Raw genomic sequence first — 55,723 nt, 5'->3', positions numbered from 1 at the left:
GCTGTCGCTCGTCTGGGCCCCGCATGACCCGCAGGCGATGTCGATCGGCACCAAGTTCGCCCCACCGTCTACGGAGCATTGGCTGGGCACCGATCAACTGGGCCGCGACGTGGTGGCGCAATTGATGGCGGCGGCGCGCAACTCAATGACCGTGGCGCTGGTGGCGGTGCTCTTGGGCGGCAGCATCGGCGTGGGGCTGGGGCTTCTGGCCTCCGCGCTTGGCGGCTGGGTCGAGGATGCGGTGATGCGGCTCGCCGACTTGGGCTTTGCCTTTCCGGCGCTGTTGTTCGCGATCATGCTGGCGGCAGTCTTCGGGCCGTCGCTGACCAATGCGGTGTTGGCGATCTCCTTCATCAACATTCCCATTTTCGCCCGCGTCACCCGCGCCTCGGCGAACCAGATATGGACGCGCGATTATGTCGCCGCTGCGCGGGCCGCCGGGCGCGGGCGCTTCGCGATCAGCCGCGACCACATCCTGCCCAACGTCGCCGCGGCGGTGATCGTGCAGGCCACCATCGAGTTCGCCGTGGCGATCCTCGCCGAAGCAGCGCTGAGCTATCTCGGCCTCGGGGCGCAGCCGCCCGCCTCGAGCTGGGGGCGGATGCTGTCGGAGGCTCAGACGCTGATGTACCTCGCCCCGCAACTGGCGATCTATCCGGGGCTGTGCATCGTCGTGGCCGTGCTGGGCTTTGGCCTGCTGGGCGACGGGCTGCGCGACATCACCGATCCCCGACTGGTGCGCGCGCGATGATAGAGCTTAGCAATCTTTCGATCCATTTCGGCACTGCCGTCGCCCTGCGCGACGCCAATCTGGTGATCGAGCGCGGCGACCGTTTGGGGGTCGTCGGCGAAAGCGGTTCGGGCAAGACGCTGCTGGCGCTCTGTCTGATGGGCATGGCCCCCGAAAGCGCGCGGTTGACCGGACAGCTACGCATCGACGGGCAGGACATGGCCGACGCATCTGAGCGCGATTGGCAGAGGCTGCGCAGCCGCCGCGTGGCGATGGTGTTTCAAGAACCGATGGCGGCGCTCAATCCGCTGCGTCGGGTGGGCGACACGGTGATGGAGCCGATGTTGCTGCATGACGGGCTGACACGCAGCGCTGCCCGTGCCCGCGCCCTGAGCCTGTTCGAAGAGGTGGGCATTCCGGATCCCGACCGTCGCCTGCGGCAGTTCCCGCATGAGATGTCCGGCGGCCAGCGCCAGCGGGTGCTGATTGCGCTGGCGCTGGCCTGCAACCCGATGCTGCTGATCGCGGATGAGCCGACAACCGCGCTCGACGCCAATGTGGCGCTGCGGATCACCGACCTGCTGCAACGGCTCGCGCGGGAGCGGCAGATGGCGCTGGTTTTCATCAGCCATGACCTCGCCGCTGTGGCGCGGGCGACCGAGGACATCGTGGTGATGTATGCGGGCGATATGGTCGAGCAGGGCCGCACGGCAGAGGTGCTGGGCACACCTGCGCATCCCTATGCCAAGGGGCTCTTGGGCGCGCGGCCCGATCCGGGCGTGGCGGGGCGGGATGCCCAAGGAAAACGGCGCAGGCTGCCGACCATTCCGGGCGCGGTCCCGCCGCTGCAGGGGCTGCCGCAGGGCTGCCGTTTTGCGGGGCGCTGCCCGGTGGAGCTGCCTCATTGCGCCGCGCAGCGCCCAGACTTTGTGCAGACCGACGCGGGGCGTGCCGCCGCCTGTCACCTGCTGACGGAGGGGCGCCATGACTGACGCGCCGCTTTTAGAGGTCCGCAACCTGACCCGCCGGTACAAACTGCCGCGCCAAAGTCTGCTGCGGGGCCCGCCGGTGCTGACGGCTTTGGAAAACGCCTCCTTCTTGCTGCACGCAGGTGAGACCTTGGGCGTGGTCGGGGAAAGCGGTTCGGGCAAATCCACATTGGCGCGGCTGATCATGGCGTTTGAGCGTCCGGACGCGGGCGCGGTGCTGTTTAGGGGGCGCGATCTGCATGGGCTCGGGGGGCAAGAACTACGCAGCCTGCGGCGCGATTTTCAGATGGTGTTCCAAGACCCTTTCGGCTCGCTCAACCCGCGCCGCCGTGTCGGCTGGTCCATCTCCGAGCCGCTGCGCGCCAATGGTGAGACCGAGGATATCCCTCGCCGCATCGCCGAAGCCTTGGAGCAGGTCGGGCTGCATGCCGCCGATGCGGGCAAATATCCGCATGAGTTCTCGGGCGGGCAGCGCCAGCGCATCGCCATCGCGCGGGCCATCGTCACCCGCCCCGCGCTTCTGGTCGCGGATGAGGCGGTCTCGGCCCTTGATGTCTCGGTTCAGGCGCAAATTCTCAACCTTCTGATGGACCTGCAGGATGATCTGGGCCTCGGCATGGTCTTTATCAGCCACGACCTTGCGGTGGTCGGATCGATCTGCGACCGGGTGCTGGTGCTGCAGCATGGCAAGACCTTGGAAAGCGGTGCGGCGGCAGATGTGTTGCGCAGCCCCGAGCACCCTTATACGAAAACCCTGCTGACAGCCGCAGGAGTACGCCCATGACCCGTTTCGTCCACCTGACCGACCTGCATATCTCGCATCCCGATCTGAACGACCCGCATCTGCACAGCGACACGCCCGCCACCCTGCGCCGCGCGGTGGATGTGATCAACGCGATGGAACCTCAGCCCGATTTCGTGGTGGCCAGTGGCGATCTGACCAACCATGGCGACCAGCAAAGCTATGAGCTTGTGCGCGAGATCATGGAACCGCTGAAAGCGCCGCTGGTCATGGCCCTCGGCAACCATGACAAACGCGATGGGTTCAACGCGGTCTTTGCGCCGGGGCTGGCCGATGCGCCCTATTTCCACGACGCGCCGCAGGGCGATCTGCATGTCATCACGTTGGACAGCAGCGTGCCGGGCAAGGTGGCCGGGGCGCTGGACGACGCGCAGTTCGAGTTTCTGGAAGCCGCGCTTGAGCGTCATGGCGATCTGGCGAAACTCTTGGTGATCCACCACCCGCCGCGCATTGATCCCGCGGCCCTCGCATGGGGCAGTCTGGACGCAGCGAGCAGTGCGCGTTTGGCCGAGGTGTTGAAGGGGCAGCGCGTGGCGGGCATCCTCTCGGGCCATGTGCATGTGAACCGGGTGAGCCATTGGCACGGCATTCCGGTGGTGATTTCCAACGGGCTGCACTCCACTGTCGATCTGACCGAAACCCGCGATCTGCGTATCATGGAGGGAACCGGATTCGGCATTTGCGAATGGCATCCCAGCGGGCTGAGTGTTTCCTTTGCCCCGCTTGACCCGACGGCGTCTGAACTGGCGCGGATCGACCGCGCGCAGCTAAAATCCTTTGAGTAGAATGACATCCACCCCCGCTGGCCGCAGCCTCGCGCCCTGCGCCGCGGTGCAGTAAAAAAATTATTGTTGACCCTCAACCTTTTTAATTTCACACAGCGAGACATGAAAAGGCTATACCCGGCATGAGATCGGGCCGCTGTTCACGGGGAGGGTGAATTTGCTGACTGCCAATGGCGACAGTGTATCGACGCTTGGCGCGCGTATGCGCAAGCAACGTCATCGTTTGTCCCTGACTTTACAGCAGTTGGGCGAAGCCTCTGGCGTGTCGGTCGGGTATCTGAGCCAGGTGGAGCGGGGCCGGGCCACGCCTTCGCTGGGCACCCTGTCGCAGATCGCGGTGGCGCTTCAGGTCGATGTCAGTTTTTTCATCCATACGCCCAAGACCCAAGACAGCCTGACCCGCGCGGCTGAGCGTCCGCGCTTTGCCGTTTCGGGCTCATCCATCGAATATGAAAAGATCGGTGCGGATTTCCCGGGCCATGAGCTGTCCTCCTACATCATGAACGTGCCGCCGGGCTATGCCTCGGAAGAGGTCGTACATGAGGGCGAAGAGGTGATCTATATCCTTGAGGGAGAGATCGCGCAGGTCGTCGATGGGGGGGAGCATATTATGCGGCCCGGCGACAGCCTGCATTACCTCGGCAGCAGCCCGCATTCGTGGTCCAACAAGACCGACAAGCCCGCCCGCGTGCTTTGGGTCGGGCGGATGCAATATGAACAGGCTGCTGGCGCCAATAGAATACGTCCGAATGAAGGGGCAGTCGCCACCGCATTCGCGTCGTCTCGCCCGTAAGGGCGTATCACCTGCGGCGGATACCCCGTTGCCAAGAAACAAACCAACCAGGAGAGAGAATATTATGTCTTTTACAACGAAATTGGCCACCGGTGCCATGCTGGCGGCCCTTGGAGCCTCGGCGGTATCGGCCCAATCGCTGGTCTATTGCTCCGAAGGCTCGCCCGAGGGTTTTGACCCCGCGCTGTACACAGCCGGCACCACATTCGACGCCTCCAGCCACCCGATCTACAACCGTCTGGCTGAGTTCAAAGTCGGCACGACCGAAGTCGTGCCCGCGCTGGCCGAAAGCTGGGAAGTTAGCGAAGACGGCATGACCGTGACCTTCAAGCTGCGCAAAGGTGTGAAATTCCACTCCAACGACCAGTTCACGCCGACACGCGATTTCAACGCCGACGACGTGATCTTCAGCTTTGACCGTCAGGGCAACGAAGAAAACCCCTATCACACCGTCTCGGGCGGCACATGGGAATACTACGGCGGCATGTCCATGCCCGATCTGATCGAAAGCATCGAGAAGGTCGACGACTACACCGTGGCCTTCAACCTGACCCGTCCCGAAGCGCCCTTCATCGCGAATATGGCGATGGACTTCGCTTCGATCGTGTCCAAGGAATATGCTGACGCGATGATGGAAGCGGGCACACCTGAAATGGTGAACCAAGCGCCCATCGGCACTGGCCCGTTCAAATTCCAAGCTTATCAGAAAGACGCGGTCATCCGTTACCTGCGTAACGACGACTACTGGGGCGATGCGGCCAAGGTTGAAAGCCTGATCTTCGCGATCACGCCTGACGCCTCCGTGCGCTACCAGAAGGTGCAGGCGGGTGAGTGCCACGTGATGGCATATCCGAACCCGGCTGATGTTCAGGCGATGAAAGACGCCGAAGACATCGTCGTGATGGAGCAAGAAGGTCTGAACGTGGGCTATCTGGCCTATAACACGCAGGTCGCGCCCTTCGACAACGCCAAGGTCCGCAAGGCCCTGAACATGGCGATCGACAAGCAGGCGATCATCGACGTGGTGTTCCAAGGCTCCGGCGAAATCGCCAAGAACCCGCTGCCGCCGACCATGTGGTCCTACAACGACGCCATCGAAGACGACAACTATGACCCCGAGGCCGCCAAGGCGATGCTCGAGGAAGAGGGCGTCAGCGATCTGTCAATGAAGATCTGGGCGATGCCGGTTCAGCGTCCCTACAACCCCAATGCCCGCCGTATGGCCGAGCTGATGCAGGAAGACTTCTCCAAGGTTGGCGTCGATGTCGAAATCGTCTCCTACGAATGGGGTGAGTATCTGGAGCGTTCCAAGTCCAAGGACCGTGATGGCGCGGTGCTGCTGGGTTGGACCGGTGACAACGGCGACCCAGACAACTTCCTCGCGGTTCTGCTGGGCTGTGACGGTGTCGAGAAATCCAACCGCGCCCAGTGGTGCAACGAGGAATTCGACGCGCTGATCCAGAAAGCCAAGGTTCTGCCGACCCAAGAAGAGCGTGCGCCGCTTTACGAAGAAGCGCAGGAAATCTTCAAGGACCAAGCGCCTTGGGCCACCATCGCGCATTCGGTCGTCTACATGACCATGCGCCCTGAGGTTGAGAACTATGTCGTGCACCCGCTGGGTGGCCACATCTTCAACCAAGTTGGCCTGAAGCAGTAACACTGCCGCTTTGACCAAAGGGGGCGGCATCCTGTGCCGTCCCCATTTTATTAACCTCGCCAGCCCGAAAGCCAGCCCATGTCCCCTTCGCTGAATGATCGCCTGTCGGCCTATGCCGATATCGCCGCCGACCTATCGGTCGATGCCGTGGCGCTGGTGCCCGGCCCGAATTTCACCCGCGCCGTCGACCATGCCTTCATGAGCCACGAACGCCCCTTTGTTCTGGTGATCCCCGCCCGCGGCCCCGCCGCCGCCTTGGTGCCGAACCTTGAACTGGGCAGTTGGGAGTTGGTCGGTTTCGACGGGGCCGTTTTCGATTGGCGCGACCAGACGGGCTATGACGATGCCTTCGCCGCGCTGATGCAACATTTGAACATCACCTCGCTCGCCGTTGAAGGCCAAGTGATGCGCGTCTTCGTGCATCACGCGCTGAAGAAAGCGCAGCCCGATTTGCGGATCATCGACGCCGAGCGTGAGATCTCCGCCCCCCGCATGATCAAGACCGAGGCCGAGGTCGCAGCCCTGCAAAAAGCCATCGACATTTCCGAACGCGCCCTGCGCGCCACGCTGGATAGCGTGAAGCTCGGCCAGACCGAGAAAGAGATCGAGCAGAAACTGGTGCAGATGGTCTTTGCCGAAGGGGCCGACGATCTGTCCTTCGCCCCGATCGTCGCCGCCGGTGACGGCTCGGCCCGCCCGCATGCCAAGGCGCGTGAGGATTACCGCGTCAAAGCAGGCGATGCGCTGCTGATCGACTTCGGCGCGCGGAAGGACGGCTTTGCCGCCGACATCACCCGCACCGTTTTCCTTACCCATGTCAGCGACGAGGGGCGCGCCGTGTACGACACCGTGCTGCGCGCCAACCTTGCCGGGCTGGAGGCCACCCGCGCAGGCGTCACCGCGCATGAGATCGACGATGTGGTGACCGGGGTGCTCGAAGCCTCTCCTTTTGCCGACCGCATCCGCACCAAGACCGGCCACGGTCTGGGCCGCGATGTGCATGAAGCGCCTTATATCATGCGCGGCAACCACATGACTTTACCCGCCGGAACGGTGTACACCAACGAACCCGGTCTCTATGAGATCGGCAACTTTGGGGTGCGCATCGAAGATGACGTGCTGATTACCGAAGATGGCTACAAATCCCTGACCAACTTTCCGAAGGAACTGATGGTGCTCCCGTGCTGAAATATGTCTTGTCGCGCCTTGCGACCTTCATCCCCACCTTTATCGGCGTCACGCTGATATCATTCGCCTTCATCCGCTTGCTGCCCGGCGACCCGATCGTCGTCATGGCCGGTGAGCGCGGCATTTCCGAAGAACGCTATCTGGAGCTGCAACAGCAGTTCGGCTTTGACCGGCCGATCTACGTGCAGTTCTGGGATTACTTCACCGGCGTGATACAGGGGGACTTGGGCACGTCTTTCGTGACCAAACGCCCCGTCTGGGATGAGTTCTTCTCGCTTTTCCCCGCCACGCTTGAGCTGTCGCTCTGTGCGATGATCTTCGCCGTGGCCTTGGGCCTGCCCGCAGGGGTGATCGCGGCGGTGAACCGGGGCAAGTTCTTTGACCGGGCGCTGATGTCGACCGCGCTGGTGGGCTATTCGATGCCGATCTTCTGGTGGGCGCTGCTGCTGATCATCGTCTTTTCCGGCAACTTGGGCTGGACCCCGGTCTCGGGCCGGATCGACCTTCTTTACTATTTCCCCAACGCCACCGGCTTCATGTTGATCGACAGCATTGCCTCGGGGCAGGACGGGGCGTTCCTCTCGGCCCTGCGGCACCTGTTGCTGCCGACCATCGTGCTGGGCACCATCCCGCTGGCGGTGATCGCGCGGCAGACCCGCTCGGCCATGCTAGAAGTGCTGGGCGAAGACTACATCCGTACCGCGCGCGCCAAGGGCATGTCCTCGGGCCGGATCAACGGCATCCACGCTCTGCGCAACGCGCTTATCCCCGTCATCACCGTGATCGGTCTGTCGGTCGGCACGCTGCTGGCGGGCGCTATCCTGACCGAGACCATCTTTAGCTGGCCGGGCATCGGCAAGTGGATGGTCGATAGCATCTTCCGCCGCGACTACCCGGTGGTTCAGGGTGGCCTTCTGCTCATCGCCGTCATGGTCATGGTCGTGAACCTCACCGTCGACATGCTCTACGGCATCATCAACCCCAAGATCAGGAAACGCTAATGGACGACGCACTCTCTGCCGAAGCCGAAATGGTGCACGACCGCCCCGGCCGCTTGCGCGAATTCTGGTTCTATTTCCGCGAAAACCGTGGCGCCGTGATTGGTCTGTGGATCTTTGCCGTCTTCGCCTTTCTGGCAATCTTTGGCCCGTGGATCGCGCCGCATGACGCCACCCAACAGTTCCGCGCTGCAACCCTTCAGCCGCCGGTCTGGCAGGAGGGCGGCACTTGGAGCCACATCCTCGGCACCGATCCTCTGGGCCGGGACATGCTCTCGCGGCTGATCGTCGGCGCGCGCTATTCCTTCTTCGTGGGCATCGTGGTGGTGACCATCGCCGCCTCGGGCGGGATCATCATCGGTCTCATTTCGGGCTTCGCGCCCAAGTGGGTCGATACGATCATCATGCGGATCATGGACATCATCCTTGCCTTCCCGTCGCTCTTGCTGGCGTTGGTGCTGGTGGCGATCCTCGGGCCGTCCCTCACCAACGCGATGATCGCCATCGCCATCGTGCTACAGCCGCATTACGTGCGCCTGACCCGGGCGAGCGTGATCTCTGAGCGCCAGAAGGACTACGTCACATCGGCCCGCGTCGTGGGGGCAGGCACGCTGCGGCTTATGGTCGTGACCGTGCTGCCGAACTGCCTTGCGCCGATCATCGTGCAGGCCGCGCTGTCGTTTTCGACCGCGATCCTCGATGCCGCCGCCTTGGGCTTCCTCGGGATGGGCGCACAGCCGCCGACCCCCGAATGGGGCACCATGCTGGCCGAAGCGCGCGAGTTCATCCTGCGCGCATGGTGGGTCGTGACCTTCCCGGGTCTTGCGATCCTCGTCACCGTGCTGGCGATCAACCTCATGGGCGACGGTCTGCGCGACGCCCTCGATCCGAAACTGAAGCGGAGCTGATTGATGTCTCTATTGCGTATCCGCAACCTCTCGGTCGATTTCGCCACCGCCTCGGGCAAGTTCCGCGCTGTGGACTCGGTTGACCAAGATGTCGACACCGGCGAGATTCTCGCCATCGTCGGCGAAAGCGGCTCGGGCAAATCGGTCTCGATGCTGGCGCTGATGGGGCTGCTGCCCTGGACCGCCACTGTCACCGCCGATGAGCTGACCTTTGATGGCCACGACCTGCTGACAATGGACAAACGCGCCCGGCGCAAGATCGTCGGCAATGATCTGGCGATGATCTTCCAAGAGCCGATGTCCTCGCTCAACCCTTGTTTCCCGGTGGGCTGGCAGATCAAGGAATCCCTGCGCGTGCATCTGGGCCTGAACCGGGCCGAGCGGCACAAGCGGGCGATTGAACTGTTTGAACAGGTCGGCATTCCGGACCCGGAAAAGCGCCTCTCGGTCTTTCCGCACCAGATGTCGGGCGGGATGAACCAGCGCGTGATGATCGCCATGGCGATTGCCTGCAAGCCGAAGCTGCTGATCGCGGATGAGCCGACGACCGCGCTCGACGTGACCATTCAGGCGCAGATCCTCGATCTGCTAACCTCGCTGCGCGACGAGACCGGCATGGGGCTGGTGCTGATCACCCATGACATGGGCGTGGTCGCCGAAACCGCCGAGCGGGTATCGGTGCAATATGCCGGTCAGAAGATTGAGGAGCAGCAGGTGCTGCCGCTCTTCCGCGAACCGCACCATCCCTATACGGCGGCGCTGCTGGACGCGCTGCCCGAGCGCGCGACCGAGAAACGCCTGCCGACGATCCCCGGCGTGGTGCCCGGCCAGTTCGACCGGCCCGCGGGGTGCCTCTTCTCGCCGCGCTGCAAGTTCGCCAACGACAAATGCCGCGCCGAGAACCCGCCGCCCTTGGGCGAAGACCTCGGCAAGGCGCGTTGCTTCTATCCGCTCAACACCAATGAAAGGGTCGCGTCATGACTGCCCCTGTAATGACCGCCGACGCGCTGCAGCGTCACTATCAGGTTGGTGGCGGCTTCCTGCGCAAGACCCAGACGCTCAAGGCCGTCGCGGGTCTCGATTTCGAACTGCACCCCGGCAAGACGCTGGCGGTGGTGGGTGAAAGCGGCTGCGGCAAGTCCACGCTGGCGCGCATGGTCACGATGATCGAGGAGCCGACCGCAGGCTCGCTGACGCTCGATGGCAAACCGGTGCGGCCCGAGGATTGGGCCGACCTGCGCCAGCATGTGCAGATCGTCTTTCAGGACCCTTACGGCTCGCTCAACCCGCGCCAGCAGATCGGGACGATCCTGCAGGAGCCGCTGGTCATCAACCGCAAGGACATGTCGAAGAAGCAGCGGGAAGAGAAGGCGCGCGAGATGCTGCGGCTCGTCGGCCTGCGGCCCGAGCATTACGACCGCTACCCGCATATGTTCTCGGGCGGGCAGCGCCAGCGCATCGCGGTGGCCCGCGCGCTGATGCTTGACCCCAAGGTGCTGGTGCTGGACGAGCCTGTCTCCGCGCTCGACCTGTCGATCCAATCGGCGATCCTGAACCTGCTGGTGGACCTGCAGGAGAAGATGGATCTGGCCTATCTCTTCATCAGCCACGACCTGTCGGTCGTGCGCCACGTGGCCGATGACGTGATCGTCATGTATCTCGGCCGCGCGGTGGAAAAGGGGCCGAAGGACGAGGTTTTCGACAATCCGCGCCATCCCTATACGGCGGCCCTTCTGTCGGCCACGCCGCGGGCCGACCCCGAGGGCGGTAAGGAGCGGATCAAGTTGCAGGGCGAGCTGCCCTCCCCACTGGCGATCCCCAAGGGCTGCCCCTTTGCGCCGCGCTGCTGGAAGGTGCAGGACGTCTGCCGGAAAGAGCGCCCCCCGTTGGAGGGCGCACCGCATCCGGCGGCTTGCTACTTCCCCGTCGACGAATGAGGCGGGCGCGGGTGGCTCAGACCACCTGCGCCACCACCCCGATGCAATCGCCCATCTTGACCAGCCCCGGCACATGCCGGGCGGTCAGGATGCCGCTAAGCTGCGCGTGGGCGAGGATCGCTGGCTGACCGCTGCGGTCACTGGGCCAGAGCCGGGCGATGGGCTGACCCTCGGTCACCGCGTCACCCAGATCGACCAGCGGCTCCAACAGGGCCGTGGTCTCGCTAAAGGTGAAACAGCGCCCGTCGGGCATGTCGAGCATCACGCTTTCGGCCACCTCCGGCTCCCCTTGCAGAATGCCTGCATGAATCAGCAGGTTGCGCGCGCCTTTGCGCGCCACGGCGATGCTCTTGGCCGTCGATGTGCCCGCGCCCCCCAATTCGGTGGTGACAAAAACCTTACCCTGCTCCTCGACCTCGGTGTCGAACATGCCGCGGTTGTCGATCTCTAGCATTTTCATGGAGTAGGGCGCGTTGAACGCCTCCATCGCGGCCATGCAAGCGGCCTCCTGCCGCTTGTCGGGCAGGATATGCGCGGCGGCGAAGGGCAGGAAATCCAGCGTGCGCCCGCCGGAGTGGTAATCCAGCACGATATCGGCCAGCGGCACCAGTTCGGTGGCGATGTAATGCGCGATCTTCTGGGTCACCGTGCCGCCCGGGTTGCCCGGAAAGCTGCGGTTCATATTGCCGCCGTCGATGGGCGAGCAGCGGCGGCCTGCGGCGAAGGCGGGTTGATTCATCATAGGCAGGATGATGACGCGACCGGTGACCTGCGCCGGATCCAGCGTGGCGGCCAGTTCCTGCAAGGCAATCGGACCTTCGTATTCATCGCCGTGGTTGCCGCCGGTCAGCAGCGCCGTGGGGCCGTCGCCGCCATTGATGACGGTGATGGGGATCATCACGGACCCCCAAGCGCTGTCGTCGCGGCTGTAGGGCAGGCGCAGGAAACCGTGATGCGCGCCGGGTTGGTCAAGCGGGATGGTCGGGGTGATCGGATTGCTGGTCATGCGGAAACAAACAACTTTCGCGGTGTGGTGCAGAAACATTCGTGGCCGGTCTCGGTGATGCGGATCGGCTCGGTGATCTCAAGCCCGCCATCGTCAAGCCAAAGCGCGGGCATAAAATGGAAGGTCATACCGGGCTCTAGGATCGTCTTGTCGCCACGGCGGAAAGAGATGGTGCGCTCCCCCCAGTCGGGCGGGTAGCTGATGCCGATGGCATAGCCGCAGCGGCTGTCCTTCTCGAATCCTGCCTTGTTCAGCGTGGCGTTGAAGGCATTGGCGATATCCTCGGCCCGGTTGCCGGGCTTGGCCTGTTCGAGACCTGCGTCAATCGCATCCAGCACGGCGCTTTCTGCGTCGCGGTATTTCTGCGGCACATCGCCAAAGAACAGCGTGCGCGACTGGGGGCATTGGTAGCGCCGATGCGCGCCTGCGATCTCAAAGAACGTCGCCTCATTGGGCTGCATGGGCCGGTCGTCCCATGTTAGATGCGGGGCGGTGGCGTCCATGCCCGACGGGGCCATGGGCACGATGGCCGGATAGTCCCCCCAGAACCCCTGTGCGCCGCGAATGCCGGTGGCATAGATTTCGGCCACCAGATCGTTCTTGCGCATGCCGGGCACGGCGACTTCGAGGATGCGAACGTGCATTTCCTCGACGATGCGCGCAGCGCGTTCCATATATTCGATCTCGCGCTCGGATTTCACGGCGCGTTCCCAGTTCACCAACGCCGTGGCATCCATGAAGGTCGCCTTGGGCAGTTTGGTCTTGAGCGTGTCATGTGCGCGGGCGGAGTAATAGTAGTTATCCATCTCGACGCCGATGCGCGCCTGCTCCAACCCCATCTCGCTCAAGAGGGCTGAGAGGTCTTCCATCGGGTGTTTTTCGGGGTTCTGGACGTAGGTATCGTCATAGCCGCGAATGCAGTCGTCCTCCATGAAGACCGTTCGCCGGGCGCCAAGCGCATCCATGCCGCGGCCCCACCAGACCGGCTCCCCCTCATGGGTCAGGATCACTGCTTGGTAAACATAGAAGGACCAACCGTCATAGCCCGAGAGCCAAGACATGTTCGACGGATCGCTGACGACGATGGCATCGAGATTGCGCGCGGCCATGGTCTTGCGCGTTCGGTCGACCCGGCGCTGGTACTCGCTGTTTGTAAAATTCGCCTCATAAGTGGTCATAGGCCAGCCCCTTTCATGTCTGGTTACCCGAATAATGCGATCCGGCCAGAGGGGCCGGGATCACGGAATGATGCCTTGTGCATGGGCGCTTGGCATGTCGCAGTCGAACAGACGGCCATAGCCATCGGGGCGGCCCGAAAGCCCGCCCATCCGCTGCAACGCCCAGCACAGCGCTTGGTTAGAGGTCACGACGGGCTTGCCCAGCCGTGCTTCGATCCGGTCGATCACGTCGACGCCGCGCAGGGAGGTGCAGGAGAGGAAAAATGCCTCTACTTCCGCGCCATCCAGCGCAGCGGCGCCGTTTATGATGCTTTCGTCGTCGATCCGCGCCATGTCGCGGTCGTCTTCCAGTGCGAAGGCCCCGTTGCGCATGACCTCTAGCCCCTGATCGTTGAAATAGGTGGCCAGCGGCGCGGCGGTTTCCGGCAGATAGGGGGTCAGCATCGCCACCCGCGTCACGCCGAGGGCTGCAAAACCCGCGATGGCGGCAGAGGCGGGGGTGATGACGGGCACGCCGGGCAGCCCCTCGCCAATCGCCTCGCGCACGGCCGGGTTGCCGATGGCGACCGAGGCCGAGGTGCAGCAAAAAGCGATGGCCGAAAGCTGGATACCCGGCACCAGTAGGGCCGCCGTGCGGGCCATATCGGGGGTCATGGCGCGCAGCCGTTCGGGGGTGGTGGGGTTCTCAAAGGCGATCCGGGCGACATGCAGCGCCGCCTGCGCCGGGTCGATCAGCCGCGCGGCGTCGCGTTCAAAGGTCATGTCGGTCGACAGCAGCATCGCCCCCAGCCGCACGGGGTCATCTTCACGCAAACGGCAATCAAGCGTTTCGCTTTGCACAGGGGGTGTCACCTGAATATTCCTTTGACCTAGACGACAAGCACGGGGCATTTCGCGAGCCCCGTAACCTTGTGAGAGACCGAGCCCAAGAGATAGCTGTCGCCCGTGGCCCCAAGGCCACGCGAGCCGATGACGATCAGGTCAACCTCATGTTTCTTGGCAAATTCCGTCACCGCCCGCGCGGGGCGGCCAGAGCGGACGAAGGCGCGGACATTCTCGACGCCCGCGTCTTTCATCAGTTGCTTGCCGTGGGTGATAATCTCGGTCGCATGGGCCTGCATCGCGTCGTCGATATTGCCCGGATCGTTCACCCGCACCATCGAGAGCGACGCCTCCAGCATTGAATGATGCCGGTAGATCGTCAAAAGCGTCACTTTCGCCCCGGTCAGCTTGGCCATCTCTGCCGCCTTCATCAGTGCGCGGTCCGCATTCACCGAGCCGTCATAGGGGGCGAGGATATGGGTGAACATGTCGCTCTCCTCTTATTTCGCAAAGGCCAGATCGCGCAGGAACAGGGCGATCTGCGGGAAAAAGATCAGGGCAACCGAGACGCTCAGCAGCATGATGATGAAGGGCGGGGTGCCGCGGATGACCTCCATATAGGGCCGTTTGAAGACCGCGATGGCGGTGAAAATATCACAGCCGAAGGGCGGCGTGGCCGAGCCGATGGCGACTTGCAACGTGATGACGGTGCCGACCAGCACCGGGTCGAGGCCGACCGAGTCCACCACCGGTGCGAAGATCGGCACGAAGACGAGGATCACGACGATGGGGTCCACGAACATACAGCCGATGAAGAAGGCCGCCGAGATCACGAAGAGCACGCCAATCGGCCCCATGCTGTCGATCCCGATGCCGGTCAGCACCGCTTGAGGAATCTGTGCGAAGGAGATTACCCAAGAGAATGCCGCACCCGCCGCGACGAGGATGAAGACCACAGCGGTAATCAGCCCGGTCGATTTCGCGGTTTCATAGATGCCGGCAAAGTCGATTTCCCGAAAGACGATCATCTCAAGGAAAATGGCATAGAGCACGCAGGCCGCTGCCGCTTCGGTTGGGGAGAAGACACCGCCGTAGATGCCGCCGATGATGATCGCCGGGAAGCCCAGTGGCCAGAGCGCTTGACGCACCGCGCGGAAACGCTCGCCCCATGTCGCTTTTTCCTCGGTGGGAACGTTGTGGCGGTAGGCGTAGATCACGGAATAGACCGAGAAGAGCGCGAGGATCAGCAGCCCCGGCCCGATGCCCGCGATGAAGAGTTCGGCAATCGACGTGTTGGAGACGACGCCGTAGATGATCATCCCGATGGAGGGCGGGATCAGGAAGGCGATGTCGGAGGAGTTCACGATCAACGCCAGCACGAAACTGTCTTTGTAGCCCGCCTTGAGCATCCGGGGCCGCAGCGGGGAGCCAACGGCGACGACCGTCGCCTGTGTGGAGCCCGAGACCGCGCCGAACATGGTGCAAGCCGCAGCGGTGGCGACCGCGAGACCGCCCTTCATATGGCCGACGAAAGACATCACCATATCGATCAGCCGCCCGGCGGATTGGCCGCGCGTCATGATGTCGGCGGCAAAGATAAACATCGGCACGGCAATCAGTGAGGCGGGTCTGACCCCTGCCATCATCTGCTGCACCATCGTCTCAAGCTGGCCGAAACCGCCGAAGAGCGAATAGAAACCGACGAAAGCCCCCACGATCAGCGGGATCATCATGGGAAAGCCGAGCAGCAGCAGAACGACCATGACAGAGAAAATGGTGACGGCCATGGCTCAGACCTCCCGCTCGTTGTCGTCGTAGCCTTCGAGAACGCTGGTCGACAGGTAAATATCTGGTTCAATGATGTTTTTGATCGCGGTCAGCAGGTATTGCAGCCCGGTCATGAAAAAGCCGAAAGGCACCCAGACCAGCGTCCACCAGACCGGCACTTGCAGCGCGGGCAGCAGGCGGCCGCGTCCGGCTTGGGTCATGATGTATTGCAGGGCGTACCAGGCGAGGCCGAACATGAAGACGGCGGTGACGAAGGCGATGAAGATCATCAGCACTTTGCGCGGGCGCGGGGGCAGAGCGTCGAAAATCGCCGACATGCGGATATGCCGCCCATGCCGCGCGGCATAGGAAATGCCCGCGAAAGTGATGAGAATGATCAGGACGCTATTCAGCTCTTCGGAAAAGAAGATCGAGCTTTGAAAGACGAAACGGCCCACGACATTGGCGATCGTATTGGCGGCCATCAACAGAACACCAGCGGCGAGCATCACAGACTCAAGCCAGCTGATTGCATTGTCGATCGTGCCCAAAGGGCCGGGGAGGGTGGATTTATAGGTGCCCACGGGGGCGTCATCGGTGCCGGTGGTATCTGTCTGCGATTGCAGTTGCGAACTGTGGTTGTCTTCCGTCACCGGCGTCATCCCGTAGATGGTTCAAATGGATCGCGTCAAAATAAGGTCACCCCCCGGCGATGCCGGAGGGTAAGAAAGTCGTTTACTTAACGGCTTCGAGGTCGGCCTTGAATTGGTCAAGGATTTCCTTGCCGCTGTCGCCAGTCATTTCGATGAAGGCTTCTTCGACCGATGCGGCCTTGTCTTTGAAGGGCTGACGCTCTTCTTCGGACAGGATGTTGATCTGCATGTCGGGCTTCGCCTTGGCGATGTTATCCAGCGACTTTTCCTGCAGGCCGGACTGGTATTCGAGGATGTATTCGAATGCCGCGTCAGAAGCGTTCTGCACAATCTCTTTGTCCTCATCGGACAGGCCATCATAGAAATCCTTGTTGGCCATCACAGCGGTGGTGAAGTTGTTGTGGCCGATGCAGGTGATGACCTCGGTCACCTCATACATCTTGGTGGATTCCAGATAGAAGCCCGGGTTTTCCTGACCTTGGATGATGCCGGTCTGCATCGCGCCATAGACTTCGCCCCATGGCAGCGGTGTCGGGGTCGCGCCGAAGGCTTTGTAGCTTTCGACCAAGAGCGGGTTGGTCATGACGCGGAACTTGACCTCGTTGAGGTCTTCGGGCGTTTTGACCGGCTCTTGTGTGGTCATGCAAACGTCACCCTCGGGGAACATCTTGAGCAGTTCCAGACCTTGCTCTGCATAAAGCTCGGGGAACATTTCGTTGATGGCCTTGGAGGTGCGGAAGAACTCGAACAGTTCCTCGTCGTCCTGCGGCAGCAGGTAGGGCACGAAGAAGACCTGCGCCTCGGGGATCAGCGCGCCAGTGAAGCCGGGGGATTGGTCCACGAACTGAAGGATACCGGCCTGCGCCTGTTCCATCGTGTCAACGGATTCACCCAAGGTGCCATAGGGGAAAAGCTGCACTTCGTGGTCGGAGTTCGCTTCGACTTCTTCCTTGAATTTCTGGGCGTATTTGCCCTGCACCTCGTCCAGTGCCTCTTCAAATGCATAGCGCCATGTGTCGGCGGAGGCCGCGCCTGCGACGCTTGTCACGGCTGCGAGGATACCCCCGGTGATAACGGTCTTGAAATTAGCCATCTGTCTCCCTTTCATTTATTGCCCGCGCAGCACAAAGGCCGCAGCGAAACTAATGTCCTGACTGCTAGATCATTTAAACCGATCCCAATCATGTCAATGTGAATATTGATCCATGACAATTTGAGACGCTCTCACAGTCATTCCGCCCCACCCCTGTTGCGTAATCTTGCATCGATCATGCGAATCCCCCGGGCGAATTCGGGAAAGGATTGCCCCCCGATCGAGACGCGAAGCCCCGGGTGGCGGTCTGGTGGGCCGATGGCGAAACTGGCCCCATTGGCCACGGCGACCCCGCTTTCGCGGATGGATTTGACCAGTTCGGCCTCTTCGTAAATATCATGACAAGGCAGCCAGAGGTGCAGCCCGTTCGAACTGGTCCGCATGTCGAGGCCGCGAAACACATTGGCGGCGAAATCGGCGCGGTCGCGCAGGGCCAATTGCTGACGGTTGAGCAGGGTTTCGGCGGTGCCTTCTTCGATCCAGCGGCCGGCGATCTCGGTCATCATATTGGTGGCCATCCAACTGGTCACCATATGCCGGTTGGCCGCCGAGGCTCCAAGGTGATCCGGCACCACCAGATAGCCGACCCGCAGCCCCGGCAGCAGGCATTTCGTGAGGCTGGTGAAATAGAGCACCCGTTCCGGGGCCATGGCCGCCATCGGTGGCGGCGGCGCGTCTTGCAACGGCCCCCATGACTGGTTTTCGATGATCAGCAGGTCATGGCGTCGTGCCACCTCGATCACCGCGGCGCGGCGGCTTTCCGTCATGGTAAAGGCCAGCGGATTGGCGCCATTGGGGATCAGATAGACGGCCTTCACCGGCTCTTTCGCGCAGATCCGCTCCAGCGCTTCTGGGCAGATGCCGCCCGCGTCGACGGTCACCCCTTGCAGGCGGATGCCCAAAAAACGGGCGAGGGGGCGCAGGGTGTGGTGGCCGATGTCTTCGCTGACGATCAGATCGCCCGGTTGGGCCGCCGTCATCATCGCCACGGTCATGGCGCTGGTGCTGCCGTTGGTGGGGATCACCGCCATCCCCTCCAGATCCAGACCGCAGAGTGAAAGCCAGCGCCGCACCGCGCTGCTGCTGTCACCGGCGCGGAGGTCTTGGCGAAACCCGCCCATCATCGCGCGGGGCAGGGAGCGGGCCATGGCGCGGAGCGTCTTTTGCATCGCCTCTTCATGGGCGTGATCCAGCACAGGTTTCAGGATCGACATATCCAACAGCCGCCCGGCGGCCTTGCGGCTGACGAAGGGCATGGAGATCTCATCGCTCGCCGCGCGCACGAAAGTGCCGCGCCCCACCTCACCGACGATCTTGCCCGCCTCAACCAGCTTGTCATAGGCGCGGCTGACGGTCTGCACGCTGAGCGACAGGTCAAAGGCCATCTGGCGCTGCGTCGGCAGGCGGTCTCCGGGTTTGAGCACGCCGTTCTGTATCGCCGTTTCAATCGCCTGAACGAGTGAACGATAGGCAGGGCGGGTCAGGGATCCGGGGTCTGGGCGCCATTTTGTCATGATCTGGATGATCACCACAATCATGACAATTGACAAGTCCGGCATGCGCTCGCATGAAGCGGATATGAGCTTTGTCAAACTCGATAAGCGCGATATCGCGGTGCTGTCGATCCTCTCTCGCGAGGGGCGCATCGCCAAATCCGCGCTTGCCGACAAAGTCAACCTGAGCGCCACCGCCTGCGGCGAACGGCTCTCGCGGCTGGAGGCTGCGGGCATCATCACCGGCTATCAGGCCCATGTCGCCCTGCGCCGCATCGCGCCGCATGTCACCGTCTTTGTGCAGGCCGAATTGGGCAATCACCGGGCCGAGGCATTCCAGCGGTTCGAGGCCGTGATCGCGCAGCATGATGAGATCGTCCAGTGCTGGGCCTTGGGCGGCGGTTTTGACTATCTGCTACAGGTCGTCACCCGCGATATCGACAGCTATCAACGTCTGATGGACGCGCTGTTGGATCAGCAGGCCGGGCTGAGCCGCTACTTTACCTATGTCGTCACCAAATCGGTTAAATCGGCACCGTTGCCGCTGTCGCTGCTGCTGCCCGAGGGCGAAAGCTGAGCCGCCGTAGTTTTTCCGGCGGGCCGGGGGCTGCGCCGCAAAACCTCCTGCCGATCGGCTGATATTCGGACAAACCCGCGCCGCATCCTGCCTTACCTTCGGGGCAATTCATCCCAAGGAGGTGCCCAATGACCAAGATGATCCCAACCCCCACCGATGGTCTGCCCGCGTTGACGCGGGGCGCGCTGGCCCGCCACTTTGCCTATGTCGATGGCGCATGGGTCGCGGGGGCGCAGAGCGATGATTTCAACGTGGCCGATCCGGCCAGCGGCGCGGTGCTGGGCGCGGTGGCCAAGCTTAGCGCCGAGGACAGCCGCGGCGCGGTGGATGCCGCCCATGCTGCCTTTCCCCATTGGTCGGGCCTTCTGCCGCAAGAGCGCGGCGCGATCCTGCGGCGCTGGCGCGACCTGATGCTGGAGAACCGCGAGGATCTGGCGCGGATCATGACCGCCGAACAGGGCAAACCCATCTCCGAGTCGCGCGGCGAGATCGACTATGCCGCCTCTTTCTTTGAGTTCTATTCCGAAGAGGCCCGCCGCCCGAACATCGAAGGCGTCACCTCGCATTTGCCGGATGCCGAGGTGGAAATCTGGCGCGAGCCGGTGGGCGTGGCCGCGCTGATCACGCCGTGGAACTTCCCATCTGCCATGCTGACCCGCAAGGCGGGCGCGGCGCTTGCTGCAGGCTGCACCGTGGTGGCGCATCCTTCGGCAGAGACGCCCTTCTCGGCGCTGGCGCTGGCCGAATTGGGCGAACAGGCAGGGCTGCCCAAGGGGGTGTTCAACGTCGTCACCGGGGAGGCGCCCGAGATCGTGAAACCGTGGATGGAAGACACCCGCGTGCGGGCCATCTCTTTCACCGGCTCCACCGAGATCGGCAAGCTCCTGTACCGTCAGGCATCGGACAGCGTGAAACGTCTAGTGCTGGAGCTCGGCGGCCATGCACCTTTCATCATGTTCGATGATGCCGATATGGACCGCGCCGTCGAAGAGGCGATCAAGGCTAAGTTCGCCACCTCCGGTCAGGACTGCCTCGGCGCGAACCGCTTCTTCATTGCCCGCGACAGCTATGCCACCTTCTGCGCGCGGTTCACCGCCGCGACCGAAGCGCTCACCGTGGGCAACGGCGCGGATGACCCCGACATCGGCCCGTTGATGAACGAAAAGGCCGTGGCCAAACAGGAGGAACACGTCAAAGATGCGCTTGACCGTGGGGCGCGGCTGCTTTGTGGTGGCAAGCGTCACGCGGCGGGGCCGCTGTTCTTCGAGCCGACGGTGCTGGCGGATGTGCCTGCGGACGCGCTGATCATGCGCGAGGAAACCTTTGGCCCCGTGGCCGCCATTGCGGCCTTCGACAGCGAGGATGAGGCGATCCAGCGGGCCAATGACACGGAGTATGGCTTGGTGGCCTATGTCCACAGCCAAGACCCCCGCCGTATCTACCGCGCCAGCCGGGCGCTATGTTTCGGCATGGTGGCGGTGAACCGCACCAAGGTGACCGGCGCGCCGATCCCCTTTGGCGGCACGAAACAATCGGGGATCGGGCGCGAGGGATCGCGGCTGGGGCTCGAAGCCTTTACGGAAGTCAAATACGTCTGCCGTGACTGGGCCTAAGATTTGAAAGATACGGCGCAAAGCCGCGCCGGAAGAAAGGAAAGACCAATGCTGAAGAACGATATGCTCGAACAATGGGACCGTGAGAATTTCTTTCACCCCTCCACCCATCTGGCCCAGCACGCCCGCGGCGAAAGCCCGACCCGTGTGATCAAGACCGCCAAGGGCAGCCATATCACTGACCGCGACGGCAACGAATTGCTCGACGCTTTCGCGGGCCTCTACTGCGTGAACGTCGGCTATGGCCGCACCGAGATCGCCGAGGCGATTGCCGAGCAGGCGCATGAACTGGCCTATTACCACTCCTACGTCGGCCATGGCACTGAGGCGAGCATCACCCTGTCCAAGATGATCCTCGACCGCGCGCCCGAAGGCATGAGCAAGGTCTATTTCGGCCTCGGCGGGTCGGACGCGAATGAGACGAACGTCAAGCTGATCTGGTATTACAACAACATCCTTGGCCGCCCCGAGAAGAAAAAGATCATCTCGCGCTGGCGTGGCTATCACGGCTCGGGTCTGGTGACCGGCTCGCTCACCGGATTGGAGCTGTTCCACAAGAAATTCGACCTGCCGCTGGCGCAGGTGGTTCACACCGACGCGCCCTATTACTACCGCCGCCCTGACGCCAACATGAGCGAGGCAGAGTTCACCGCCCATCTGGTGGGCGAGTTGGAAGCGCTGATCGAACGCGAAGGGGCCGACACCATCGCCGCCTTCATCGGGGAGCCGGTTCTGGGCACCGGGGGCATCGTGCCGCCGCCCGAGGGCTATTGGGCCGCCGTGCAAGAGGTGCTGAACAAGCATGACATCCTGCTGGTCGCGGATGAGGTCGTCACCGGCTTTGGCCGTCTGGGGTCGATGTTCGGCTCGGATCACTACGGGATGAAGCCTGACCTGATCACCATCGCCAAGGGGCTGACCTCGGCCTATGCGCCGCTGTCGGGCTCCATCGTAGGCGACAAGATGTGGAAGGTGCTGGAGCAGGGCACCGATGAAAACGGCCCAATCGGCCACGGCTGGACCTATTCGGCCCACCCCATCGGCGCGGCTGCGGGGATCGCGAACCTCAAGCTGATCGACGATCTGAAGCTGATCGAGAATGCCTCGGACGTGGGCGGCTATCTGAACGCGCAGATGAAGGCCGCATTGGGCGATCACCCCAAGGTGGGCGACATCCGGGGCGAAGGCATGCTCTGCGCCGTGGAGCTGGTCGAAGACCGCGATGGCCGCACGCCCTTCGATCCGGCGCGCAAAGTGGTGCCGACCATCGTCGGCGATATGGTCAAGGCCGGTGTCATCGCCCGCGCCATGCCCCAAGGCGACATCATCGGTTTCGCGCCGCCCTTCTGCCTGACCCGCGAAGAAGCGGATAAGGTCGTAGGGGTCACCGCCGACGCGATCAAGGCGACCTTGGGCTAAGGCTTAAAGCTACGAGACACTTGAGCGGCCCGGCGGAAACGTCGGGCCGTTTGCATTGTAGGGAATCACACCCCGCGAGAGGTGCCGCAGCTAGACCGATCAGAAATGAAAAAACGGTAAACAGGGCCGTTTATCGGGCCAGATTCCCCCGATATGGAAACAGTGCCCCGGTTTGTCGCCTATTTACTAAGAATTCGCCAAAATTAGGCCACAGTTCCCAGAGAAATTAGAAGAAAGCAGCGGTCCGTCCAGTTTGGGGCCCAAAGATTTTTATCTGTGGAGAGATGTAATGAGAATTCTGGCGGTGGATGACGATCCGATTATCCTCGAATTGCTTGGGCAATTTGTAGAGATCATCGGCGCGCATGACCTGACGACCGCCCCATCGGCTCTGCATGCGGTTGATATGTTGGGCGATCCCAATCTCGGGCCGATTGATTGCTTCATGCTTGATATTCAGATGCCGGGCATGGATGGGATCGAACTGGCGCAGCACATCCGCAATTCGGCGCGCCATGCCGATACGCCGATCTTGATGCTCACCGCGATGTCCGACAAGCGCTATATCGACGCGGCCTTTGCAGCCGGGGCGACCGACTATGTGACCAAGCCTTTCGAGATTGCCGAACTCAAGGCCCGCATCGGGCTGGTCGAAGGCATGGTGAAAGAACGTCAGCAGCGGACCAAAAAGATCTTTGCCGCCAAGACCATCGCCGATCAGGCGACGCATATGGAGCTGTTCGAGCCGGTCCCGATCTATGACGTGGACAATGTGATCGACTATACCGCGATGGAGAACTACGTCGCCCAACTGTCGCGCAGCGCGCTTTTCGGCTCCACCGCCTTCGCCTTCACTATCCGCGAGGTCGATGCTTTCCACGCGACGATGACCTCTTTCGAGTTCTATAGCCTTGTCTCCGATGTGGCCGAAATCCTGTCCGATACGCTCGTCGATCATCAGGTGCTGATGTCCTACGCGGGCAATGGCACTTTCGTATGTGTCACGGAGAGCGGCTGGCGCCCGAATATGGGCGGTTTGATGGATGCGGTTAACTTTGAGTTGTCTCAAACCGAATTGTTCGACAATAATGGCGAGCGTGTTCACCCGCGTGTCAGCGCGGGAGAGGCCGTGCGGCTGATCTGGAAAAGTGGCAATTCCGTCATGGATGCGCTGGCGCAGGCCCATGCAAGTGCAGAAGCCGCCAGTGAGGCGCATACGAGATCGCTCAATGATTTTTGGCAGAATGATCAACAAGCATGACTAAAATGTTAGCGGAACTTCCCGGCATAGAGCGCATCAGGCAGCGCTTTGTCGAAATGCTGGACGAGCGTCAGACGGTGATCGCAACCCATGGGTTGGCCGCCTGGGACGGGACCACCGTAGACGAAATCAAAAGCAATCTGGCCAGCGCGCAGGCCATTCTGCACCAGATCGCGGGCAGCGCCGGGTCGCTCGGCTTCGAAGAGCTGGGCCGTCTGGCACGCAAATGCGAAACGCAGATTGTCGAGCATCTGGCCGGGCCGCGCGCCAACCACGCCGATTGCCCGATCGAGATCATCTCGGAACTGGATGGGTTCGTCGCCTATTGCCGGCAGGAAATCGACGCCCACGCCTAAGGGCGCGGCCACCGGTATTGAGCCGGTCCAAAACTTACTGACAATTTACCGCAAACCCGCCCGCAAGGGCAGGTCAAAGGCAAGTCGGCTCAGCCTGCTTGCATTGCCGCCTTGACCTGATCCGCCAGCGAGATCGGATCGAAGGGTTTGCTGATCACGTCAGCCGCCCCCAGATCACGAAGCTCTTCGATCTCATTATGCTGGGCGCGGGCGGTCATGAAGATCGCGGGCACGTCGCGCAGGCTCTCCATCTCGCGCATCTTCTCAAGCGTCTGGCGACCGGTCATGCCGGGCATCATCATATCGAGCAGGATCACATCGGGCGTGTAGGACTGAACCTGATTCAGCGCCGCTTCCCCGGTCTCGCATTGGACGACGTCGAAATCGCCGCTCAGCTCAAGCGCCATCAGCGCGATTTCACGAATATCGGCGTCATCCTCGACGTGCAGCAGTTTGATCATTCCATACTCTCTCTAGGAGGCTTCGCGCAGCAACGCAGCCGGTTCCTCTGCCGCTACCTGAGAATTTTTCTTCGGCAGGGTAAAGTAAAATGTCGTACCAAATCCCTCACGGCTGTCAAAACCTATTTTACCGCCGAGATTCTCGACGATGGCTTTGCAAACGCTAAGGCCCAGCCCGGTGCCGCCTTTATCGGCCCGGTTGGAATTGGACAGATCGGCAAACCGCTGGAACACCTTGTGCTGCTCGGAAGCCGGAATGCCGGGGCCACGGTCCGCCACGGAGATGCGCAATTCGTCGTCATTCTCTTCGGCGCGGATGGTCACACGCTCCCCAGGTTTGGAAAATTTGGCCGCGTTCGACAGGAAGTTCGTCAGCACCTGAATGACCCGGTTCGGGTCCGTGGTGACCTTGTTCAAGTCCTCCGTCCCTTCGACCTGAATGCGCACGCCATGGCGCTGCTCCAGTGAGGCATTGGCGGCGCTGGTCTCGTGCAGAAGTTCCGCGATGTCGACTTCCTCAAGATTGAATTCCAGCCGCCCGTTGGCAATTTTCTCAAGATCGAGGATGTCGTTGATAATCAGCACAAGCCGGTCGGCGTTGCGGTGAGAGATCTCCAGCAAGGCACGCGCCTTGCTGGGCAATTCGCCCGCCGCCCGCGACAAAAGCAGCCCCATGGAGCCTTTGATCGAGGTCAGGGGCGAGCGTAGCTCGTGACTGACCATCGAGATGAACTCTGACTTCATCCGCTCTTCGTTGATGATATCCGAAATGTCATGCAGCATGATCAGGAACCGCCCCGTCGCCCCACCGGTGGGCAGCAGCTTGATCGTAACTTGGAAATGGTTGCCAAACAGTTGCGTGTCGAACTGCGTCATCGCTTTGCCCGACTTTTTCAGCGCGCGGCAGGCGTCCAACAGGGCCGGGCTGTCGCTTTCCTCGGTCAGGGTTTCGAGCGTTTGCGTGCGGTAGCTGTCCTTGCTCCAGCCAGTGCGGCTCATGGCGACGCGGTTCATATAGCTGAACCGCTCTGTATCAGCGTCGACGATCCAGATGTCATCGCGCAACTCATAAAGCGTTTCCGCCGTGTCGCGTTCGGCCAAAAGTTCGTTGGCATGGGTCACATCGGTACGGGCCGAGATCGACCCGGCCCAAGCGCCCTTTTTGTCGAAAAGTGGCATCACGGTGCACTGCGTCTGGATCACCCGACCATCGGCGCAGCGCAGCGGGGTTTCGCCCTGCCACGTCTTGCCTGCCATCAGGGTGGCGCGGATCTCTTCGGCAAGTTCGCGAAACTCTTCTTGGTAAAGCATCGACACAGGCTGGCCGATCAATTGATCGCGGGTGTAGCCTGTCAGTTCGATGAAACGGTCGTTGACCTGTTCCAGCATCCCGCCTGTATCCACGATATTCACAATGGCATGGCTGTCGAACGCCTTAAGCCTTTGTTCCATATCTGAATTATCGGCCGGAGTCTGCGGGTTTGCTTGCAATGCGGTCGCGGCAAAGGGCGTGAGCCCCGCCAGAATGATCGCACCGACGACGGGGATAACCTCCCCCATTTGGCCCGCGAAAATTGCGGATGTTGCGGTGTACCAGCTGCTGGAAATGGCAGTGCCCAGAAAAAATGTGGCGGCGGTACGCTTGGTAAATGGCTTTGACGACACTTGGAATTCCTCGCCCCGAAGCGGACATGCTTAAAACTATAGCATGACTTGTGCATTGTAATTTAATCAAAATGCCAGAGCATATTGGCAATAATATGGCATGTCGCACTTTAGCGTCACTCCGCTGAAATGCCACGGTTTATAGTGCGCCGGTTAAGAGGCGCGGGCGGTTGTCCCCGTAATTGAGTTGACCACTGAGCTGATCCCGCTCCGTGATTTGACAAGGTTGATCCCCACGCGGGGGTCGGGTTCGCGGTTGTTGTCCGCGGAAAGGCTGATGATCTTGGCCGCGGGATGCAGGCGGGTGATATCTTCCAGCAAAGAGCGTGCATCGCCGTCGGGCAGGGACCAATCAAGGATCACGACGTCGAGTTCATCCTGGCCGATCAACTTCCGCGCTTGGGCAAGGTTGGTGACATTGGTCACCTCTGCCACGCTGTCCAACCCGGTGCGGATCACCTCGGCAAAGTCGATGTCGTCTTCGATATGCAACACGCGCAGCTTAGTGTCCCGCTCCTCCGCTTCCGCGTCGGGTGTGGCGGGCGTTTGCGCGGTCTGCGCCTCGGCGATGGGGCAGGTGAACCAAAAGACGGTGACGCCGTTGGGGATGCTTTCAAACCCGATGGTGCCGCCTTGGCGTTTGATGATCTGCCGCGTGATGTTGAGCCCCAGCCCGGTGCCGCCCTTGGCGCGGGTGTCGGAGCCATCAGCCTGCGAGAAAGCCTGAAAGATGCGCGGGCGGAAGTTTTCCGGCACGCCGGGGCCGGTGTTCTGGATAAAGACGATGGCCCGGTCCCCCAGCCGCTCGGCGCGGATTTGCACCTCGCTCTCGGCATCGGAGTATTTGCAGGCGTTCGAAATCAGATTGGCCAGCACCTGCCGGGTGCGGCTTTCATCCACCCGAACTGTCAGCGGCTTGTCGGGCAGTTGCAGGCCCAAGGTGTTGTTATGGGTGATCGCAAAGGGCGACATTTCGTTGACCGAGTCGGTGATCACCTTGTTCAGGTCGACATCATGGAAGTCGAACTGCACTTCGCCCGATGAAATCTTCTCAAGGTCGAGAATGTCGTTCACAATATGCGACAACCGGTCGGCATTGCTGCGGGCGATGTCGATCAGCCGGATATGCGCGGGGAGGAAGCGGCTGTTGTCCGTGGTGTCGATCAGCCCCAAAGCGCCTTTGATCGAGGTCAGCGGCGTGCGCAGCTCATGGCTGACGGTCGAGACGAACTCGCTCTTGATATGTTCCAGCTTCTTTTGGTCGGTGATGTCGTTGATCTGCACGATAAAGACATAGCCGCGGGCGTTCTTGTCATAGGTCCAAGAGACGTTGAACAGGCCCCAGCGTTCATAGCCCAGCTTGTGGGTGATGCGGTATTCGGCCTGATAGGTCTGCGAACTGCGGGAATCGACCAGCCCGCGCACCTCACCGTAGAGCTTTTGCAGATCGCCCTCGGGCATCAGATCGCCCAGTTTGGTGTTCGACAAAAGCTCTTCTTCGCTATAGCCGCAAAGGGTGCAAAGCGCGCTGTTGACGCTGTTGAACACGCCGCCTTCGCCCAAGATCGCCATGCCCACCGGGGCCGCGGCCAGCACTTGGCGAAACCGCCGCTCGCTGGTTTCAAGCGCGTTGCGGGCGTGGACGATGTCGGTCACATCGGTTTGGGTGCCGACCATCCGCAGGGCGGTGCCGTTCTCATCGCGTTCGGTCACCACCGCGTCAGAGCGCATCCAGCGCCACTCACCGGTGCCGATCTTCAGCCGGTATTCGGTAACGGAACGTTGTTGCTGCCCCGAGATGCAGGCCTGATCAGTCTGGGTCAGCAGGGGCAGGTCATCCGGGTGGACACGTTTGAGGAATTCCCCCTGCGGGTCGGGCAGCCGCTCGAAATCCGCCATTCCCAGAATGCGCCGCCATGTGTCGGACACCTCGGATTTGCCGGTGCGCAGGTCGATGTCGAAAACCCCGATCTGCGCGCCTTCGAGGGCGAGGTCATAAAGCGCCTTGTTCCGCGCCAGCTCATCCTGCACCGCCAGTTCCGAGGTCAGGTCACGCACGATTGCGGTCACCCGCCGTTCGCCGGTGTGGGTGGTCCAATTGTTGCGTTGCAGATCAAGTTTGAGGTCTTGGCCAAAGCAGGTCTTGCCCGCCGCGTTGACCTGTTCGTGGTCGTGATCCTCAACCAGATCGGTGACGAGTTCGCCGAACTCCATCCCCTTGAGCGCTTCATGCCCATAGCCAAAGCAGACCAGCGCCGCTTGGTTGGCAAAGAGCACCCGGTCATTGCTGTCGAGCAAGAAGATGGGCGTCACCGCGTTCTCGATAACGGCGCGGTTTTCCTCTTCATGGGCGTCGATCTGGCGTTCGCGCAGCACGGCAAGCTCGCTCAGTGCGGCGCTGCGCTGGCGCAGGCTGCGGAAGGCCACGAAGAACAGGATCGCCAGAAGGATGCCAGAGACCAGCAGGATTTCCGGCACCGCGCTATGGGTGGCGCGGTCAAAGCTGGCGGTGCTGACATGGACAACGGTCCAAGGGCGGCCAAAGCGTTCGATGGTCTGGGTGATGCTGTGGTGGCCGGTGGCGATGCCTTCGGGCGTGCTGTCAAAAATCCGGTTTTCGGGGGCCGTGGTCAGCCCATCGTAGACTTGAATGTCATAGGACTCTCCCTGAGCTGGGGTCAGCCCGGACAGCAGGTTCGCCCCGACAAATGGCGCATAGACCCAACCGATGAAACCGGCGGTCTCCTGCGCCGGGCTGTTGTCGGCGGCAAAGACCGGGCGCAGCAGCAGGAAACCGGGCTGGCGCGTCTTGTCCTGCACCAGCAGGATGCGCGGCGTCAGCTTCGGCTCTCGCGTCTCACGGGCGCGCAGGGCGGCGCGGCGGCGGTCTTCGTTAAAGCTGATATCAAGGCCCACGGCCTCTGCATTCGGCCCTTGGGGGTAGATATACTGGATCACCATCTTCTCGGCATTGCCGGTGTCGGGGTGAATGCGGAAATCCTCGATCCCCAGGGCGGTGACCTTTTCGATGAACGCCTCTTCGGTGCCTCTGGCGACTGGGGCAACAAAGCCGATGCCGTTGATGCCGGGCAGGAAGCTGTCGATCTCCAGCGTATCGACGTAATGCGCGAAATCGCTGGCCGTCACCTCGTCCGAGGCGTTCATGAAGGCGGCGATGCCATTGAGGCTTTGCAGGTAGGTATGCATCCGCGCATCAAGGCTTTTCAGGCTTTCCTCGGCGATGCGATCAAAGGCCCGGTCGGCGGCGACATCATTGCTGCGACTGCTGTAGAGGAACACCCCAAAGGTGATGGCAAGGCATCCGAGAAAGAGTATGAATTCGGGTCGCCGCACCAGTTCAAGCCTTTGTTTCTGGCCACCAATTGGCGGCAAAATCTTTCCCCGAAATGAACGTCGCGCATCGCGGGAGGGGTATGTCCAATCCGGTCATATTCACCCATGGGTCGAAAAAATCAACAAACGGATTCGCCGCGCATGCAAAGCACGGGGAATGTGGCTTTGCGGCAAAAGCCGCGGGAGGCCGCGCGATTTACGGCAGGGATTGTGACCCGTCACCGCGCGCTCTACCAATGGCGGGCCGGGGAGGCGGGACAGAATATCGGGAGAGAGCACCATGAACGACGAAACGCAGCTAGAGGGCCGCTATGACTATATCATTGTCGGTGCGGGCACCGCGGGCTGTGTCTTGGCCAACCGTCTCAGCGCCGATCCGGCCAATCGGGTTCTGCTGCTCGAAGCCGGGGGGGATGACAACTATCACTGGGTAAAGGTTCCGGTGGGGTATCTTTACTGTATCGGCAATCCGCGCACGGATTGGATGATGAAAACCGCGCCTGAGGCGGGGTTGAACGGGCGCTCTCTGGCCTATCCGCGGGGCAAGGTGCTGGGCGGCTGCTCGTCGGTGAACGGCATGATCTACATGCGCGGGCAGGCGGCGGACTATGACCATTGGCGGCAACTGGGCAATGCCGGGTGGAGCTGGGACGACGTGCTGCCCTATTTCCTGAAATCCGAGGATCACCATGCGGGCGGCAGCGAGATGCACCGCGCGGGGGGCGAGTGGAAGGTCAGCAAGCAGCGCCTGCGGTGGGACATTCTGGAGGCCGTGCAAGACGGCGCGCGGGAGTTCGGGATCGAGCCGCGGGCCGATTTCAACGATGGCGACAACGAAGGTTCGGGCTTTTTCGAGGTGAACCAGAAGGGCGGCATGCGCTGGAACACGGCGCGCGGTTTCCTGCGCCCGGCGATGAAGCGCCCCAACCTGCGGGTGATCACCCATGCGCATACCGATGGGTTGGTCTTGGACGGCAAGCGTGTGACTGGCGTGCGTTTCACCCATAAAGGCCGCGCGATGCGCGCCGAGGCCGAGGGCGAAGTGTTGCTTTCGGCGGGGGCGATCAATTCGCCCAAGATCCTTGAGCTGTCGGGGATCGGGCAGGGTGACCTTTTGAGCGGCATGGGGATCAACACGCTGCACGATCTGCCCGGCGTTGGGGAGAACCTTCAGGACCATTTGCAAATCCGCACTGTCTACAAGGTGCAGAACACCAAAACGCTCAACACGATGACCCATTCGATCTGGGACAAGGGCCGGATGGGGCTGGAATACCTCCTGCGCCGCAGTGGTCCCTTGGCGATGGCGCCCAGCCAGTTCGGCATGTTCACCAAGTCCGACCCCGCGCTTGAGACGCCGGATCTGGAGTATCACGTGCAACCCCTGTCGACCGACAAGCTGGGGGATCCGCTGCACCCTTTCCCCGCGATCACCGTCTCGGTCTGTAACCTGCGGCCCGAAAGCATCGGCAGTTGCCATCTCACCAGCCGCGACAGCGCGGTGCAGCCCGATATCCGGCTGAACTATCTTTCTGCCGAGAATGACAAACGCGTGGCGGTCACGGCGATGAAGCAGGCGCGTCACATCATGACGGCCAAGGCGCTGCACCCCTATGCGCCCGAGGAAATCCTGCCCGGCCCCGCCGTGCAGAGCGATGAAGACCTGCTCGACAAGGCGCGCGACATCGCCACGACGATTTTCCACCCCGTCGGCACCTGCAAGATGGGCAGCGATCCGATGGCGGTGGTCGATAGCGATCTGCGGGTGCATGGCTTAGGCGGTCTGCGGGTGGTGGACGCGTCGATCATGCCCAAGATCGTCTCGGGCAACACGGCGTCGCCGACGGTGATGATCGCCGAAAAGGCCGCTGATGCCATTCTGGCGGGGCGGTAGGCGGTGCTGATCACGCGGCTGACCAAACGGCTGGGGATCGACCACCCGATTATCCAAGCGCCGATGGCCTTCGCCGCAGGCGGGCGGCTCGCGGCGGCGGTCTCAGGCGCGGGTGGTTTGGGGATGATCGGCGGGGCTTATGATGCCGGCGATTGGATCGCCGAGCAGATGGATGTGGCGGGCAACCAATCGGTCGGCTGCGGTTTCATCACTTGGAAGCTGCGCGAGCATCCGCAGGCGCTGGAACGAGCGCTCGACCGTGATCCGGCGGCGATCTTTCTTTCCTTCGGCGACCCGGCAGAGTTTCTCCCCGCGATCCGCGCGGCAAAGGTGCCGTTGATCTGTCAGGTGCAAACCCTGCGCGACGCCGCTCATGCGATTGATCTGGGGGCCGAGATCATCGTCGCCCAAGGGGCCGAGGCTGGCGGCCACGGCGAGAAACGCGCGACCTTTACCCTCGTCCCCGAAGTCGCGGATCACATCGCCTGCCATGCGCCCGAGGTGCTGCTTTGCGCCGCAGGCGGCGTGGCGGATGGGCGTGGATTGGCGGCGGCGCTGATGCTGGGGGCCGACGGTGTGGTCGTCGGCTCGCGCTTCTGGGCCTCGGAAGAGGCGCTGGTGCATCCCGCGATGCGAGAGGCCGCGCTCAAGGCCAGCGGCGATGACACACTGCGCAGCACCGTGACGGACATCATGCGCGGCTATGATTGGCCCAAACGCTACACGGGCCGTGTCTTGCGCAACGATTTCACCGACCGCTGGCATGACAACCCCGACGGGCTGCGCGCCGCGCTGGCGCAGGAGCTGCCGCGCTGGCAGGCGGCGGTGGCAGCGGGGGATGCCCGCACTGCCAACGCCTTTGTCGGAGAGGTGGCAGGGCTGATCGGTGCGGTCAGCCCCGCCGCTGATATCCTGCGCGATATCGTCCAAGGGGCCGAAGCGGCCTTGGGCCAGACCTTCACCCGGTAACGGGGCGGGGGCGGCCAAGGCGGCTTAGCCGTGATCTTCGACCTCTTCGCGGCCCGGCACATGTTCGCGGGCGGGGGCGGTCTCCCAATTCTCGATCACCTCCATCGCTTCATCCGCGCTTTCGACAAAGCGGAACAGGTCGAGGTCTTCGGCTGAGATCGTGCCCGCATCGGCCAGCGCGTCCCAGTTGATGATCTTTTCCCAGAACTCACGGCCAAACAGCAAGAAGGGCACGCGGTTCATGCGGCCTGTTTGGATCAGCGTCAGCGCCTCAAAGAGTTCGTCCATCGTGCCGAAACCACCGGGGAAGACGCAGATCGCGCGGGCGCGCATTAGGAAGTGCATCTTGCGGATCGCGAAGTAGTGGAAGTTGAAGCATAGCTCCGGCGTGACATATTCGTTGGGCGCCTGCTCGAACGGCAGCACGATGTTGAGGCCGATGGAATGGCCGCCCGCGTCGAGCGCGCCGCGGTTGCCCGCCTCCATCACACCCGGCCCGCCGCCGGTCACGATGACGTTCTCGGTGCCGCCGCTTTCCATCGACTTTTCGGTCATCAGCCGGGCAAAGGTGCGCGTCTCGTCATAAAAACGCGACAGATCGGCCAGCGTCTTGGTCCGGGCGGTGTGTTTTTCGGCCGGTTCGGGAATGCGCGCCCCGCCAAAGAGCACGATGGTCGATTGGATGCCATGGGCGTCTAGCAGCAGTTCGGGCTTGAGCAGTTCCAGTTGCAGACGCACCGGGCGCAGCTCATCGCGGCACATGAAGTCATCGTCGGTAAAGGCCAGACGATAGGCAGGCGCGCGGGTTTGCGGCGTGTCGGGGGCGTCTTGGGCTTTGGCGCGGTCCACATTGGCACGGCGCAGGGGGTGGCGGTGTTCGTCGGTCATCCTCGGGTCTTTCCTTGGTCTGGGGCTTGGCTCAGGTGGCGCGATGGCCGCTTAGGTCAAGATGCCCTGTTGTTCGGCGAATGACCACGCCCCTCATCGCCCGGCAATTGCACCCTAGGCAGTGCAAGGCTATAGCCCTCAAAAGGCCTTTTCATCATTCGGAGACTTGCCCCATGTCCAACGCCCAACTTGAAACCGCCATCGAAGCCGCTTGGGATACCCGCGATCAGATCACATCCGCCACCACTGGCGAAGTGCGCGACGCCATCGAAGAGACGCTGAACGCGCTCGACAGCGGCAAGCTGCGCGTGGCGGAAAAGCAGGACGACGGTCAGTGGCACGTCAATCAGTGGGCCAAGAAGGCCGTGCTGCTGGGCTTCCGCATCAAGGACATGGAACATCAAGAAGGCGGCCCGCAGGGCGCTGGCTGGTGGGATAAGGTCGACAGCAAGTTCAAAGGCTGGGGCGATGCTGAGTGGAAAGAGGCGGGCTTCCGCGCCGTGCCGAACTGCGTCGTGCGCCGCTCGGCCTATATCGCGCCGGGCGTGGTGCTGATGCCGTCTTTCGTCAACATCGGCGCCTATGTCGACTCCGGCACCATGGTTGATACATGGGCCACCGTCGGCTCCTGCGCGCAGATCGGCAAGAACGTGCACCTCTCGGGCGGCGTCGGTATTGGCGGCGTGTTGGAGCCGATGCAGGCGGGGCCGACCATCATCGAAGACAATTGCTTTATCGGCGCACGGTCAGAAGTCGTCGAAGGCTGCATCGTGCGCGAAGGCTCGGTGCTGGGCATGGGCGTCTTCATCGGCCAGTCGACCAAGATCGTCGACCGCGAGACCGGCGAGATCATGTATGGCGAAGTGCCCGCAGGCTCGGTCGTCGTGGCGGGCACCATGCCGTCGAAGAACAACGTGAACCTCTACTGCGCCGTGATCGTGAAACGGGTGGACGCCAAGACCCGCTCCAAAACCTCGATCAACGAGCTGCTGCGCGACTGAACGGAACCAAATACCCCTTCATGGCGTTGAGACCTGAATTTAAAGGAGATTGACGACATGACGGGTATCGGTTGGTTTGCCGCAATCATCGTGGGTGGCCTTGCGGGCTGGATCGCGGAAAAGATCATGAAATCGGACATGGGTCTGATCATGAACATCATCCTCGGCATTCTGGGTGCCTTGGTCGCGAACTGGCTCTTGATGCTGATCGTCGGCAGCACGCTGGGCGGTTGGTTCGGTCAGTTGGTGGTGGGCGTCATCGGTGCCTGCCTGCTGATCTGGGTCACACGGATGGTCCGCGGCAAGACTTAAGGGCAGGGGCGCGGCCCCTTTCCAAATCCAAGTGAAACGGTTAGGGCTGCCCAAAGCAATCGGCGGCCCTTATCATGTCTGAACCCAAGAAAACCAAGAAACCCTCGCGCCAGCAGGTCTTTACCCTTTTGGTTCAGATTGGCCGCAAGGACGGCGACGGTCTGCCCGACAAGGCCACCGGTGCTGCGCTGATGTGTTTCGCCTCTGGTATCGACGAGGCCGAAGCCGTGCGCGAGACGGTGGCGATCCTCAAACAGGCAGATACCAACCCGCTTGATGTGACGGGTTACGGCACGCTGGAAGAGCGCGAAGCCGAAGGTCAGGAGATCGACGCCGAGGAACGCGCCCTGATGCAGCGCGCTTTGGAAGAAAACTCGGTCATCGTCGCGCAAATGACCCCCTTTTACGACTGACCCGCGCCCCACACGGGGAATTGCAATGCGCCCCCTTGGCATCGGCGCGATTTGCCCACACAAGTTACCGGACAAGCGATAACCCCTGAAAAGGAGCCGATATGTCCGGTCTCGACCCTGTTGATCTCACTGCAAAACTGGTGCGCTGCGCCTCTGTTACCCCCGCGAACGATGGGGCGCTGGAAGTGCTCGAAGAGGTGTTGGGCGCGGCGGGTTTCGACTGTACGCGCGTCGACCGGGGCGGCATCTGCAACCTCTTTGCCCGCTGGGGAAACAAGGGCAACACCAAGTCTTTCGGCTTCAACGGTCATACCGACGTCGTGCCCATCGGGGATGAGGCGGATTGGTCGATGCCCCCCTTCGGGGCCGAGATCAAGGACGGCATCATGTATGGCCGCGGCACCACGGATATGAAATCGGGCGTGGCGGCTTTCGTCGCAGCGGCGGTGGATTTCGTAAAGGACACGCCGCCCGACGGCTCCATCGTGCTGGCGATCACCGGGGATGAAGAGGGCGATGCCCTCGACGGGACCACGGCGCTCTTGGACTACATGACCGAGAACGGCGAGCGGATGGATGTCTGCCTTGTGGGGGAGCCGACTTGCCCCGAGACCATGGGCGATATGATCAAGATCGGGCGGCGCGGCTCGATGAACGCGCATTTCAAGGTGACGGGCAAACAGGGCCATGCGGCCTATCCGCACCGCGCGAACAACCCGCTGCCCGCGATGGTGCGGCTGATGGATCGTCTGGCCAGCCATGAGTTGGATCAGGGCAGCGATCACTTCGACCCTTCGACGCTGGCCGTGGTCACCGTGGATACTGGCAACAAGGCAACCAATGTGATCCCGGCGCAATGCCGCGGCGCGGTCAACATCCGGTTTAATGACCACCATTCGGGCGCGAGCCTCAGCGACTGGCTGCGGGGCGAGGCGGATAAGATCGCCGAGGAATTCGGCCTGCAAGTGGATGTAGAGATCAAGATCTCCGGCGAGAGTTTCATCACCCCGCCGGGCGCCCTGTCCGATCTGGTCGCGGGCGCGGTTGAGGCTGAGACGGGCGTGCAGCCCGAGCTTTCCACCACCGGCGGCACCTCGGACGCGCGTTTCGTCAAGGCGCATTGCCCGGTGGTGGAGTTCGGTCTGGTGGGCCAGTCCATGCACCAAGTCGATGAGCATGTGCGGGTCGAACATATCGAACAGCTCAAATCCATCTACGCGCGCGTGCTGCGGAATTATTTCACGTGAAACCAACGCTCATTGTCATGGTGAAAGAGCCGCGTCCCGGCCGGGTGAAAACCCGTCTGGGCCGCGACATCGGCATGGTCGGCGCGGCTTGGTGGTTTCGCCATCAGACCCGCCGCCTGTTGCGTCGGATCGAAGATCCGCGTTGGCAGGTGGTGCTGGCCGTGGCCCCGGACGTGGAAGGGCTGGAAAGCCGCGTCTGGCCCGCGCATCTGCCGCGCTGGCCGCAAGGGCGCGGCAACCTCGGTGACCGTATGGCGCGGATGCTGCGCAGCGCGCCGGGGCCGGCCTGTGTGATCGGGGCGGATATTCCGGGCATCAACCGCAAGGAACTGGCGCGGGCATTCGATGCGCTTGGCAGCCATGACGCGGTGTTTGGCCCGGCGCCCGATGGCGGCTATTGGTTCGTGGGGCTGAAACACCCCCGCCGCGCGCCGCTCAGCCTGTTTGACGGGGTGCGCTGGTCCGGCCCGCATGCGCTGGCTGACAGCCGCGCGACCCTGCCGGGCTACCGCATTGCCGAGGTCGCTACCCTGCGCGACGTGGACGAAATTCACGATTTGCCATGACGACAGGGGGGCTGCGTGCTACCTGCTGAGGTATGAGCAAGATACCCAGCAAATCCGAGATCCTCGACTGGATCGAACAGAACCCCACGCTGACCGCCAAGCGCGACATCGCCAAAGCCTTTGGCATCAAAGGCGCGGCGCGGATCGACCTGAAGCGCGTGCTGAAAGAGCTGGAGGCCGAGGGCCATCTGGAAAAGCGCAAGCGCAGCTATCAGGATCCCGACCGCCTGCCGCCGGTCTCGGTGCTGTTGGTCACGGGGCCGGACAGCGACGGCGATCTTTTTGCCAAACCGATGGAGTGGCATGGCGAGGGAAAAGAACCCATCGTGCTGCTGATCCCGCGCGACAGCGACCCGGCGCTTGGCGAAGGTGACCGCATTCTGGCGCGGCTGACGCTGGTGAAAGGCGAAGATCACCACTATGAGGCCCGGCTCATTCGCCGCATCGGCTCCAACCCGCGCAAGGTGCTGGGCATTTTCCGCAAAGCGGCCGAAGGCGGGCGGATCGTCCCGATCGACAAGGGTACGGATCGCGAATGGCGCGTCGGTGCCGACCATACTCATGGCGCGAAAGACGGTGAACTGGTCGAGGCCGAGCAGGCCGGACCGAAGGCGCGCATGGGATCGCCCCGCGCCCGCATCGTCGAACGGCTGGGCGACCCGTCCGAGCCGCGCGCCGTCTCGCTCATCGCGATCCACCAGCACGGCATCCCCGACGACTTCCCCGACGATGTGATCGCACAGGCCGATGCCGCTAAGCCGCAAGGGCTGAAAGGCCGCGAGGATCTGCGCGACCTGCCGCTGGTCACCATCGACCCGTCCGATGCGCGCGACCATGACGACGCCTGCTATGCCCATGCCGACGATGACCCGAAGAACGAAGGCGGCCATGTGCTCTGGGTCGCTATCGCCGACGTCGCCGCCTATGTGACCCCCGGCTCCGCGCTGGACCGCGAGGCGCGCAAGCGCGGCAACTCCACCTATTTCCCTGACCGCGTGGTGCCGATGCTGCCGGATCGGCTTTCGGGTGACCTCTGCTCTCTGCACGAGGGCGTGCCGCGCGCCTGTATCGCCGTGCGCATGGTGCTGGATGCGAAGGGCAACAAGATCGGCCATACGTTCCACCGTGGTCTCATGCGCTCCCCCGCGTCGTTGCATTACGAGGAAGTGCAGGACGCCATCGACGGCAACCCGAACGACCGCACTGGCCCGCTGTTGGAGCCGGTGTTGAAGCCGCTTTACGCCGCCTATGGTGCATTGAAGACCGCCCGGGCCGAGCGCCAACCGCTGGAGTTGGACCTGCCCGAACGCCGCATCGAATTGGGCGAGGATGGCAAGGTGAAGTCGGTGAACTTCCGCGAGCGGCTCGACGCGCATCGGCTGATCGAAGAGTTCATGGTCTTGGCCAATGTCGCCGCCGCCGAGACGCTGATCAAAAAGAAAACCCCGCTGCTGTTCCGTATCCACGAGGAACCCTCGCCGGAGAAGCTCGAATCCCTGCGTGAAACCGCACAGGCGGCGGGTTTCACGCTGGCCAAGGGGCAGGTGCTGCAAACCGCGCATCTCAACCGGCTGCTGGATCAGGCGGCGGGGACCAATGACGCGGAGCTGATCAATCTCAGCACCCTACGCTCGATGACGCAGGCCTATTACGGGCCGGCGCATATTGGGCACTTCGGCCTTGCCCTGCGTTCCTACGCGCATTTCACCTCACCCATTCGCCGCTATGCCGACCTTATCGTGCACCGCGCGCTGATCACGGCGCATGGCTGGGGCAAGGACGGGCTGACGCCCGAAGAGATTGAGGGGCTGGAGCAGACCGGCGCGCATATCTCCGACACCGAGCGCCGCTCGATGGTGGCCGAGCGTGACACGACCGACCGCTACCTTGCCGCCTTCCTGTCGGAGCGCGTGGGCAACGAGTTCACCGGACGGATCAGCGGCATCGCGCGTTTTGGTGCCTTTGTGAAGTTGGACGAGACTGGCGCGGACGGTCTGGTGCCGATGCGCTCGCTCGGGCGGGAGTATTTCCACCACGACGCCGAGGCGCAGACGCTGATGGGCTCGGACACCGGGATGACCATCGGCCTTGGCCAACGTGTCACCGTGCGGTTGGCCGAGGCGGTCCCCGTGACCGGGGGCATCGCGCTGGAACTGCTTGAGATCGAAGACCAAAAGGTCAAACAGGGCGGAGGTGGGGGGCGCCGCAGCCCGGCGGGCCGTAGCAAGCCGCGCGGCAAGGCCGTGAAGGCCAAGCGCAAGAAGGACAAGATCAAACGCAAAGTGACCCGCACCCGCCGCTGAGGCGGCAAACCGGCGGAGCTTCGCGGATGGCCGCCCCCCTCCCTTTCCACCGGGGCGGGGCGGGCATAGGATTTGCCGTAACTCTATGAGGTGAGGCGATTATGATCCGGCACTACGCGATGATTTCAGGCATTCTAGCGACCGCTGGCATGGGGGCTCCGGCCTTTGCGTCGGGTCCGGCTGAATCCTTGCGCCCCGCGCCGCGCGCGCCGCAGGCCGTGCTGGCCGCCGTGGCGCCAACGGCGCAGGAACCCGCGGCAGAGGCCAGCGGCGACGATGCCGGGCTGCGCGCTTGGGTGAAAGACTTCCGCCCCCGCGCCTTGCAGCAGGGCATCGACCCGGATGTCTTTGACCGCGCGCTGGATACGGTCAGCTATGATCCGGAGGTGATCCGCCGCGACCGCAACCAATCGGAATTCACCAAAACGATTTGGGATTACCTCGACACCGCTACCTCGGACCTGCGGGTGCAGAATGGGCAGAAGGCGCTGGCCCAATGGCAACGCACGCTGGAAGAGATCGAAGCGGAATACGGTGTCGAGAAAGAGATCGTCACCGCGATCTGGGGGCTTGAGAGCGCCTATGGCAGCTTCCGGGGCGGGGATCGGGTGTTGGATTCACTGGCCACCCTTGCCTATGACGCGCGGCGGGCGGAATTTTTCGAAGGCGAATTGATTGACGCCCTGCGCATCCTTCAGGCGGGCGATACCGATGCCGATCAATTGCGCGGCTCTTGGGCCGGCGCGATGGGGCATACGCAGTTCATGCCCTCGTCCTTCCACGCCCATGCGGTCGATTGGGATGGCGACGGGCGGCGCGACATCTGGGGCGATGACCCCAGCGATGCGCTGGCCTCTACCGCCGCCTATCTCAAGCATTTCGGCTGGACCGAAGGGCAGCCTTGGGGTGTCGAAGTGGCTTTGCCGGAGGGGTTCGACTATCTGCTGGCCGACCGCGCGGTGACCAAGACCTCGGCGGAATGGGCCGATCTTGGCGTCACCGCGCTCGATGGCGGGGCGGTGGCGGATCATGGCCCGGCGTCGATCTTGCTGCCCGCGGGCGCAGAGGGGGCCGCCTTCATGATCTTCCCCAATTTCGCGGTGATCGAGCGCTATAATACGGCGGATGCCTATGTCATCGGTGTGGGCCATCTGGCCGACCGCATCGGCGGCGCGGGCGAGATAGAGCAGGACTGGCCCCGCGAAGACCGCGCGCTGAGCTTTGATGAGCGGATCGAATTGCAGACCCTGCTGACCGAAGCGGGTTTTGACACGCAAAAGATCGACGCCAAGATCGGGCCGCTGACCGTCAATGCCGTGCGCAGCTATCAAAAGGCCGAAGGCATCGCGCCGGACGGCTATGCCTCGCCTCGTCTGCTGGCCCGACTGCGCGCAGAGTGAGGGCCGCCCCCGATTGGAGGCAGCCCAGTGCTTTAGGACGCGGCCTTGAGCATGTCCTTGTCTTTCAGATCGGCATAGGTCGCATCCAGTGCCTTGGTCGCCCGTTCGGCGAAGATCTTGATCTCTTCCGGGGTGATGATCAGCGGCGGAGAGATGATCATCCGGTCGCCGACATGGCGCATCACCAGATTGTTGGCAAAGCAATGTTCGCGGCAAATGTATCCGGCGGTGCCGCTATCGGCGAATTTCGCGCGACTTTCCTTATGCGGCGTCAGCGGGAGGGAGGCCATCAGGCCCGATACGTTCACCCCGCCTACCAGCGGATGCTCTCCCAGCTTGTCCAACGCCTCTTTTAGCGCGGGGGCGGCGACGTTTTGCACATGGGCGACGATGTTCTCTTCCTGCATGATCCGCAGATTTTCCAGCGCCACGGCAGCGCAAACCGGATGGCCGGAGTAGGTGTAGCCGTGGTTGAACTCACAGGCGTTGATGACCTCGGCGACCTCGTCACAAACGATTGACCCGCCGATAGGCGCGTAGCCCGAGCTCAGCCCCTTGGCGATGGTCATGATATGCGGCTTGATGCCCATGGTCTGCGAGCCAAACCAATTGCCCGTCCGACCAAAGCCGCAGATCACCTCGTCAGCGATCAGCAGAATGTCGTGTTTGTCGCAGATGCGCTGAATCTCGGGCCAATAGGTGCTGGGCGGCACGACGACCCCGCCCGCGCCCTGAACCGGTTCGGCGATGAAGGCGGCGACCTTGTCCGCGCCCAGCTCGACAATCTTCGCTTCCAACTCCTGCGCGCGTTTCAGACCGAAGTCTTCGGGCGACATATCCCCGCCTTCGGCATACCAGTCGGGCTGGCCGATGTGATGGATGCCGGGGATCGGCAGGCCGCCTTGCTCATGCATATAGGTCATGCCGCCGAGACTGGCCGAGCCGACCGAAGAGCCGTGATAGGCGTTCTTGCGGCTGATGATATGGCTCTTCTCAGGCTTGCCCTTTTGCGCCCAATAGGTGCGGACCATGCGCAGGTTGGTGTCATTCGCCTCTGACCCCGACCCGGCGAAGAAGACGTGGTTCAGATCACCGGGGGCTAGATCGGCCAGTTCCTTGGCCAGCGCGATGGCGGGCACATGGGTCGTTTGGAAAAAGGTGTTGTAATAGGGCAGTTCATTCATCTGTCGCGCGGCGACATTGCCCATCTCTTCGCGGCCATAGCCAAGGTTCACGCACCAAAGCCCGGCCATCGCATCGAGAATCTCATTCCCCTCGCTGTCGGTCAGGTAGATGCCCTTGGCCCTTGTGATGATGCGCGCGCCCTTGTCGCCCAATTCATCATTGGTGGTGAAAGGATGCATGTGATGCGCCGCATCCAGCGCCTGAAGGTCCGCGGTGGGGAGGTGATTCGTGATGGGCGGCATGGGTGTGCACCTTCTATTTGCATGAAAAATGAGCTTAGCCGAAGAATATGATCAAATTATAGCATGTCAATCGAATCAACGCGGAACGGGAAGACCATCGAGGGCTGCGCGAATTTGGGTCATTCCTTGGGCAACATCGCCCGCCATAACCTCACCCGCCAACGCGGCATTGCCCTCGGCAAAGGCTGCCAAAAGCTCAGCATGTTTATCGGGCAGATTGCTGGTGCCATAGCGCCCGCAAACCACCCGAAGCGAGGGGCCGAAACGCAGCCACAGACGGTCCACCGTCGCGGCCATGATCGGCGCTTCGGCAAGGTCGTAGATCATCCGGTGAAAGCTGTAGTTCTGCATCAAATAGCCGCCGACATCGCCCCGGTCGATGGCATGGTTCAGCGCGTTGTCACAGGCTTTCAAAGCGTTCAAACGCTCATCCGTCATGCGGTTTGCGGCGCGTTTGGTCAGTTCCGGCTCTAGCGTTTCCCGCATGAATCCCAGCTCTTCCAGCCCCGCATGGGTCAGTTCCGGCACGGTGACCCGGCGGTTGCCCAAATGGGTCAGCGCCCCTTCCGAGATCAGGCGGCGGATGGCCTCGCGCACCGGCGTCATGCCCGCATCCAAAGCGGCGGTCAGACCTTGGATCGTGACCCCCTGTCCGGGAGCCAAATCGCCGAAGAGAATCATCTTGCGCAGGCGTTCGTAAACGTGCTGATGGATCGGTGTCTTGACCGCCGCATCGGCGGCGGGAAGCAATCTCGGATCGGTTTTTTCTGAACCCATAGGAGCGGTCTTTCCGTCTTGTTTCGCCGTGTCTTGCAGCATTTCATTCTGCATGAAAGCATAAACCATCTTGCCCGAAGAGGCAAAACTTGATCAAATTGACGAAAGGTGGGGATCAACCCGACCTGTCTAACGGGAGTATGAAATGAAACATGTGCTACTAAGCAGCGTCGCCGTTGCCACCTTGATGGCAGGTGCCGCCACTGCCGAAACGGTCCGGGTCTACAACTGGTCCGACTATATCGACGAATCCTTGCTGGATAAATTCGAAGAAGAGACCGGCATCGAATTGGTCTATGACGTGTTCGACAGCAACGAGGTGCTGGAGACCAAAATGCTCGCCGGTGGGTCCGGCTATGACGTGGTCGTCCCCTCGGGCACCTTCCTGCAGCGCCAGATCACAGCCGGTGCATTCCAGCCGCTGGACACCTCAAAGCTGCCCAACCTTGAGAACATGTGGGACGTGGTTTCCTCGCGGACCGAACAATATGATCCCGATAACGCCCATTCGATCAACTATATGTGGGGCACCACTGGCATCGGCGTGAATGTCGGCAAGGTGAAAGAGATCCTGGGCGAAGATGCCCCGATCGACTCCTGGGACTTGGTTTTCGATCCGGCCAATATGGAAAAACTGGCCGACTGCGGCGTGCATTTCCTTGATGCCCCGGCAGAGATGATCCCCGCCGCGCTGAACTATATCGGCGAAGACCCCAACAGCCATGACCCCGATGTGATCGCCAAGGCCGAAGAGGTCTTCATGCCGGTCCGCCCCTATATCCAGAAGTTCCACTCCTCGGAGTATATCAACGCTTTGGCGAACGGTGACGTCTGCGTCGCAGTCGGTTGGTCCGGGGATATTTTGCAGGCCCGTGACCGCGCGGATGAAGCCGACAACGGTGTCGAAATCGCCTATAACGCCCCCTCCGAAGGCGCGCAGATGTGGTTTGACCAGATGGCCATCCCGGTTGACGCGCCGAACCCTGAGGGCGCGCATAAGTTCCTGAACTTCATCATGGACGCCGAGAATATGGCCGCCGCGTCGAACTATGTGTACTATGCGAACGGCAACAAAGCCTCGCAGGAGCATCTGATCGAGGATGTGATCGGCGACCCGGCGATCTACCCCTCTGAGGCGGCGCTGAACAACCTGTTCACCACCACACCCTACCCGCCGAAAGTGCAGCGCGTGGTGACCCGGCTCTGGACCAAGATCAAGTCCGGTACCTGATCTGAGACAGGGGGCGCGGCCAGTCTGGTCGCGCCCCTTTTTCTTGCCCCGCGACCCCGATCAAAGCCCGAGCAAAGCCCGATCAAAGGATGTCTCAACCGTGAGCCCAACCGTCTTCGCCCCCTGGAACGACCCCGACGAAAAGCCGCTCATTCGCTTTAAGAATGTGACCAAGAAATTTGGTGAGTTCGTCGCCATCGACGATCTGTCTTTGGATATCTACGCACAGGAATTCTTTGCCCTGCTTGGGCCTTCGGGCTGTGGCAAGACGACGATGATGCGCATGTTGGCCGGGTTCGAAAGCCCCACCACCGGGCGCATTGAATTGACCGGGCAGGATATCGCCCCGGTGCCCCCGAACAAACGCGCGGTGAACATGATGTTCCAATCCTACGCGCTGTTTCCGCATCTCAGCATCTGGGACAACATCGCCTTCGGCCTGCGCCGCGACAAGATGGGGAAGGACGCCATCGCCGCCCGCGTGGCCGAGATGCTGAAGCTTACCCGGCTAGAGAAATTCGCCCGCCGCAAACCGCATCAGATTTCCGGCGGCCAACGGCAGCGTGTGGCGCTGGCGCGCTCGCTAGCCAAAGCGCCGAAGCTTCTGCTGCTTGATGAACCCTTGGGCGCGCTGGACAAGAAGCTGCGGCAAGACACCCAGTTCGAGCTGATGGACATCCAAGAATCCACCGGCACCACCTTCGTCATCGTGACCCACGACCAAGAAGAGGCGATGACCGTCGCCTCTCGCGTGGCGGTGATGGACGAGGGGCGTGTGATTCAGGTGGCCACCCCAGCCGAGATCTATGAGGCGCCGAATTCCGTCTATGTCGCTGACTTCATCGGTGACGTGAACATCATCGAAGCCAGCACCAAGGCCATTGGCCAAGATCAATATCATCTGAACTGGATCGACGGGCAGCCGCCGCTGACCGCCACCTCTGCCGCGCCGTTCAGCGAGGGACAGCAGGCCCATCTGGCGATCCGGCCCGAGAAAATCCGCATCTCGACCGAGCGGCCCGAGGATGCGCCCAATGCGCTACAGGGCAAAGTGCTCGACATCGCCTATCTGGGGAACCTCTCCACCTATCACGTCGAACTGCCCGGCGGCCAGGTGATCAAGGCGCAGACGGCCAACACTCGCCGCATCGCGCGCCGTGACATCACATGGGAAGACCCGGTCTGGATTTCATGGAGCGCCACCGCAGGCGTTTTGTTGGCGCAATGAACATGCGTCGTTTCGCCCTGATCGCGGTTCCGTACCTCTGGCTGTTGGCGCTGTTTCTGGTGCCTTTCCTTATCGTTTTCAAAATCTCCCTCTCCGATACGGCACTGGCGATCCCGCCCTATACGCCGACGATCAAGGACGGCATCAGCGCCCTGATCGCCCAGTTGGATTTCGAGAATTTTACCTTCCTCGCCTCCGACGATCTTTATTGGAAAGCCTACCTGAGCTCCCTGCGCATCGCCGTTGTATCGACCGCGCTGACGCTCTTGGTCGGCTATCCCATCGCCTACGGCATGGCCCGCGCCCCCGAAGAGTGGCGCGCCACATTGATGATGTTGGTGATCCTGCCGTTCTGGACCTCCTTCCTGATCCGCGTCTATGCGTGGATGGGCATTCTCAGCAACGAAGGGCTGCTGAACCAACTTTTGATGGGGTTGGGTCTAACGGCAGAGCCTTTACAGATCCTTAATACCAACACGGCAGTCTACATCGGCATCGTCTATACCTACCTGCCGTTCATGATCCTGCCCATCTACGCCGCGCTGGACCGCTTGGATGAATCCCTGAACGAGGCGGCGGAGGATCTCGGCTGCTCGCGTTTGCAAGCCTTCTGGCTGGTGACGATCCCGCTGTCGCGCAACGGCATTGTGGCGGGCAGCTTCCTTGTCTTCATCCCGGCCCTGGGTGAATTCGTGATCCCCTCGCTTTTGGGCGGGTCGGGCACGCTGATGATCGGCAAGGTGCTGTGGGAGGAGTTCTTTAACAACCGCGACTGGCCGGTGGCGAGCGCGGTGGCGGTGATCCTGCTGCTGATCCTGATCATCCCGATCATCCTCTTCCAGCGCAACCAGCAGAAACAGGCGGAGGCCGAACAATGAAGCGGATGACATGGTTCAACGTGACCTCGCTCACCTTGGGCTTCGCCTTTCTCTACCTGCCGATGATCATTCTGGTGATCTACAGTTTCAACGCCTCGAAACTGGTGACGGTCTGGGCCGGATTCTCGACCCGCTGGTATGGCGAGCTGTTGCAAAACGAAGCCTTCCTGAACGCCGCTTGGGTCACGCTGAAGGTCGCGGTGATCTCCTCCTCCATCGCCACGGTGCTGGGCACGATGGCGGCCTATGTGCTGGTGCGCAGCGGGCGGTTCATGGGGCGGACATTGTTCTCCGGCATGATCTACGCGCCGCTGGTGATGCCAGAGGTGATTACCGGTCTGTCGCTCCTCTTGCTCTTCATCGGCATCGGGCTGGACCGGGGCGTGCTGACCATCGTGCTGGCGCATACGACTTTTTCGATGTGCTATGTCTCGGTCGTCGTCTCCTCGCGGCTAGTGTCCTTCGACCGTTCGTTGGAGGAGGCCGCGCTCGACCTCGGTTCGTCCCCTTGGGAGGCCTTCCGCCTCGTGACCCTGCCGATCATCGCGCCTGCGGTGATCTCGGGCTGGCTTCTGGCCTTCACGCTCAGCCTCGATGATCTGGTCATCGCCTCCTTCACCGCCGGGCCATCGGCGACGACGCTGCCGATCAAGATCTTCAGCGCCGTGCGTTTGGGCGTCTCGCCCGAGATCAACGCGCTCTCGACGATCATGATCGCCATCGTGACCGTAGGGGTTATCACTGCATCGCTGGTCAGCAAACGCTCAAGCCTGCGCGCGCAGGAGGAGGCCCGCGCGGCGGAACGGCCCGCCGCATGAAGCGTATCTACGCGAATTTCGCCTATTCCGAAGCGCCGCGTGCGGGCTGCTGGTGGGACCAGACCCATGGCGCGCCGGAGCGTCCGGCGCTGCAAGGCGACGCGCAGGCCGATGTGGTGATCATCGGCGGCGGTTTTACCGGCCTCAATGCCGCGCTGCATCTGGCGCGGGCCGGGGTCGGGGCCACGGTGCTGGAGGCCGAGCGGGTGGGCTTTGGCGCTTCGGGCCGCAACGGGGGCTTTTGCTGCTTGGGCGGCGGGATGCTGGACGACGCGGCGCTTGACCGGAAATTCGGGCGGGCAGAGCGGCTTGGCTGGCGGCAGGCCGAGGTGGCGGCGATCCGACAGGTGGAGGATTTCATCGCCGCCCGCGGCATCAATGTTGATCGGCATTCTCGAGGGGAAACCCAGCTGGCCCACCGCCCGCGCGATTTCGAAGAGATGCGCGGCAGGCTGGAGTACTACGCGGAGAATTACGGCGTCACGGCCCGGTTGACCGAAAAGGCCGATCTGGCCGCCGAGGGGCTGAACGCAGGCTTCGAGGGCGCGATCACGGTGCCGATTGGCTTTGGCCTCAACCCCCGCAAATATGTGACCGACCTCGCACAGGCCGCGGAAGAGGCGGGGGCCGCGATCTATCACAACAGCCCGGCCACCGGGGTGACGGGGCGCGAGGGCGCGTTCGAGGTCACGACGCCGCAGGGCTGCATTCGGGCCGAGCGGGTGATCATTGCCACCAACGGCTATTCCTCCGAAGACCTGCCGCGATGGCTGGCCGCGCGCTACATGCCGACGCAATCCAGCGTGATCGTGACCCGCCCGATGACCGAGGCAGAGCTTTCCGCCCAAGGTTGGACCAGCCAACAGGCCTGCTATGACAGCCGCCATCTGCTGCATTACTTCCGGCTGATGCCTGACAATCGTATGTTGTTCGGCGTGCGCGGCGGGCTGATGTCCAACCCCAATTCCGAGCGGCGGGCGCTGGCCCGGGCCCGGGCGGATTTCGAGGCGATGTTCCCCGCGTGGCGTCATGTCGAAACGCCGCATGGCTGGTCGGGCATGGTCTGTATCGCGCGCAATCGCATGCCCTTCGTGGGGCAGGTGCCGGATCAGCCGGGGATCTTCGCAGGGCTGTGCTACCACGGCAATGGGGTGGCGATGGGCAGCTATTCCGGTGCGCTCTTGGCTGATCTGGTTCGCGGCATAACGCCCGAGCGGCCCTATCCCGCCCCCATGCGCGCCCCGCTTGCACGGTTCGAACTGGGCCGTTTTCGCCGGGCGGTCATGCCCTTTGCCTATGCAGGCTTCGCGCTGTCGGATCGCTGAGGCGGGCGGTCAGCCCTCTTCCCGCGCCGCGCGTGCCTTGGCCAGCGTGATCTGGCGCTGCCGTTCGCGGAACCGTTCCTTATCCTCTGCCGAGGTCTCATCCACACATTGATGACAGGACACCCCGGCCTCATAGGCGGGGTGCTGCGTATCCTCGGGCAGGATCGGGCGGCGGCAGCCGTGGCAAAGCATATGCGGCCCCTCGCGCAGCCCATGGCCGACGCTGACGCGGTTATCGAAGACGAAACAGTCGCCTTCCCATGTGCTTTCCTGCTCAGGCACCTCTTCAAGGTATTTTAGGATGCCGCCTTTGAGGTGGAAGACATCCTCGACCCCCTGACCGATCAGATAGTTGGTCGATTTCTCGCAACGGATGCCGCCGGTGCAGAACATCGCGATCTTCTTGTTGTGGAAGCGGTCTTTGTTCGCCTCCCACCACGCGGGGAATTCACCAAAGCTCTCGGTCTCGGGGTCGACCGCGCCTTCGAAGGTGCCAATAGCCACTTCGTAGCTGTTGCGCGTGTCGATCACCGCCACATCGGGGGAGCGGATTAATTCGTTCCAGTCTTTGGGGTCGACGTAATGGCCCACCTTGGCGCGGGGATCGACATCGGGCTGGCCCATCGTCACGATCTCGCGCTTGATGCGCACCTTCATCTTGCCGAAGGGCGGCTTGTCGCTGGGGGCCTCTTTCCACTCCAGATCCGCGCAGCCGGGCAGGGCGCGCAGATGGGCGATCACCGCGTCGATCCCGGCGCGCGGCCCGGCGATGGTGCCGTTCACCCCTTCGGGGGCCAGCAGCAGCGTGCCCATGACCGATTGCGCCTCGCAAAGCGCCAAAAGCGCGGGTTTGAGCGCGGCGGGATCGTCGAAGCGGGTGAAGTGATATAGGGCGGCGATGGTATACATGAGCGTCAAATAAGCGCTTCGGCGGCAAAGCTCAATCCGGCGCGTGCCATTGACCTACCCCATCCGCAGCCCTACCCCTTTTGGTAAGGAGAATGCCCATGACCCATGCCCTGATCGTGATCGACGTTCAAAATGATTTCTGCCCCGGCGGCGCGCTGGAAGTGCCGCAGGGCGATGAGATTCTGCGCGGCATCAACGCGCTGATGCCCGAGTTCGACGCCGTGGTGCTGACGCAGGACTGGCACCCGGCGGCGCATTCGTCTTTTGCCTCATCGCATAAGAACAACGGGCCTTACGAGGTCATCACCATGCCCTACGGCCCGCAGGTGCTTTGGCCCGATCACTGCATCCAGGGCAGCATTGGCGCGCAGTTCCACCCCGAGTTGCAAACCGACCGCGCCGATCTGATCATCCGCAAGGGCTACAACCCCGACATCGACAGCTATTCGGCGTTTTTCGAGAATGACCACCGTACGCCCACGGGGCTCGAAGGCTATTTGCGCACGCGCGGGATCGAGCGGCTGACCATGGTGGGGCTGGCGCTGGATTTCTGCGTAAACTTCTCGGCTGTGGACGCGGCAAAACTTGGGTTCAAGGTCGATGTGCGCGAAGACCTGTGCCGCGCGATTGATCTGGACGGATCGCTTGCCAAAGCCCGCGAAGGCATGCGCGCGGCGGGGGTGACGCTGGCCTGATTCCCCGCTTTCCCCTTGCCCATCTGCCCGACCCCTTGGCATGAAGGGGCATGCAATAAGGAACCTCCCATGGTCGACATCGCCACCCGCGTCTATAACCACAAGTGGAAGATCGACCCCATCGTGCGGTCGCTGATCGACACGGATTTCTACAAGCTCTTGATGTGTCAGTCGGTGTTTCGCAACAAGCCAGACACGCAGGTCACCTTTAGCCTGATCAACCGCTCCACCCATATCCCGCTGGCCAATCTGATCGACGAGGGGGAGTTACGCGAGCAGCTTGACCACATCCGCTCGCTCAGCCTCAGCCGGGGGGAGAGCACATGGCTGCGCGGGAATACCTTCTACGGAAAGCGCCAGATGTTCCGCCCCGATTTCATGGAGTGGTTCGAAGGCATGCGCCTGCCGCCCTATCATCTGGAGCGGAAGGGCGACCAATATGAACTGACCTTTGAGGGCAAATGGCACGAGGTCATGCTGTGGGAGATTCCCGCGCTGGCGGTGTTGATGGAGCTGCGCAGCCGCGCCGCGCTCGACCCGATGGGCAAGTTCGAGCTTCAGGTGCTTTACGCTCGCGCCATGACCCGCGTTTGGGAAAAGATCGAAGCACTGCGCGAGGTCGACAACCTTTCAATCGCGGATTTTGGCACCCGGCGGCGGCATTCCTACCTTTGGCAGGATTGGTGCGTGCAGGCGATGCATGAGGGGCTGGGCGATGCCTTTACCGGCACCTCCAACTGTCGCATCGCCATGATGCGCGAGCTTGAGGCGATTGGCACCAATGCCCATGAATTGCCCATGGTCTATGCCGCTTTGGCCGAGGATGACGCCGCCCTTGCCCGCGCGCCCTATGACGTGCTGTCGGATTGGCATGATGAGCATGAGGGCAATCTGCGGATCATCCTGCCCGATACCTACGGCACCAAGGGGTTTCTCGATCACGCGCCGGATTGGCTGGCGGGCTGGACCGGCATCCGCGTCGACAGCGGCGATCCGGCCACGGCGGCGCAGACGGCCATTGACTGGTGGCGCGCCCGCGGCGAGGACCCGACGACCAAGCGGGTGATCTTCAGCGATGGGCTGGATGTGGACAAGATCAAGGAGCTGCACGCGCAGTTTGCGGGCAAGGCCAAGGTCTCTTTCGGTTGGGGGACGTTGCTGACCAATGACTTCCGCGGGCTGGTGCCGAATGATGCGCTGGCGCCCTTTAGTTTGGTCTGCAAAGCGGTCAGCGCCAATGGGCGGCCCACGGTCAAACTCTCGGACAACCCGAACAAGGCGATGGGGCCGGCGGATGAAATCGCGCGTTACAAGCGTGTTTTCGGGGTCGGAGAGCAGGCCGCGCAGCAGGTGATCGTTTGACGGTCAGCCTTCGCCAAGGGCGGCCACGGGGAACTCCGCCGTGGCAATCAACCCTTCGGGCTGCCAATCGTAGTGCAGGGTGCCACCGACAGCGCGGGTCAAGGACTGGATGATCCGCGAGCCGCTGTTGCGCGGAGATTTGATGACCTCCGGCCCACCTGTTTCGCGCCAGACAAACCGCATGCGCGCAGGCTCCTGAAGGATGGTGATATCCAGCGATACCCGCCCGGTATCGGAACTGAGCGAGCCGTGTTTCACCGCATTCGTCGCCAGCTCGTGCAAGGCCAGCGTCAGGGGGGAAACGAGGCGGTGCGAGATCAGCGGATTCGCCCCGGTGAGGTTGATCTGATCCTCGGTGGCCGAGGTATAGGCCCGCATGATCGGCCCCATCAGCGTCTCGAAATCCACCTCATGCTGGTCGCTACGGCCAATCGTGTCGAAATGCGCCGCGCCCAAGGCGGCCAGCCGCTCGATCACCTTGTCGGCAAAGGCCGCCGGGGACGGCTCCTCACGAGCGGTCAGGCGGACCATGGCGGTCATGACGTTGACGATATTGCGTAGCCGGTGCAGCAATTCGTCATCGGCCAGTTGCCGGTGCTCCCGCTCCACCCGGCGGCGTTCGGAAACGTCGAGTTGCGAGCCGAAGAAATAGATCAGATTGCCGTCTTCGTCATTAATCGGCCCCAGTTGTAGGGCGTTCAGGAAGCGGCTGCCATCCTTGCGGTAGTTCACGATCTCAACCGTGTCGACCCGGCGCGCTAGTAGGATTTCGCGCACCGCATCGACGCTTTCGCGCGTGGTTTCCGGACCTTGCAGGAAACGGCAGTTCTGGCCCACGATCTCATCCAAGCCATAGCCGGTGAGATCGGTGAAAGCGTCATTCACATAGACGATGGGATTGTCCGGCAGGGTCGGGTCGGTGATGCACAGCGGCAGGCGGGCATAGCGCACGACCTTGCCTAGAACGTCTTCGGTCAGGGTCTGCCGAGCGGCGGAGACCGTGTTGTCGTTCATGAATTCCCGCCCCTTGATCGAAACTGGCCGTCAATGTGCCCTGCACGTGGCTTTTGGGTCAACCCGCATACTGGGGGTTGGGCCATATTTATCTACTAAATGCTGTATGCGCCATACGGTTCCGCGAGGTTCGATAAATGCGGCTTGTCAGGAAGGGCCTAAAATGCGTAATTGAGGGCGCTTGGTGTCCCGAAAAGCGCCTTTGAGTGTGGGACCGAAAAGGGAATTCAGTAAGGGGTCGCCCGACCCTGAAGCCGAAGCCGCCCCCGCGACTGTAAGCGGAAAGCCAATGCCCCTCGTGCCACTTGTCCTTTCGGACGGGGAAGGCGGGCAAAGGCCACGACCCGCGAGCCAGGAGACCTGCCAGGCAAATGAAACGCTAGATGCCGTCGGGTGTGACGGTAAGGAGATTGAAGATGACGACGATGATTAAGACCGCCGGTGCCACGCGCAGCAAACTCGTACCGGCGCTGTTTGCCGCCGTATTGGGTGTGGCTCTGATGGCGCTGACCGGCCATGTGCAGGCCGCAGCCCTGCATGATGCCGCCCATGACGTGCGCCACGCGACAGGCTTTCCCTGCCACTAAGCGCCGCGTTCGGTATCACTGGGGTCCGGGCTGCCATGCCGCAGTCCGGCAGTCTGTGATTCTGGCTTTCTTTCCATGCCCGCCTCTTGCCGTTTCGCCTGCGTCTGCCCTTCACCGTGTGGGTAGGGCTTTGGCGCATCCTAAGGCTGGCTGATGGCTCGGCCCGCTTTTGGCGCGGCGCCGGGTGTTATTTCGCATCCAAGGATCATTGCGATGTTTTCACGTTTTCTGACTTCCGCCCTGTTCGCCGGGGCCTCTGCCGGCCTGTTGACCGGCCTGCTGCAACTCTATTTCGTGCAGCCCGTGCTGCTTCATGCCGAGCTTTATGAGACCGGCGCGCTGGTGCATTTCGGGGCCGACCCCGTCAGCGCGCATCCCGATTTGCCCGGTTTCGATGCCGTCCGCGATGGGTTGAGCCTGATCTTCACCATGTTGACCTATACCGCCTATGCGCTGATCCTTCTGGCCGCGATGAGCCTTGGCGAAGAGCGCGGCGCGGTGATTGATGGCCGCTGGGGCATCCTTTGGGGTGTCGCCGGTTTCGTGGCCTTCCACCTCGCGCCGGGGTTCAGCCTTGCGCCCGAAGTGCCCGGCGTCGCTGCCGCAGACATCACCGCGCGGCAGATCTGGTGGTTTGCCACCGCAGCGGCAGCGCTGGTGGCGCTATGGCTGCTGGCCTTTGGCAAGGGGTGGGGCGCGTGGATCGGGGCGGCGGTTCTGCTGATGGCCCCCCATGTCATCGGCGCTCCCGAGCCCGAGAGCTTCAGCGGCCCGGTGCCGACCGAGATCGGCGCGCTTTTCGCCGCGCGTGCGCTTGGCATCGGCCTTGCAGCCTGGGTTCTGCTGGGCAGTTTCGCCGGGTTCTTTTGGCAACGTGAAGGCGCGCAGAGCGCCTGAGGGAGGTCGAGATGGACAGATCACTGGCGCTATTCGCCATTGGATTGGTCTTTGGCGGTGGCATTGGTTTTGCCATCGCCGCAAGCAACGGTGTGACCTTCGACGGCCATGACCACGACGACCCTGCCGCCCATGGCGGCGGCGGGCATGCGGCCATGGATCACGGTGGCGCCGATCACGCGCGCATGCATGGCCAGCCCATCGCTCTGGCCGCCGAAGAGGCCCCCAGCCTTGCCATCCGCGTGACCCCCGACCCGATGTCGGGCCATAACCTTTTCGTTGAGACCGAAGGCTTCGCCTTTGCCCCGCAGAACGCCAGCGGCGAAAATCAACCGGGCGAGGGCCATGCCCATGTCTATGTCAACGGTGCCAAGATCGGGCGGCTTTATGGCCCATGGCTGCATCTGGCCGATCTGCCCAAGGGGGAAGTCACGGTGGAGGTCACCCTCAACGCCAATGACCACCGCCCCTTGGCGGTGAACGGTGCGCCGATTACGGCCCGCGAGGTGCTGACGGTTGAATAATCGCGCCGCCTCCCCTTTTCATGGCGGGCCGGAGCGCATACCCGGCACGCATAACCCGATGGGACAAGATCAATGAGCGCAACCCTACATGTCTGCATGACCTGCCGCGCCGGTGAGGTGCTGGAGGAAGACGCCCCGCGCCCCGGCGCGCAGCTTCATGCCGCCCTTGACGCCGCAGGCGCGCCAGAGGGCGTGACCATCGTGCCGGTGCAATGTCTTTCCGCCTGTTCGCAAGGGGCCGCCGTGGCGCTCTCTGCGCCGGGCAAATGGTCCTATGTCTATGGCCGCTTGACCAAGGAAGACGCCGCCGACATCCTTGCCGGAGCCGCCGCCTATGCCGCCACCGAAGACGGGCTGGTGCCATGGCGCGAACGCCCGGTCATCTTTCGCAAGCAAAGCCTTGCGCGTATCCCCCCTTTGACCCTGCCGCAGGAGCCTACCGCATGAGCGATCTCGCCAAAATTCCCGTTACCGTCATCACCGGCTTTCTCGGCGCTGGTAAAACCACGCTCATCCGCCACCTGATGACCAATGCAGGCGGGCGTCGCCTTGCCGTTCTGGTCAATGAGTTTGGCACCGTGGGTGTGGACGGTGACATCCTGAAATCCTGCGCCATCGACGACTGCCCGGCGGAGAATATCGTCGAGCTGGCCAATGGCTGCATCTGCTGCACTGTGGCGGATGACTTTATCCCGACCATCGAAGCGCTGATGGCTCTGCCGACGCGCCCCGATCACATCCTGATCGAAACCTCTGGGCTGGCCCTGCCGAAACCGCTGCTTAAAGCCTTCGACTGGCCCGCGATCCGGTCCAAGATCACCGTCGACGGCGTCATCGCGCTGGCCGATGCCGAGGCCGTGGCCGCTGGCACTTTCGCCGCCGATGTCGCCGCCGTGGACGCGCAGCGTCTGGCCGATGACAGCCTCGACCACGAAACGCCGCTTTCCGAAGTGTTCGAAGATCAGATTTCCTGCGCCGATATCGTGCTGATGTCCAAAGCCGATCTCGCCGGTCCCGATGGCCTTGCCAAAGCCCGTAAGGTGATTGAAGAGGAAAGCCCGCGTGAGATTCCGATCCTTGAGATGACCGAAGGCGTGATCGACCCCAAGGTGGTGCTCGGCCTCAACGCTGCCGCCGAAGACGACCTCGCCGCGCGCCCTTCGCATCATGACGGCCATGACGATCACGAGCATGACGATTTCGAAACCGTGGTGATCCCGATGCCGGAAGTGTCGGATGTCGATGCGCTGGTGGCCTCGATCGAGCGGCTCGCGCGTGAGCAGAACATCCTGCGCGTGAAGGGCTATGTCGCTGTCGAGGGTAAACCGATGCGCCTGTTGGTGCAGGCTGTGGGCGCGCGGGTGCGTCAGCAGTTCGACCGCCCTTGGGGCAGCGACACGCGCGCCGGGCATCTGGTGGTGATCGCCGAGCATGACGACATCGACCTTGCCAAAATCCGCGAGACTTTGGGAGCCTGATCGCCCATGCATGTCGTCTTTCGCGAAAGCCACGGGTTGGAGGATACCGACACCCCCTATGATCCGGGGCAAACC

At 62.4% G+C, this 55,723-nt stretch carries 55 protein-coding genes and 1 riboswitch (2 of these 56 only partly in view); of the genes, 39 read left to right on the top strand and 16 right to left on the bottom strand.

Annotation, left to right across the window (positions count from 1 at the left end; genetic code table 11):
* The 11 genes from ACGYLD_RS05680 to ACGYLD_RS05630 form a co-directional block, all read left to right on the top strand.
* On the top strand, positions 1-751 hold the 3' portion of the coding sequence (locus ACGYLD_RS05680; protein WP_271692600.1) for an ABC transporter permease. Its footprint begins 68 nt before the window's first position; the window shows 751 of its 819 coding nt (coding positions 69-819); its start codon lies off the left edge, out of view; it ends in the stop codon at positions 749-751.
* On the top strand, positions 748-1,722 hold the full coding sequence (locus ACGYLD_RS05675) for an ABC transporter ATP-binding protein (RefSeq protein WP_271692599.1): 975 nt from the start codon (positions 748-750) through the stop codon (positions 1,720-1,722). The genes ACGYLD_RS05680 and ACGYLD_RS05675 overlap by 4 nt, the downstream gene beginning before the upstream one ends.
* Positions 1,715-2,503, top strand: coding sequence for an ATP-binding cassette domain-containing protein (locus tag ACGYLD_RS05670; protein WP_271692598.1), 789 nt, complete (start codon positions 1,715-1,717; stop codon positions 2,501-2,503). The genes ACGYLD_RS05675 and ACGYLD_RS05670 overlap by 8 nt, the downstream gene beginning before the upstream one ends.
* A complete protein-coding gene (locus ACGYLD_RS05665; RefSeq protein WP_271692597.1) occupies positions 2,500-3,306 on the top strand; it encodes a metallophosphoesterase in 807 nt (268 codons plus the stop codon). Before ACGYLD_RS05670 ends, ACGYLD_RS05665 begins: the two co-directional genes overlap by 4 nt.
* A 202-nt stretch (positions 3,307-3,508) precedes the next feature.
* The gene (locus tag ACGYLD_RS05660; protein ID WP_394402040.1) at positions 3,509-4,099 is read left to right on the top strand and encodes a helix-turn-helix domain-containing protein; all 591 of its coding nucleotides are present in this window, start codon (positions 3,509-3,511) and stop codon (positions 4,097-4,099) included.
* 64 nt (positions 4,100-4,163) lie between these two features.
* On the top strand, positions 4,164-5,756 hold the full coding sequence (locus tag ACGYLD_RS05655) for an ABC transporter substrate-binding protein (RefSeq protein WP_067262570.1): 1,593 nt from the start codon (positions 4,164-4,166) through the stop codon (positions 5,754-5,756).
* Between the two features lie 78 nt (positions 5,757-5,834).
* Entirely contained in the window at positions 5,835-6,944 is a 1,110-nt protein-coding gene (locus ACGYLD_RS05650) for a Xaa-Pro peptidase family protein (RefSeq protein ID WP_168612860.1), read from the top strand.
* Entirely contained in the window at positions 6,938-7,945 is a 1,008-nt protein-coding gene (locus tag ACGYLD_RS05645) for an ABC transporter permease subunit (protein WP_394401595.1), read from the top strand. The genes ACGYLD_RS05650 and ACGYLD_RS05645 overlap by 7 nt, the downstream gene beginning before the upstream one ends.
* Positions 7,945-8,850, top strand: a complete 906-nt coding sequence (locus tag ACGYLD_RS05640) for an ABC transporter permease subunit (protein WP_394401592.1) — start codon at positions 7,945-7,947, stop codon at positions 8,848-8,850. Before ACGYLD_RS05645 ends, ACGYLD_RS05640 begins: the two co-directional genes overlap by 1 nt.
* A gap of 3 nt (positions 8,851-8,853) precedes the next feature.
* On the top strand, positions 8,854-9,831 hold the full coding sequence (locus tag ACGYLD_RS05635; RefSeq protein WP_394401589.1) for an ABC transporter ATP-binding protein: 978 nt from the start codon (positions 8,854-8,856) through the stop codon (positions 9,829-9,831).
* A complete protein-coding gene (locus ACGYLD_RS05630) occupies positions 9,828-10,787 on the top strand; it encodes an ABC transporter ATP-binding protein (protein ID WP_394401586.1) in 960 nt (319 codons plus the stop codon). Before ACGYLD_RS05635 ends, ACGYLD_RS05630 begins: the two co-directional genes overlap by 4 nt.
* A gap of 16 nt (positions 10,788-10,803) precedes the next feature.
* On the opposite strand, the gene doeB is transcribed toward ACGYLD_RS05630, so the two are convergent.
* The 8 genes from doeB to ACGYLD_RS05590 all read right to left on the bottom strand — a co-directional run bounded on the left by doeB (position 10,804) and on the right by ACGYLD_RS05590 (position 18,865).
* Complete coding sequence (doeB, locus tag ACGYLD_RS05625; protein WP_394401583.1) at positions 10,804-11,793, bottom strand: N(2)-acetyl-L-2,4-diaminobutanoate deacetylase DoeB; 990 nt, start codon at positions 11,791-11,793, stop codon at positions 10,804-10,806.
* The gene (gene doeA / locus ACGYLD_RS05620; RefSeq protein ID WP_394401580.1) at positions 11,790-12,971 is read right to left on the bottom strand and encodes an ectoine hydrolase DoeA; all 1,182 of its coding nucleotides are present in this window, start codon (positions 12,969-12,971) and stop codon (positions 11,790-11,792) included. The genes doeB and doeA overlap by 4 nt, the downstream gene beginning before the upstream one ends.
* A 60-nt stretch (positions 12,972-13,031) precedes the next feature.
* Positions 13,032-13,823, bottom strand: coding sequence for an aspartate/glutamate racemase family protein (locus ACGYLD_RS05615; protein WP_067262551.1), 792 nt, complete (start codon positions 13,821-13,823; stop codon positions 13,032-13,034).
* Positions 13,824-13,840: 17 nt separating this feature from the next.
* Positions 13,841-14,281: a universal stress protein gene (locus ACGYLD_RS05610; RefSeq protein WP_067262549.1), complete on the bottom strand. Its 441-nt coding sequence runs from the start codon at positions 14,279-14,281 to the stop codon at positions 13,841-13,843.
* A gap of 12 nt (positions 14,282-14,293) precedes the next feature.
* Positions 14,294-15,580, bottom strand: a complete 1,287-nt coding sequence (locus ACGYLD_RS05605) for a TRAP transporter large permease (RefSeq protein WP_067262546.1) — start codon at positions 15,578-15,580, stop codon at positions 14,294-14,296.
* Positions 15,581-15,583: 3 nt separating this feature from the next.
* Complete coding sequence (locus ACGYLD_RS05600; protein ID WP_197470835.1) at positions 15,584-16,222, bottom strand: TRAP transporter small permease; 639 nt, start codon at positions 16,220-16,222, stop codon at positions 15,584-15,586.
* 73 nt (positions 16,223-16,295) lie between these two features.
* Positions 16,296-17,306: a TRAP transporter substrate-binding protein DctP gene (gene dctP, locus ACGYLD_RS05595; RefSeq protein WP_271692589.1), complete on the bottom strand. Its 1,011-nt coding sequence runs from the start codon at positions 17,304-17,306 to the stop codon at positions 16,296-16,298.
* Between the two features lie 137 nt (positions 17,307-17,443).
* Complete coding sequence (locus tag ACGYLD_RS05590) at positions 17,444-18,865, bottom strand: PLP-dependent aminotransferase family protein (RefSeq protein ID WP_271692588.1); 1,422 nt, start codon at positions 18,863-18,865, stop codon at positions 17,444-17,446.
* Here ACGYLD_RS05590 and ACGYLD_RS05585 point away from each other — a divergent pair.
* From ACGYLD_RS05585 to ACGYLD_RS05565, 5 genes are all read left to right on the top strand, one after another.
* Positions 18,864-19,376, top strand: coding sequence for an Lrp/AsnC family transcriptional regulator (locus tag ACGYLD_RS05585; RefSeq protein WP_394398019.1), 513 nt, complete (start codon positions 18,864-18,866; stop codon positions 19,374-19,376). The genes ACGYLD_RS05590 and ACGYLD_RS05585 overlap by 2 nt on opposite strands.
* Positions 19,377-19,504: 128 nt before the next feature.
* A complete protein-coding gene (locus ACGYLD_RS05580) occupies positions 19,505-20,989 on the top strand; it encodes an NAD-dependent succinate-semialdehyde dehydrogenase (protein WP_271692587.1) in 1,485 nt (494 codons plus the stop codon).
* Between the two features lie 48 nt (positions 20,990-21,037).
* Positions 21,038-22,408 carry an aspartate aminotransferase family protein gene (locus ACGYLD_RS05575; RefSeq protein ID WP_271692586.1) on the top strand — a complete coding sequence of 457 codons (1,371 nt, stop codon included), beginning with the start codon at positions 21,038-21,040 and terminating at the stop codon, positions 22,406-22,408.
* Positions 22,409-22,697: 289 nt separating this feature from the next.
* Positions 22,698-23,669: a PleD family two-component system response regulator gene (locus ACGYLD_RS05570; RefSeq protein ID WP_168612990.1), complete on the top strand. Its 972-nt coding sequence runs from the start codon at positions 22,698-22,700 to the stop codon at positions 23,667-23,669.
* Positions 23,666-24,025, top strand: a complete 360-nt coding sequence (locus ACGYLD_RS05565; protein WP_394401574.1) for an Hpt domain-containing protein — start codon at positions 23,666-23,668, stop codon at positions 24,023-24,025. Before ACGYLD_RS05570 ends, ACGYLD_RS05565 begins: the two co-directional genes overlap by 4 nt.
* Positions 24,026-24,114: 89 nt before the next feature.
* Here ACGYLD_RS05565 and ACGYLD_RS05560 read toward each other — a convergent pair whose 3' ends face one another.
* The 3 genes from ACGYLD_RS05560 to ACGYLD_RS05550 all read right to left on the bottom strand — a co-directional run bounded on the left by ACGYLD_RS05560 (position 24,115) and on the right by ACGYLD_RS05550 (position 29,358).
* A complete protein-coding gene (locus ACGYLD_RS05560) occupies positions 24,115-24,486 on the bottom strand; it encodes a response regulator (protein ID WP_067261066.1) in 372 nt (123 codons plus the stop codon).
* Positions 24,487-24,498: 12 nt separating this feature from the next.
* On the bottom strand, positions 24,499-25,938 hold the full coding sequence (locus tag ACGYLD_RS05555) for a PAS domain-containing sensor histidine kinase (RefSeq protein WP_271692584.1): 1,440 nt from the start codon (positions 25,936-25,938) through the stop codon (positions 24,499-24,501).
* Positions 25,939-26,304: 366 nt separating this feature from the next.
* Positions 26,305-29,358 (bottom strand): CHASE domain-containing protein, encoded by a 3,054-nt coding sequence (locus ACGYLD_RS05550; protein WP_271692583.1) that lies wholly within the window; start codon positions 29,356-29,358, stop codon positions 26,305-26,307.
* On the opposite strand from ACGYLD_RS05550, the gene ACGYLD_RS05545 reads away from it, so the two are divergent.
* From ACGYLD_RS05545 to ACGYLD_RS05535, 3 genes are all read left to right on the top strand, one after another.
* Positions 29,353-29,562, top strand: a complete 210-nt coding sequence (locus ACGYLD_RS05545) for a hypothetical protein (protein ID WP_271692582.1) — start codon at positions 29,353-29,355, stop codon at positions 29,560-29,562. The two genes, ACGYLD_RS05550 and ACGYLD_RS05545, sit on opposite strands and share 6 nt — an antisense overlap.
* Positions 29,563-29,785: 223 nt before the next feature.
* Complete coding sequence (locus ACGYLD_RS05540) at positions 29,786-31,399, top strand: GMC family oxidoreductase (RefSeq protein WP_276153758.1); 1,614 nt, start codon at positions 29,786-29,788, stop codon at positions 31,397-31,399.
* A 6-nt stretch (positions 31,400-31,405) separates the two neighbouring features.
* Complete coding sequence (locus ACGYLD_RS05535) at positions 31,406-32,368, top strand: nitronate monooxygenase family protein (RefSeq protein WP_276153829.1); 963 nt, start codon at positions 31,406-31,408, stop codon at positions 32,366-32,368.
* A gap of 24 nt (positions 32,369-32,392) precedes the next feature.
* Here the strand turns inward: ACGYLD_RS05535 and ACGYLD_RS05530 are convergent, their stop codons facing one another.
* Positions 32,393-33,256, bottom strand: coding sequence for an LOG family protein (locus tag ACGYLD_RS05530; RefSeq protein WP_271688521.1), 864 nt, complete (start codon positions 33,254-33,256; stop codon positions 32,393-32,395).
* A gap of 173 nt (positions 33,257-33,429) precedes the next feature.
* On the opposite strand from ACGYLD_RS05530, the gene dapD reads away from it, so the two are divergent.
* The 7 genes from dapD (at position 33,430) to ACGYLD_RS05495 (ending at position 40,498) form a co-directional block, all read left to right on the top strand.
* Positions 33,430-34,257 (top strand): 2,3,4,5-tetrahydropyridine-2,6-dicarboxylate N-succinyltransferase, encoded by an 828-nt coding sequence (gene dapD / locus ACGYLD_RS05525; RefSeq protein ID WP_067261075.1) that lies wholly within the window; start codon positions 33,430-33,432, stop codon positions 34,255-34,257.
* Positions 34,258-34,314: 57 nt separating this feature from the next.
* Positions 34,315-34,569 carry a GlsB/YeaQ/YmgE family stress response membrane protein gene (locus tag ACGYLD_RS05520; protein ID WP_067261077.1) on the top strand — a complete coding sequence of 85 codons (255 nt, stop codon included), beginning with the start codon at positions 34,315-34,317 and terminating at the stop codon, positions 34,567-34,569.
* Between the two features lie 74 nt (positions 34,570-34,643).
* A complete protein-coding gene (locus tag ACGYLD_RS05515) occupies positions 34,644-34,982 on the top strand; it encodes a hypothetical protein (protein WP_067261079.1) in 339 nt (112 codons plus the stop codon).
* Positions 34,983-35,083: 101 nt separating this feature from the next.
* Positions 35,084-36,229 (top strand): succinyl-diaminopimelate desuccinylase, encoded by a 1,146-nt coding sequence (gene dapE / locus ACGYLD_RS05510; RefSeq protein WP_271692580.1) that lies wholly within the window; start codon positions 35,084-35,086, stop codon positions 36,227-36,229.
* Entirely contained in the window at positions 36,226-36,795 is a 570-nt protein-coding gene (locus tag ACGYLD_RS05505) for a TIGR04282 family arsenosugar biosynthesis glycosyltransferase (protein ID WP_394401568.1), read from the top strand. The genes dapE and ACGYLD_RS05505 overlap by 4 nt, the downstream gene beginning before the upstream one ends.
* Positions 36,796-36,827: 32 nt before the next feature.
* Positions 36,828-39,098 carry a ribonuclease R gene (gene rnr, locus ACGYLD_RS05500; RefSeq protein ID WP_394401565.1) on the top strand — a complete coding sequence of 757 codons (2,271 nt, stop codon included), beginning with the start codon at positions 36,828-36,830 and terminating at the stop codon, positions 39,096-39,098.
* A 101-nt stretch (positions 39,099-39,199) separates the two neighbouring features.
* Positions 39,200-40,498, top strand: a complete 1,299-nt coding sequence (locus ACGYLD_RS05495) for a lytic murein transglycosylase (protein WP_271692577.1) — start codon at positions 39,200-39,202, stop codon at positions 40,496-40,498.
* A 32-nt stretch (positions 40,499-40,530) separates the two neighbouring features.
* Here the strand turns inward: ACGYLD_RS05495 and ACGYLD_RS05490 are convergent, their stop codons facing one another.
* Together ACGYLD_RS05490 and ACGYLD_RS05485 are read right to left on the bottom strand one after the other, a co-directional pair.
* Complete coding sequence (locus ACGYLD_RS05490; RefSeq protein WP_322328766.1) at positions 40,531-41,925, bottom strand: aspartate aminotransferase family protein; 1,395 nt, start codon at positions 41,923-41,925, stop codon at positions 40,531-40,533.
* Positions 41,926-42,000: 75 nt separating this feature from the next.
* The gene (locus tag ACGYLD_RS05485; protein ID WP_209216764.1) at positions 42,001-42,702 is read right to left on the bottom strand and encodes a GntR family transcriptional regulator; all 702 of its coding nucleotides are present in this window, start codon (positions 42,700-42,702) and stop codon (positions 42,001-42,003) included.
* Positions 42,703-42,847: 145 nt separating this feature from the next.
* Here ACGYLD_RS05485 and ACGYLD_RS05480 point away from each other — a divergent pair, with 145 nt between their 5' ends.
* The 5 genes from ACGYLD_RS05480 (at position 42,848) to ACGYLD_RS05460 (ending at position 48,182) form a co-directional block, all read left to right on the top strand.
* The gene (locus ACGYLD_RS05480; protein ID WP_271692575.1) at positions 42,848-43,933 is read left to right on the top strand and encodes a polyamine ABC transporter substrate-binding protein; all 1,086 of its coding nucleotides are present in this window, start codon (positions 42,848-42,850) and stop codon (positions 43,931-43,933) included.
* A gap of 100 nt (positions 43,934-44,033) precedes the next feature.
* On the top strand, positions 44,034-45,161 hold the full coding sequence (locus ACGYLD_RS05475; RefSeq protein ID WP_271692574.1) for an ABC transporter ATP-binding protein: 1,128 nt from the start codon (positions 44,034-44,036) through the stop codon (positions 45,159-45,161).
* Between the two features lie 2 nt (positions 45,162-45,163).
* Entirely contained in the window at positions 45,164-46,039 is an 876-nt protein-coding gene (locus ACGYLD_RS05470) for an ABC transporter permease subunit (RefSeq protein ID WP_067265718.1), read from the top strand.
* Positions 46,036-46,857 (top strand): ABC transporter permease, encoded by an 822-nt coding sequence (locus ACGYLD_RS05465; RefSeq protein WP_271692573.1) that lies wholly within the window; start codon positions 46,036-46,038, stop codon positions 46,855-46,857. The genes ACGYLD_RS05470 and ACGYLD_RS05465 overlap by 4 nt, the downstream gene beginning before the upstream one ends.
* A complete protein-coding gene (locus ACGYLD_RS05460) occupies positions 46,854-48,182 on the top strand; it encodes an FAD-binding oxidoreductase (RefSeq protein WP_271692572.1) in 1,329 nt (442 codons plus the stop codon). Before ACGYLD_RS05465 ends, ACGYLD_RS05460 begins: the two co-directional genes overlap by 4 nt.
* 9 nt (positions 48,183-48,191) lie before the next feature.
* On the opposite strand, the gene ACGYLD_RS05455 is transcribed toward ACGYLD_RS05460, so the two are convergent.
* Positions 48,192-49,091, bottom strand: a complete 900-nt coding sequence (locus ACGYLD_RS05455) for a rhodanese-related sulfurtransferase (protein WP_271692571.1) — start codon at positions 49,089-49,091, stop codon at positions 48,192-48,194.
* A gap of 98 nt (positions 49,092-49,189) precedes the next feature.
* On the opposite strand from ACGYLD_RS05455, the gene pncA reads away from it, so the two are divergent.
* Positions 49,190-49,786, top strand: coding sequence for a bifunctional nicotinamidase/pyrazinamidase (gene pncA, locus ACGYLD_RS05450; protein ID WP_271692570.1), 597 nt, complete (start codon positions 49,190-49,192; stop codon positions 49,784-49,786).
* A 69-nt stretch (positions 49,787-49,855) separates the two neighbouring features.
* On the top strand, positions 49,856-51,148 hold the full coding sequence (pncB, locus tag ACGYLD_RS05445) for a nicotinate phosphoribosyltransferase (RefSeq protein WP_394401557.1): 1,293 nt from the start codon (positions 49,856-49,858) through the stop codon (positions 51,146-51,148).
* A gap of 3 nt (positions 51,149-51,151) precedes the next feature.
* Here the strand turns inward: pncB and ACGYLD_RS05440 are convergent, their stop codons facing one another.
* A complete protein-coding gene (locus ACGYLD_RS05440; protein WP_271692569.1) occupies positions 51,152-52,162 on the bottom strand; it encodes a PAS domain-containing protein in 1,011 nt (336 codons plus the stop codon).
* 165 nt (positions 52,163-52,327) lie between these two features.
* Positions 52,328-52,545: riboswitch (cobalamin riboswitch) on the top strand.
* Positions 52,546-52,578: 33 nt separating this feature from the next.
* Here ACGYLD_RS05440 and ACGYLD_RS05435 point away from each other — a divergent pair.
* The 6 genes from ACGYLD_RS05435 to cobN form a co-directional block, all read left to right on the top strand.
* Complete coding sequence (locus ACGYLD_RS05435) at positions 52,579-52,749, top strand: CbtB-domain containing protein (RefSeq protein ID WP_082849519.1); 171 nt, start codon at positions 52,579-52,581, stop codon at positions 52,747-52,749.
* A 213-nt stretch (positions 52,750-52,962) separates the two neighbouring features.
* Entirely contained in the window at positions 52,963-53,646 is a 684-nt protein-coding gene (locus ACGYLD_RS05430; RefSeq protein ID WP_394401554.1) for a CbtA family protein, read from the top strand.
* Positions 53,647-53,657: 11 nt separating this feature from the next.
* Complete coding sequence (locus tag ACGYLD_RS05425) at positions 53,658-54,170, top strand: hypothetical protein (RefSeq protein WP_394401551.1); 513 nt, start codon at positions 53,658-53,660, stop codon at positions 54,168-54,170.
* 72 nt (positions 54,171-54,242) lie between these two features.
* Entirely contained in the window at positions 54,243-54,617 is a 375-nt protein-coding gene (locus ACGYLD_RS05420) for a DUF1636 domain-containing protein (protein WP_271692566.1), read from the top strand.
* Positions 54,614-55,648: a cobalamin biosynthesis protein CobW gene (gene cobW, locus ACGYLD_RS05415; RefSeq protein ID WP_271688495.1), complete on the top strand. Its 1,035-nt coding sequence runs from the start codon at positions 54,614-54,616 to the stop codon at positions 55,646-55,648. Before ACGYLD_RS05420 ends, cobW begins: the two co-directional genes overlap by 4 nt.
* A 6-nt stretch (positions 55,649-55,654) precedes the next feature.
* Positions 55,655-55,723, top strand: the 5' end (the start) of a protein-coding gene (gene cobN, locus ACGYLD_RS05410) for a cobaltochelatase subunit CobN (RefSeq protein WP_271692565.1). It continues 3,174 nt past the right edge of the window; the window shows 69 of its 3,243 coding nt (coding positions 1-69); its start codon is at positions 55,655-55,657; the stop codon falls past the right edge of the window.

The organism is Sulfitobacter sp. 1A12056, assembly GCF_043558125.1.
GTDB classification, from domain to species: domain Bacteria; phylum Pseudomonadota; class Alphaproteobacteria; order Rhodobacterales; family Rhodobacteraceae; genus Sulfitobacter; species Sulfitobacter faviae.
The sequence above is the reverse complement of the archived record's forward strand: the minus strand, read 5'-3'. Positions and strand labels throughout refer to the sequence as shown.

Coding starts and splice junctions, on each gene's coding strand:
- ACGYLD_RS05675 (WP_271692599.1), top strand. CDS start 748: ATGATAGAGCTTAGCAATCTTTCGATCCATTTCGGCACTGCCGTCGCC.
- ACGYLD_RS05495 (WP_271692577.1), top strand. CDS start 39,200: ATGATCCGGCACTACGCGATGATTTCAGGCATTCTAGCGACCGCTGGC.
- ACGYLD_RS05420 (WP_271692566.1), top strand. CDS start 54,243: ATGAGCGCAACCCTACATGTCTGCATGACCTGCCGCGCCGGTGAGGTG.
- ACGYLD_RS05425 (WP_394401551.1), top strand. CDS start 53,658: ATGGACAGATCACTGGCGCTATTCGCCATTGGATTGGTCTTTGGCGGT.
- ACGYLD_RS05530 (WP_271688521.1), bottom strand. CDS start 33,256: ATGACCGACGAACACCGCCACCCCCTGCGCCGTGCCAATGTGGACCGC.
- ACGYLD_RS05600 (WP_197470835.1), bottom strand. CDS start 16,222: ATGACGCCGGTGACGGAAGACAACCACAGTTCGCAACTGCAATCGCAG.
- ACGYLD_RS05660 (WP_394402040.1), top strand. CDS start 3,509: ATGCGCAAGCAACGTCATCGTTTGTCCCTGACTTTACAGCAGTTGGGC.
- ACGYLD_RS05555 (WP_271692584.1), bottom strand. CDS start 25,938: ATGGAACAAAGGCTTAAGGCGTTCGACAGCCATGCCATTGTGAATATC.
- ACGYLD_RS05670 (WP_271692598.1), top strand. CDS start 1,715: ATGACTGACGCGCCGCTTTTAGAGGTCCGCAACCTGACCCGCCGGTAC.
- ACGYLD_RS05550 (WP_271692583.1), bottom strand. CDS start 29,358: ATGCATACCTACCTGCAAAGCCTCAATGGCATCGCCGCCTTCATGAAC.
- ACGYLD_RS05540 (WP_276153758.1), top strand. CDS start 29,786: ATGAACGACGAAACGCAGCTAGAGGGCCGCTATGACTATATCATTGTC.
- ACGYLD_RS05560 (WP_067261066.1), bottom strand. CDS start 24,486: ATGATCAAACTGCTGCACGTCGAGGATGACGCCGATATTCGTGAAATC.
- dapD (WP_067261075.1), top strand. CDS start 33,430: ATGTCCAACGCCCAACTTGAAACCGCCATCGAAGCCGCTTGGGATACC.
- ACGYLD_RS05605 (WP_067262546.1), bottom strand. CDS start 15,580: ATGGCCGTCACCATTTTCTCTGTCATGGTCGTTCTGCTGCTGCTCGGC.
- ACGYLD_RS05435 (WP_082849519.1), top strand. CDS start 52,579: ATGACGACGATGATTAAGACCGCCGGTGCCACGCGCAGCAAACTCGTA.
- ACGYLD_RS05570 (WP_168612990.1), top strand. CDS start 22,698: ATGAGAATTCTGGCGGTGGATGACGATCCGATTATCCTCGAATTGCTT.
- ACGYLD_RS05630 (WP_394401586.1), top strand. CDS start 9,828: ATGACTGCCCCTGTAATGACCGCCGACGCGCTGCAGCGTCACTATCAG.
- ACGYLD_RS05655 (WP_067262570.1), top strand. CDS start 4,164: ATGTCTTTTACAACGAAATTGGCCACCGGTGCCATGCTGGCGGCCCTT.
- ACGYLD_RS05455 (WP_271692571.1), bottom strand. CDS start 49,091: ATGTATACCATCGCCGCCCTATATCACTTCACCCGCTTCGACGATCCC.
- ACGYLD_RS05585 (WP_394398019.1), top strand. CDS start 18,864: ATGCGCTCGCATGAAGCGGATATGAGCTTTGTCAAACTCGATAAGCGC.
- cobW (WP_271688495.1), top strand. CDS start 54,614: ATGAGCGATCTCGCCAAAATTCCCGTTACCGTCATCACCGGCTTTCTC.
- doeB (WP_394401583.1), bottom strand. CDS start 11,793: ATGACCAGCAATCCGATCACCCCGACCATCCCGCTTGACCAACCCGGC.
- ACGYLD_RS05665 (WP_271692597.1), top strand. CDS start 2,500: ATGACCCGTTTCGTCCACCTGACCGACCTGCATATCTCGCATCCCGAT.
- ACGYLD_RS05640 (WP_394401592.1), top strand. CDS start 7,945: ATGGACGACGCACTCTCTGCCGAAGCCGAAATGGTGCACGACCGCCCC.
- pncA (WP_271692570.1), top strand. CDS start 49,190: ATGACCCATGCCCTGATCGTGATCGACGTTCAAAATGATTTCTGCCCC.
- ACGYLD_RS05635 (WP_394401589.1), top strand. CDS start 8,854: ATGTCTCTATTGCGTATCCGCAACCTCTCGGTCGATTTCGCCACCGCC.
- pncB (WP_394401557.1), top strand. CDS start 49,856: ATGGTCGACATCGCCACCCGCGTCTATAACCACAAGTGGAAGATCGAC.
- ACGYLD_RS05485 (WP_209216764.1), bottom strand. CDS start 42,702: ATGGGTTCAGAAAAAACCGATCCGAGATTGCTTCCCGCCGCCGATGCG.
- ACGYLD_RS05520 (WP_067261077.1), top strand. CDS start 34,315: ATGACGGGTATCGGTTGGTTTGCCGCAATCATCGTGGGTGGCCTTGCG.
- ACGYLD_RS05430 (WP_394401554.1), top strand. CDS start 52,963: ATGTTTTCACGTTTTCTGACTTCCGCCCTGTTCGCCGGGGCCTCTGCC.
- ACGYLD_RS05590 (WP_271692588.1), bottom strand. CDS start 18,865: ATGCCGGACTTGTCAATTGTCATGATTGTGGTGATCATCCAGATCATG.
- dapE (WP_271692580.1), top strand. CDS start 35,084: ATGTCCGGTCTCGACCCTGTTGATCTCACTGCAAAACTGGTGCGCTGC.
- ACGYLD_RS05480 (WP_271692575.1), top strand. CDS start 42,848: ATGAAACATGTGCTACTAAGCAGCGTCGCCGTTGCCACCTTGATGGCA.
- doeA (WP_394401580.1), bottom strand. CDS start 12,971: ATGACCACTTATGAGGCGAATTTTACAAACAGCGAGTACCAGCGCCGG.
- ACGYLD_RS05580 (WP_271692587.1), top strand. CDS start 19,505: ATGACCAAGATGATCCCAACCCCCACCGATGGTCTGCCCGCGTTGACG.
- ACGYLD_RS05460 (WP_271692572.1), top strand. CDS start 46,854: ATGAAGCGTATCTACGCGAATTTCGCCTATTCCGAAGCGCCGCGTGCG.
- ACGYLD_RS05470 (WP_067265718.1), top strand. CDS start 45,164: ATGCGTCGTTTCGCCCTGATCGCGGTTCCGTACCTCTGGCTGTTGGCG.
- ACGYLD_RS05515 (WP_067261079.1), top strand. CDS start 34,644: ATGTCTGAACCCAAGAAAACCAAGAAACCCTCGCGCCAGCAGGTCTTT.
- ACGYLD_RS05575 (WP_271692586.1), top strand. CDS start 21,038: ATGCTGAAGAACGATATGCTCGAACAATGGGACCGTGAGAATTTCTTT.
- dctP (WP_271692589.1), bottom strand. CDS start 17,306: ATGGCTAATTTCAAGACCGTTATCACCGGGGGTATCCTCGCAGCCGTG.
- rnr (WP_394401565.1), top strand. CDS start 36,828: ATGAGCAAGATACCCAGCAAATCCGAGATCCTCGACTGGATCGAACAG.
- ACGYLD_RS05465 (WP_271692573.1), top strand. CDS start 46,036: ATGAAGCGGATGACATGGTTCAACGTGACCTCGCTCACCTTGGGCTTC.
- ACGYLD_RS05545 (WP_271692582.1), top strand. CDS start 29,353: ATGCATCCGCGCATCAAGGCTTTTCAGGCTTTCCTCGGCGATGCGATC.
- ACGYLD_RS05490 (WP_322328766.1), bottom strand. CDS start 41,925: ATGCCGCCCATCACGAATCACCTCCCCACCGCGGACCTTCAGGCGCTG.
- ACGYLD_RS05650 (WP_168612860.1), top strand. CDS start 5,835: ATGTCCCCTTCGCTGAATGATCGCCTGTCGGCCTATGCCGATATCGCC.
- ACGYLD_RS05565 (WP_394401574.1), top strand. CDS start 23,666: ATGACTAAAATGTTAGCGGAACTTCCCGGCATAGAGCGCATCAGGCAG.
- ACGYLD_RS05610 (WP_067262549.1), bottom strand. CDS start 14,281: ATGTTCACCCATATCCTCGCCCCCTATGACGGCTCGGTGAATGCGGAC.
- ACGYLD_RS05440 (WP_271692569.1), bottom strand. CDS start 52,162: ATGAACGACAACACGGTCTCCGCCGCTCGGCAGACCCTGACCGAAGAC.